The 42,803-nt window shown below is 66.0% G+C and carries 38 protein-coding genes, 1 CRISPR repeat array and 1 riboswitch; of the genes, 12 read left to right on the forward strand and 26 right to left on the reverse strand.

All coding sequences use genetic code 11. The annotated features are described in order from the left end of the window. From ACE3P9_RS10520 to ACE3P9_RS10560, 9 genes are all read right to left on the reverse strand, one after another. On the reverse strand, nucleotides 1-112 hold a 112-nt coding region (locus ACE3P9_RS10520), incomplete at its 3' end, for a GTP-binding protein (protein ID WP_038735236.1). Nucleotides 113-264: 152 nt separating this feature from the next. After that, nucleotides 265-2,367 carry an elongation factor G gene (gene fusA / locus ACE3P9_RS10525; protein WP_374494009.1) on the reverse strand — a complete coding sequence of 701 codons (2,103 nt, stop codon included), beginning with the start codon at nucleotides 2,365-2,367 and terminating at the stop codon, nucleotides 265-267. An 83-nt stretch (nucleotides 2,368-2,450) separates the two neighbouring features. Next, complete coding sequence (gene rpsG, locus ACE3P9_RS10530) at nucleotides 2,451-2,921, reverse strand: 30S ribosomal protein S7 (RefSeq protein WP_374494011.1); 471 nt, start codon at nucleotides 2,919-2,921, stop codon at nucleotides 2,451-2,453. Between the two features lie 173 nt (nucleotides 2,922-3,094). Beyond that, a complete protein-coding gene (rpsL, locus tag ACE3P9_RS10535; RefSeq protein WP_374494014.1) occupies nucleotides 3,095-3,472 on the reverse strand; it encodes a 30S ribosomal protein S12 in 378 nt (125 codons plus the stop codon). A 252-nt stretch (nucleotides 3,473-3,724) separates the two neighbouring features. Then, complete coding sequence (locus ACE3P9_RS10540) at nucleotides 3,725-4,987, reverse strand: D-alanyl-D-alanine carboxypeptidase family protein (RefSeq protein WP_374494016.1); 1,263 nt, start codon at nucleotides 4,985-4,987, stop codon at nucleotides 3,725-3,727. 172 nt (nucleotides 4,988-5,159) lie between these two features. Further along, nucleotides 5,160-5,807 carry an alpha/beta hydrolase gene (locus ACE3P9_RS10545; protein ID WP_374494018.1) on the reverse strand — a complete coding sequence of 216 codons (648 nt, stop codon included), beginning with the start codon at nucleotides 5,805-5,807 and terminating at the stop codon, nucleotides 5,160-5,162. A 21-nt stretch (nucleotides 5,808-5,828) separates the two neighbouring features. Next, complete coding sequence (locus ACE3P9_RS10550) at nucleotides 5,829-6,197, reverse strand: ferredoxin (protein WP_374494019.1); 369 nt, start codon at nucleotides 6,195-6,197, stop codon at nucleotides 5,829-5,831. A 79-nt stretch (nucleotides 6,198-6,276) separates the two neighbouring features. Further along, entirely contained in the window at nucleotides 6,277-7,446 is a 1,170-nt protein-coding gene (locus tag ACE3P9_RS10555) for a VanZ family protein (RefSeq protein WP_374494021.1), read from the reverse strand. A gap of 26 nt (nucleotides 7,447-7,472) precedes the next feature. Then, on the reverse strand, nucleotides 7,473-7,910 hold the full coding sequence (locus ACE3P9_RS10560) for a CopD family protein (RefSeq protein ID WP_374494023.1): 438 nt from the start codon (nucleotides 7,908-7,910) through the stop codon (nucleotides 7,473-7,475). Nucleotides 7,911-8,587: 677 nt separating this feature from the next. Here ACE3P9_RS10560 and pncB point away from each other — a divergent pair. Beyond that, entirely contained in the window at nucleotides 8,588-9,796 is a 1,209-nt protein-coding gene (gene pncB / locus ACE3P9_RS10565) for a nicotinate phosphoribosyltransferase (protein ID WP_374494025.1), read from the forward strand. 76 nt (nucleotides 9,797-9,872) lie between these two features. On the opposite strand, the gene ACE3P9_RS10570 is transcribed toward pncB, so the two are convergent. Continuing rightward, the gene (locus ACE3P9_RS10570) at nucleotides 9,873-10,403 is read right to left on the reverse strand and encodes a MarR family winged helix-turn-helix transcriptional regulator (protein WP_374494027.1); all 531 of its coding nucleotides are present in this window, start codon (nucleotides 10,401-10,403) and stop codon (nucleotides 9,873-9,875) included. Between the two features lie 66 nt (nucleotides 10,404-10,469). Between ACE3P9_RS10570 and ACE3P9_RS10575 the strand changes: the two genes are divergently transcribed. After that, nucleotides 10,470-11,333: an EamA family transporter gene (locus ACE3P9_RS10575; protein ID WP_374494029.1), complete on the forward strand. Its 864-nt coding sequence runs from the start codon at nucleotides 10,470-10,472 to the stop codon at nucleotides 11,331-11,333. Nucleotides 11,334-11,435: 102 nt separating this feature from the next. Here the strand turns inward: ACE3P9_RS10575 and gap are convergent, their stop codons facing one another. Then, entirely contained in the window at nucleotides 11,436-12,440 is a 1,005-nt protein-coding gene (gap, locus tag ACE3P9_RS10580) for a type I glyceraldehyde-3-phosphate dehydrogenase (RefSeq protein ID WP_374494031.1), read from the reverse strand. 49 nt (nucleotides 12,441-12,489) lie between these two features. After that, nucleotides 12,490-14,541 (reverse strand): transketolase, encoded by a 2,052-nt coding sequence (tkt, locus tag ACE3P9_RS10585; protein ID WP_374494032.1) that lies wholly within the window; start codon nucleotides 14,539-14,541, stop codon nucleotides 12,490-12,492. 164 nt (nucleotides 14,542-14,705) lie between these two features. Here tkt and ACE3P9_RS10590 point away from each other — a divergent pair, with 164 nt between their 5' ends. The 5 genes from ACE3P9_RS10590 to ACE3P9_RS10610 all read left to right on the forward strand — a co-directional run bounded on the left by ACE3P9_RS10590 (nucleotide 14,706) and on the right by ACE3P9_RS10610 (nucleotide 19,544). Beyond that, nucleotides 14,706-15,020: a putative signal transducing protein gene (locus tag ACE3P9_RS10590; RefSeq protein WP_374494034.1), complete on the forward strand. Its 315-nt coding sequence runs from the start codon at nucleotides 14,706-14,708 to the stop codon at nucleotides 15,018-15,020. A 109-nt stretch (nucleotides 15,021-15,129) separates the two neighbouring features. After that, complete coding sequence (locus tag ACE3P9_RS10595) at nucleotides 15,130-15,864, forward strand: NDP-sugar synthase (protein WP_374494036.1); 735 nt, start codon at nucleotides 15,130-15,132, stop codon at nucleotides 15,862-15,864. A gap of 111 nt (nucleotides 15,865-15,975) precedes the next feature. Further along, nucleotides 15,976-17,382: an aminopeptidase P N-terminal domain-containing protein gene (locus ACE3P9_RS10600; RefSeq protein WP_374494037.1), complete on the forward strand. Its 1,407-nt coding sequence runs from the start codon at nucleotides 15,976-15,978 to the stop codon at nucleotides 17,380-17,382. A gap of 26 nt (nucleotides 17,383-17,408) precedes the next feature. Next, nucleotides 17,409-17,981 carry an MOSC domain-containing protein gene (locus tag ACE3P9_RS10605; protein WP_374494039.1) on the forward strand — a complete coding sequence of 191 codons (573 nt, stop codon included), beginning with the start codon at nucleotides 17,409-17,411 and terminating at the stop codon, nucleotides 17,979-17,981. Nucleotides 17,982-17,993: 12 nt separating this feature from the next. Next, nucleotides 17,994-19,544 carry a deoxyribodipyrimidine photo-lyase gene (locus ACE3P9_RS10610; protein ID WP_374494041.1) on the forward strand — a complete coding sequence of 517 codons (1,551 nt, stop codon included), beginning with the start codon at nucleotides 17,994-17,996 and terminating at the stop codon, nucleotides 19,542-19,544. Nucleotides 19,545-19,619: 75 nt separating this feature from the next. On the opposite strand, the gene minE is transcribed toward ACE3P9_RS10610, so the two are convergent. From minE to ACE3P9_RS10640, 6 genes are all read right to left on the reverse strand, one after another. Further along, nucleotides 19,620-19,883 (reverse strand): cell division topological specificity factor MinE, encoded by a 264-nt coding sequence (minE, locus tag ACE3P9_RS10615; protein ID WP_374494043.1) that lies wholly within the window; start codon nucleotides 19,881-19,883, stop codon nucleotides 19,620-19,622. Nucleotides 19,884-19,886: 3 nt separating this feature from the next. Then, nucleotides 19,887-20,702: a septum site-determining protein MinD gene (gene minD / locus ACE3P9_RS10620; protein WP_374494046.1), complete on the reverse strand. Its 816-nt coding sequence runs from the start codon at nucleotides 20,700-20,702 to the stop codon at nucleotides 19,887-19,889. A 75-nt stretch (nucleotides 20,703-20,777) separates the two neighbouring features. Further along, nucleotides 20,778-21,581: a septum site-determining protein MinC gene (gene minC / locus ACE3P9_RS10625; protein WP_374494049.1), complete on the reverse strand. Its 804-nt coding sequence runs from the start codon at nucleotides 21,579-21,581 to the stop codon at nucleotides 20,778-20,780. A 422-nt stretch (nucleotides 21,582-22,003) separates the two neighbouring features. After that, the gene (locus tag ACE3P9_RS10630) at nucleotides 22,004-23,311 is read right to left on the reverse strand and encodes a hypothetical protein (RefSeq protein ID WP_374494051.1); all 1,308 of its coding nucleotides are present in this window, start codon (nucleotides 23,309-23,311) and stop codon (nucleotides 22,004-22,006) included. Further along, the gene (locus ACE3P9_RS10635) at nucleotides 23,308-24,192 is read right to left on the reverse strand and encodes a hypothetical protein (RefSeq protein ID WP_374494053.1); all 885 of its coding nucleotides are present in this window, start codon (nucleotides 24,190-24,192) and stop codon (nucleotides 23,308-23,310) included. Before ACE3P9_RS10635 ends, ACE3P9_RS10630 begins: the two co-directional genes overlap by 4 nt. Beyond that, the gene (locus ACE3P9_RS10640; protein WP_374494055.1) at nucleotides 24,189-24,812 is read right to left on the reverse strand and encodes a hypothetical protein; all 624 of its coding nucleotides are present in this window, start codon (nucleotides 24,810-24,812) and stop codon (nucleotides 24,189-24,191) included. The genes ACE3P9_RS10635 and ACE3P9_RS10640 overlap by 4 nt, the downstream gene beginning before the upstream one ends. Before the next feature lie 943 nt (nucleotides 24,813-25,755). Here ACE3P9_RS10640 and ACE3P9_RS10645 point away from each other — a divergent pair. The 5 genes from ACE3P9_RS10645 to ACE3P9_RS10665 are packed head-to-tail and all read left to right on the forward strand — an operon-like array spanning nucleotide 25,756 to nucleotide 32,540. Beyond that, nucleotides 25,756-27,408 carry an efflux transporter outer membrane subunit gene (locus ACE3P9_RS10645; RefSeq protein WP_374494057.1) on the forward strand — a complete coding sequence of 551 codons (1,653 nt, stop codon included), beginning with the start codon at nucleotides 25,756-25,758 and terminating at the stop codon, nucleotides 27,406-27,408. Then, entirely contained in the window at nucleotides 27,405-28,517 is a 1,113-nt protein-coding gene (locus tag ACE3P9_RS10650; RefSeq protein ID WP_374494059.1) for an efflux RND transporter periplasmic adaptor subunit, read from the forward strand. The genes ACE3P9_RS10645 and ACE3P9_RS10650 overlap by 4 nt, the downstream gene beginning before the upstream one ends. 51 nt (nucleotides 28,518-28,568) lie before the next feature. Continuing rightward, nucleotides 28,569-29,024, forward strand: coding sequence for an SRPBCC family protein (locus ACE3P9_RS10655; RefSeq protein ID WP_374494061.1), 456 nt, complete (start codon nucleotides 28,569-28,571; stop codon nucleotides 29,022-29,024). Then, nucleotides 29,021-32,194 carry an efflux RND transporter permease subunit gene (locus tag ACE3P9_RS10660; protein ID WP_374494064.1) on the forward strand — a complete coding sequence of 1,058 codons (3,174 nt, stop codon included), beginning with the start codon at nucleotides 29,021-29,023 and terminating at the stop codon, nucleotides 32,192-32,194. Before ACE3P9_RS10655 ends, ACE3P9_RS10660 begins: the two co-directional genes overlap by 4 nt. Before the next feature lies 1 nt (nucleotide 32,195). After that, nucleotides 32,196-32,540: a DUF3147 family protein gene (locus ACE3P9_RS10665; protein WP_374494066.1), complete on the forward strand. Its 345-nt coding sequence runs from the start codon at nucleotides 32,196-32,198 to the stop codon at nucleotides 32,538-32,540. 77 nt (nucleotides 32,541-32,617) lie between these two features. Here ACE3P9_RS10665 and ACE3P9_RS10670 read toward each other — a convergent pair whose 3' ends face one another. From ACE3P9_RS10670 to ACE3P9_RS10705, 8 genes are all read right to left on the reverse strand, one after another. Then, a complete protein-coding gene (locus ACE3P9_RS10670; protein WP_374494067.1) occupies nucleotides 32,618-33,463 on the reverse strand; it encodes an FTR1 family protein in 846 nt (281 codons plus the stop codon). A 5-nt stretch (nucleotides 33,464-33,468) separates the two neighbouring features. Beyond that, entirely contained in the window at nucleotides 33,469-33,792 is a 324-nt protein-coding gene (locus tag ACE3P9_RS10675; RefSeq protein WP_374494068.1) for a cupredoxin domain-containing protein, read from the reverse strand. A gap of 215 nt (nucleotides 33,793-34,007) precedes the next feature. Further along, nucleotides 34,008-34,772 (reverse strand): 3,4-dihydroxy-2-butanone-4-phosphate synthase, encoded by a 765-nt coding sequence (ribB, locus tag ACE3P9_RS10680; RefSeq protein ID WP_374494069.1) that lies wholly within the window; start codon nucleotides 34,770-34,772, stop codon nucleotides 34,008-34,010. Between the two features lie 226 nt (nucleotides 34,773-34,998). Further along, nucleotides 34,999-35,178, reverse strand: a riboswitch (FMN riboswitch). Between the two features lie 105 nt (nucleotides 35,179-35,283). Continuing rightward, nucleotides 35,284-36,726: a TolC family protein gene (locus tag ACE3P9_RS10685; protein ID WP_374494071.1), complete on the reverse strand. Its 1,443-nt coding sequence runs from the start codon at nucleotides 36,724-36,726 to the stop codon at nucleotides 35,284-35,286. 17 nt (nucleotides 36,727-36,743) lie between these two features. After that, complete coding sequence (locus ACE3P9_RS10690) at nucleotides 36,744-38,639, reverse strand: MacB family efflux pump subunit (RefSeq protein WP_374494078.1); 1,896 nt, start codon at nucleotides 38,637-38,639, stop codon at nucleotides 36,744-36,746. A gap of 457 nt (nucleotides 38,640-39,096) precedes the next feature. After that, nucleotides 39,097-40,299: an efflux RND transporter periplasmic adaptor subunit gene (locus ACE3P9_RS10695; protein WP_374494073.1), complete on the reverse strand. Its 1,203-nt coding sequence runs from the start codon at nucleotides 40,297-40,299 to the stop codon at nucleotides 39,097-39,099. A gap of 274 nt (nucleotides 40,300-40,573) precedes the next feature. Next, nucleotides 40,574-41,481: direct repeats of the CRISPR family, unit length 37 nt; unit sequence GTTGTAGCTCCCTCTCTCACCCCGGATAGCTACACTC. 63 nt (nucleotides 41,482-41,544) lie between these two features. After that, on the reverse strand, nucleotides 41,545-41,694 hold the full coding sequence (locus tag ACE3P9_RS10700) for a hypothetical protein (protein WP_374494074.1): 150 nt from the start codon (nucleotides 41,692-41,694) through the stop codon (nucleotides 41,545-41,547). Nucleotides 41,695-41,723: 29 nt separating this feature from the next. Then, a complete protein-coding gene (locus tag ACE3P9_RS10705) occupies nucleotides 41,724-42,689 on the reverse strand; it encodes an IS481 family transposase (RefSeq protein WP_374494076.1) in 966 nt (321 codons plus the stop codon). Between the last annotated feature and the right edge of the window lie 114 nt (nucleotides 42,690-42,803).

The raw sequence follows: 42,803 nt of genomic DNA on the forward strand, positions 1-42,803 counted from the left end.
CAGACAGCACGGTGGCAATGGCTGCGGTCAGGGTGGTTTTACCGTGGTCCACGTGACCGATGGTGCCGACGTTCACGTGCGGCTTGGTCCGTTCGAATTTTTCCTTGGCCATGATGGCTATCCTTTGAGAAAAAGAGCTGTGCCCGTGAGAGGTTTAATGTCTGCATCCCTGTCACGGTTCCGTCGCCACGGGCAGCGGCGGGTGCAGGGATCGCAGACGAAAAGAGAAGGCGCCATTCCAGCAGGAGCTGGAATGGCAGGAGATCACTTGGCGCGGGCCGCGATGATCGCCTCGGACACGTTCTTGGGTGCCTCGGAGTAGTGCTTGAATTCCATCGTGTAGGTGGCACGACCCTGGGTCATGGAACGCAGCGAGGTGGAGTAGCCGAACATTTCGGACAGCGGCACCTCGGCCTTGATGGACTTGCCACCGCCGACCATGTCATCCATGCCCTGCACCATGCCGCGCTTGGACGACAGGTCGCCCATGACGGTACCGGCATATTCCTCGGGCGTCTCGACTTCCACGGCCATCATCGGCTCGAGGATGACGGGGCCCGCCTTGCGGCAGCCTTCCTTGAAACCGAAGATGGCGGCCATCTTGAACGCCTGTTCGGACGAGTCCACGTCGTGGTACGAACCGAAGGTCAGGTGCACCTTGACGTCGACCACCGGGTAGCCAGCGAGCACGCCTGCGTTGAGGGCTTCCTCGACGCCCTTCTGGACGGCGGGGATGTACTCGCGCGGCACCACGCCACCCTTGATTTCGTCCAGGAACTCGAAGCCCTTGCCGGTTTCGTTGGGTTCGACGGTGAACACGACGTGACCGTACTGGCCCTTACCACCGGACTGACGCACGAACTTGCCTTCGACGTCGGTGACCTTCTTGCGGATGGTTTCGCGGTAAGCCACCTGGGGCTTGCCCACGTTGGCTTCGACGCCGAACTCGCGCTTCATGCGGTCCACGATGATTTCGAGGTGGAGCTCGCCCATGCCGGCGATGATGGTCTGGCCGGATTCCTCGTCGGTACGGACGCGGAAGGACGGATCCTCGGCAGCCAGACGGGACAGGGCGAGGCCCATCTTTTCCTGGTCGGCCTTGGTCTTGGGCTCGACGGCCTGTGCAATCACGGGCTCGGGGAACACCATGCGTTCGAGCACGATCGGGGCTGCGGGATCGCACAGGGTTTCACCGGTGGTGACTTCCTTGAGGCCCACGCAGGCTGCAATGTCGCCGGCCACGATCTCTTCGATCTCGGCGCGGTTGTTGGCGTGCATCTGCACGATACGTCCGATGCGTTCCTTCTTGTCCTTCACGGAGTTGAGCACGGTGTCACCCTTGCTCAGAATGCCGGAATAGACGCGCACGAAGGTGAGCTGGCCGACGAAGGGGTCGGTCATGAGCTTGAATGCGAGCGCAGAGAACTTCTCGTGGTCGTCGGCCTTGCGGGAGGCAGGCTGCTCGTCCTCGTCCGTACCCTGAACCGGAGGAATGTCCACCGGAGAGGGCAGGAAGTCGATCACTGCGTCGAGCATGCGCTGCACGCCCTTGTTCTTGAAGGCGGTACCGCACAGCATCGGCTGGATTTCGGTGGCGATGGTGCGCAGGCGCAGGCCCTGCTTGATCTCGTCCTCGGTGAGGCCGCCCTCTTCGAGGTACTTGTTCATCAGCTCTTCGCTGGCTTCAGCGGCAGCCTCGACCATCTTCTCGCGCCATTCGTTGGCGGAGTCGACCAGTTCGGCGGGGATGTCGGTGTAGTCGAACTTCATGCCCTGGCTGGCCTCGTCCCAGATGATGGCTTTCATCTTGATGAGGTCGACCACGCCCTTGAAGTTGTCTTCGGCACCGATGGGGATCACGATCGGCACGGGATGAGCCAGCAGGCGGGTCTTCATCTGGTCATAGACCTTGAAGAAGTTGGCGCCGGTGCGGTCCATCTTGTTCACGAAGGCAAGGCGGGGCACCTTGTACTTGTTGGCCTGACGCCAGACGGTTTCGGACTGGGGCTGCACGCCACCCACGGCACAGTACACCATGCAGGCGCCGTCGAGCACGCGCATGGAACGTTCCACTTCGATGGTGAAGTCCACGTGCCCAGGGGTGTCGATGATGTTGAAGCGGTGCTCGGGGTAGTTGAGCTCCATGCCCTTCCAGAAGCAGGTGGTGGCCGCGGAAGTGATGGTGATGCCGCGTTCCTGTTCCTGCTCCATCCAGTCCATGGTGGCGGCGCCTTCGTGCACTTCACCGATCTTGTGGTTCACACCGGTGTAGAACAGAATCCGCTCGGTCGTGGTGGTCTTGCCGGCGTCGATGTGCGCCGAGATACCAATGTTGCGGTAACGCTCAATGGGGGTCTTGCGAGCCATGATTTCTCTTTCAGTTAAAAGGCCGAACGCCCGCCAGGGCCGTGGAACAGCTCAGCGGGCGAAGATCCGGCACTGGGGCAGACTCAGAAACGGAAGTGGCTGAATGCCTTGTTGGCTTCGGCCATGCGGTGCACTTCGTCACGCTTCTTCATGGCACCGCCACGGCCTTCGACGGCCTCCAGCATTTCGTTGGCCAGGCGCTGAGCCATGGACTTTTCGCTGCGCTTGCGGGCAGCTTCCTTGATCCAGCGCATGGACAGGGCCAGACGACGCACGGGACGCACTTCGACCGGAACCTGGTAGTTGGCGCCACCCACGCGGCGGGACTTGACCTCGACCATGGGCTTGACGTTGTTGATGGCGGTGGTGAACAGCTCCAGCGCTTCCTTGCCGGACTTCTTCTCCATCTGTTCGAGGGCACCGTAGATGATGCGCTCGGCCACAGCTTTCTTGCCGCCTTCCATGATCACGTTCATGAATTTGGACAGCTCGACGCTGCCGAACTTGGGATCCGGCAGGATTTCACGTTTAGGGACTTCACGACGACGTGGCATTTTGAAAACCTCTTTGCTTCAGTTGGCACCATTTCAGGTACCGCGAGATGCCATGTGGAGCACCCCACTTACTCGACCCATGCGCGGACAAAAGAAAAAAGCGCACTTGCGGGTCACTACGCTTGCACCAGCCTGCCCGGCCAGCGAAGCACCGACGAAGACCGATGCGGAGATCAGGCCTTCTTGGGGCGCTTGGCGCCGTACTTGGAACGGGACTGCTTGCGATCCTTGACGCCTTGCAGGTCGAGCGAACCACGGACGATGTGGTAGCGCACACCAGGCAAATCCTTCACACGGCCGCCGCGCACGAGCACCACGCTGTGCTCCTGCAGGTTGTGGCCTTCGCCGCCGATGTAGGAGATGACTTCGAAGCCGTTGGTCAGACGAACCTTGGCCACCTTACGCATGGCGGAGTTCGGCTTCTTGGGGGTGGTGGTGTACACACGGGTGCACACACCGCGGCGCTGCGGGCAGTTTTCCATCGCAGGGCTCTTGGATTTGATGGTCTCGACCGTGCGCCCCTGACGCACGAGCTGATTGATGGTGGGCACGAAGGCCTCCTTCTGAACGGTGTAATTCCCTAAACGTGAATGAATTACGGGTTGAAGAAACGTGATGTCACTGCGAAGAGCCAAAGGCAACCCCTCGGACGCAATCCGCAGAGCCGGAGAGGATAGCATGCCCCCCTGCAAACCGCAAGCCGTGGCCGGAGTGCAGGAGGTCCTGCGGGCATGAGGCTGTGGCGTGCGCGCGAAAAAAAGGCGACCCGAAGGCCGCCATGGCAGGCACGGATGCGCCCGTCGTCAGGTGGATTTCTTGCCGGAGCCATGGAAGAGCAGCAGCAGGCTGTCCCAGAGCCGACGGAAGAAGCCCGCCTGCGGATCGTCCTGCAGGGCCTGGAGCGCCAGGGTGGAGAGGGTCTGCCCACCGAGCTGCACGCGCAGGGTGCCGACCTGCTGGTCGCGGACAATGGGAGCAATGAGGGGATCGGTGCGCTCGACCTGGGTGGTGAGTTCACGCGCCTTGCCGGCGGGGACGGCCACGGTGATGGGCTGATGACGGCCCAGCCCCACCTCGCTGTGCGCCCCTTTCCAGACCCGGGCCTGTGCCACGGGCTGGTCGGCCCCGAAGAGCTGCACGCCGTCATAGGCGGTATAGCCCCAGTTGAGCAGCTTCTGGGTTTCGTTGGCGCGCGCATTTTCGCTGGCCGTACCGAAGACCACGGCCAGCAGGCGGCGCCCCTGCGGCAGGTTGGGGAAGGCACGGCGCGCGGTGGCCACGAGGTTGTAGCCGGCGGCGTCGGTGTGGCCGGTCTTGAGGCCGTCGACGGTGGGATCGCGGAACAGAAGCAGGTTGCGGTTGTTCTGGTTGGATTCGGGGGTGCCGGGGTAGTGCCACTGCTTGATGGCGTAGTACTTGATGTATTCGGGGAAGTCGGCCATGAGCCGGGTGGCGAGCAGCGCCATGTCACGCGCGGTGGTGATGTGCCCGGGTTCGGTGAGGCCCTCGGGGTTGCGGTAGCCGGTGTGGGTCATGCCCAGGGTGCGGGCGGTGTCGTTCATCTTCTGCACGAAACCCTGCTCGCTGCCGGCAAGGCCTTCGGCGAGGGCCATGGTGGCGTCGTTGCCGGATTGCACGATCATGCCCCTGATGAGGTCTTCGACGCGCACCTGCATCTTGGGGGTGATGAACATGCGGGAGCCAGGCATTTTCCAGGCCTTTTCGCTCACGCCGAAGGTCTGGTCGAGCGTGATGCGGTGCTGCTTGAGGGCATCGAACACCACATACGCCGTCATGAGCTTGGTGAGGGAGGCGGGCTCCATGGGGGTATCCATGTCCTTGGCGGCGAGCACCTGGTTGCCTGCACTCACGTCGAGGAGCAGATAGGCACGGGCAGCCACATCGGGAGGCACGGGGAAACCGGGCAACACAGGCGCCACGGCCGCGGGCGCTGCCACAGGGGCGGGGAGCGGGGCCTTTTTGGCCAGGGCCAGGCCGCCGAAGGTCAGGGCCAGGGTGGCCGTCACGAGGACGAAACGGCTGCGCAGGGAAGAAAGTACAGGCATGGGCAAAACGGAAAAATGCGCGAAGACGCTCGGGGAACACGACGGAAGTGGACCTACTGTACCCCATGACGCCCCACGCACCGGGACGGGAAGCGGCAGCGACTTTGTATCGAATGGTGAAATGTCGGGCCCTGTTCCCCGGAGGGCGCAGGGCGCTGCGCGAACCTCAGCCTCACGCAACGGGCGCAAGAAGATGGCGCATGACGAGCTGCTTGAGCACGGGCAGCTGGCCGTGAAAGAAGTGACCGACACCGGGCACGACAGTGACGGGGAGGGTCTGGGGGCGGGCCCAGTCCATGACATCGGCAAGGGGCACCACGTCGTCCGCCTCGCCATGAATGACACAGGTGCGCGCATGCAGCGCCGCAGGCACCGGGATCACCTCGAAGCGGCTGACGGCCGTGCCCACGAGCACGAGGCGCTCCGGTTCGCGCGGAACCGCCTGCGCCAGAAGTCGTTGCAGGGCCTGGCTGGTGACGAAAGCGCCAAAGGAAAAACCGGCCAGCGCCAGAGGCCCCGCAGGCGCCATCTGGGCTATGACGTGGAGCAGATCCTCGACTTCTCCCCGGCCTTCGTCGTAGCTGCCCGCGCTCTGGCCCACGCCACGGAAGTTGTAGCGCACCGCCGTCCAGCCGGACTGGACGAAGGCCCGCGCCAGGGTCTGCACGACCTTGTTGTCCATGGTGCCGCCGAAGAGCGGGTGGGGATGGGACAGGATGGCGACTCCGCGCCCAGGTGCCGTGCCTGCGGGCCGGTCGCATGCTGCCTGGATCGCGCCTGCGGGGCCCTGCAGGGTCCAGGATTCGGTCTGGGCGTTCATGCGGAGGCAGAGGGAATCGGATCAGCGACCAGCGGTGGGAGGCACCAGCAGGCGCTCGACGACCTGGCCATTCTTGAGGTGGGATTCGACGATCTCGTCGATGTCCTCCTGGTCGACATAGGTGTACCAGACGGCCTCGGGGTAGACCACGGCCACGGGGCCGGCGGAGCAGCGGTCGAGGCAGCCTGCCTTGTTCACGCGCACCTTGCCGGGACCGGCCAGACCCTTCTGCTGAACCTGCTGCTTGCAGTAGGCAAAGGAAGCCTCGGCATTGTGGTCGGCACAGCAGGCCTCGCCGTTGTCGCGGCGATTGATGCAGAAGAAGATATGGCGCTGGAAATAGGATGCAGGCGCCTGCCCGGAAGGAGAGGAAGGGGTGTCGGTATGCATGGGGGCATTGTGTCACAAGCCCCGGGGAAACACGCCTCGCCCACCCCGCCGTGCACAGGCAGCGGCAGCCGAAGGCCCTCTAGAAACGTTCCCGGGTGTCCCAGCCTGCCAGCAGCACCACCAGATAGAGCAGAACGGCATACGGCCAGAGCCAGCCCAGCCATTGGGTGAGCCCGAAAAAGCGCAGCAGATAGGCCGTTGTCAGCCCGTCGGCCACGCCATCGACGTAATAGGCGGACACGGCTGCCTCGTTGAGGGGCTGCAGCATCACCAGCTGGGCCACGAGGGCGATCACCCAGCAGGCACGCCGTGGCAGCCAGAGGCACGCCAGGGCCAGCATGCCCGCTGCTCCCACTCCCTGCCGCACGGGGCCCCACAGCCAGTTCCATGTGAAGTCTGCCCCGTAGGACACACCTGCAGACAGGGCCAGCGCCCCGCATCCGGCCGCGAGCACCAGGGCCGCCGCCAGCAGCCTGCGCCAGCGCGATCCCATGACTCCATAGGCCAACAGACAGGGTACGAACAGGGCAAGGGCCACCACCAGCAGCTCGACCTGCGGCAGCATAGGCTGGCGCTCGATGGCACGCAGCGGCAGCCACTCGATCCAGGGCGTGCCCTGCAGCCATTGGGCCAGCTGGTTCTCGGCGCGCTCCATGACCTGTCCGAGACCGAAGGGGATGGGGGTGGGATACAGCAGCGCGGCCGGCCACAGCACCAGCAGCACCAGCGACCCGCGCGCGTCGGCCGAAAACCACCGCGCCCGGAACTGGCTCCAGCGCCCCAGGAGCCCCGCCCGCTCCAGCAGCACCGACAGCAGGGCACCGACCAGGGTCCCTGCGGTATTGAGCAGCCAGTCGAGATTGGACGCTACCCGCCCGGGCAGCCATACCTGCAGCGTCTCCATGGACAGGGACAGCACGCTGCCGGCCAGCCAGGCCAGCAGCAGCGCCCAGTGCCGCCCCAGCCGCTGTGCATCCCGCTGCATGCCGAGGGTCATGAGGAACCCGAACGGCACATAGCCCACGAGGTTGGTCACCACGTCGAACCCGGTCCAGTACCGCGAGAAAGGCGCGGTCATGAATCCCCACCAGGGCATGCCGGTGCTGCGCCAGCCCGAAAAGGGAAACAGCGAGGCATAGACGATCAGCAGTGCCCAGCTCCCCGCCAGCGGCCAGGCCGAGCTCGGCACGCTGCGGTGCCCCCCTGCGGAAAGGGACGGCGGCGACGGCTGTGCAGAAAACGCGTCCATGCCAGATCCCCAGACAGACGCCCTGCTCAGAAGGGCTTGACCACGACCAGAATGCAGACGGCCGTGAGCACCAGCACGGGCAGCTCGTTGTACCAGCGGTACCAGACATGGCTCCGGGTATTGCGCCCGGCGTCCCAGCGCTGCAGAAGCCTTGCACAGCTGGCGTGGTAGGCCAGGATGACGAGCACCAGCGTGAGCTTGGCATGCATCCAGCCGTTGTGCGGACCGGTGAGCCCAATGCCATAGCCCAGCCAGAGCACCAGCCCCAGCCCGACCGCCGGCACCATCAGCATGTGCGTGAAGCGCATGAGCTTGTGCGCCATGAGCAGAAGGCGTGCGCGCTCGGCATCGGACCCGGGAGGCACCATGGCAAGGTTGACGTAGATGCGCGGCAGATAGAACAGCCCGGCAAACCAGCTGGCCACGAACACGATGTGAAAGGCCTTGACCCAGAGATAGCCCATGATGCGAATGCTCCCGAAAGCGATGCGGCGCGACCTGCCCGCGCCGTGCAGGCAGCGCTCCCGAATCAGCGGCGGGAGCGCGCGTGAAAGAATGCCCCTGCCGGCCATGCCAGCCCCTCGACCTGAGGGTACATGCTGCATGAGAAGCGGCAGATGCCTCAGCGATTGCACCACGAAACCAGCCACCCCGGCCCCGTTGGGGGAAAAAGTTGCCCTGCACACTGGCTCTGCGCACGTTGCGCGGAAGCCGGAGGAATCTGGGAGAGTCGGACAAGAGGCAGGACAAAAAAATGCCCCGGAACGGAGTTCTGGGGCATAAAGTCATTTTGCCAATGGATGAATCAGCAAAATCCCGCCCAGGGAGGAAGGCGGGGAGCGCGATGCTCGGGAGTCACTTTATCAAAATTGGCGACTTCCAATGCATCTTTTGCTTCTGCATAGATTTGTTGCAATACGTTGCAACTTAGGGGGTAACCAGTGCGGTGGCCATCCGAAAAGGGAATGATTTCTCCGTATGAAGGATCTGCCCTGCCGGACGGGGCGTCACGGTGGCATGGAGGGAGATGCCCCTGGCCGGTGAGGTCGTGCAGGACGTGGCATAGTAGGCCCGATCGGAACCCGCTGCGGTGAGGTTTCCGGCCTGTTTCGGCCTTTTTCGGCATGGATTTCTCACTCCCATGATCATCGACAGCCTTCTCGACACCGATCTCTACAAGTTCACCATGATGCAGGCGGTGCTTCACCAGTTTCCGGCGGCCCACGTCGAGTACAAGTTCAAGTGCCGGACTCCGGGCGTGCAGCTGGCGCCGCACATCGAGGAAATCCGAGAGGAGATCCGCCATCTGTGCACGCTGCGTTTCACCGAGGACGAACTGGCCTACATGGCAGGGCTGCGCTTCATCAAGAGCGACTTCGTGGATTTTCTGCGGCTCTTTCAGCTCAATGCACGCTCGGTCACGCTGACTGCGATGGACAACGGGGAGCTCGACATCCGGGTGCGCGGGCCCTGGCTGCACACCATTCTGTTCGAGATTCCGATACTGGCCATCGTGAGCGAGGTGTACTTCCGCCACCTGGCTCCCGGGCTGGGCTGGGACGAGGGGCGTCGCCGGCTCGATGCCAAGCTCGCGCTGCTGCAGGCGCCGGGGCTGAAAGATCTGCACCTGGCCGATTACGGCACGCGCCGCCGCTTCTCGCGCGACTGGCAGCGGGAACTGCTCACGCGCGTGGCGGACCGCATCGGCCGCGGCCCGGCTGCGCAGTTCACCGGCACGAGCAACGTGCTGTTTGCCAAGGAGCTCGACCTCAAGCCCATGGGCACCATGGCGCACGAATATCTGCAGGCCTGTCAGGCGCTGGGGCCGCGCCTGCGCGACACGCAGGTCTTTGCCTTCGAGAAGTGGGCCCAGGAGTACCGGGGGGATCTGGGGATTGCGCTGTCGGATGTGTACGGCATGAACGCCTTCCTGCGGGACTTCGACATGTACTTCTGCAAGCTGTTCGATGGGGCGCGGCACGACAGCGGAGACCCCTTCACCTGGGGCGAGCGCATGATCGCGCACTACGCCGCCAACCGCTGCGATCCGCAGGACAAGCTGCTGATCTTCAGTGACGGGCTGACGATTCCGCGCTGCATCGAGATTTTCGAGCGCTTTCACGGCCGCTGCCAGGTGGCCTTTGGGGTGGGCACCAACCTGACGAACGATGTCGGGCCGGAACCGCTGCAGATCGTGCTGAAGATGACGCGCTGCAACGGGCAGGCCGTGGCCAAGATTTCGGACACGCCCGGCAAGGGCATGTGCGAGGACGCGGGCTACCTGACCTATCTGCGCAAGGTCTTCGAGATTCCCGAGCCAGCCGCGACTTCTGACGACGGCACCGCCTGAGCCAGGGCACCGCAGGACACGGTGCAGGCACTGTCCGGGGGGACCGCTCCTGCCCTGTGTGGGCATGCGGGCGCGCTCACTCTGCCAGAGGTACTGGCGACTCCAGCGTGCGCAGCAGCATGGACAGCGCGTCATCGAGCTCGGACAGCGCCTGAGCAGGCAGACAGGCCAGCAGCTGCCGCTCGTTGTCCACATGCGCCTCTACCGCGCGGTCGATCAGGGCCTGCCCTGCGTCAGTGAGCTGCACCAGCATGCTGCGGGCGTCCTGCGCGTTCGGAATGCGCTCGATCCATCCCTGCATCTCCAGCCGCCGGAGCCTGTGGGTCATGGTGCCGGAAGTCACCATCAGGGTCGAAAACAGCTGGGTCGGACTCAGGCAATAGGGGGCTCCTGCCCGCCGCAGGGCAGCCAGCATGTCGAACTCCCACAGCCGCAGACCGAAGGCGGCCAACCCGGCTTCGAGGCGCGGCTCCAGCAAGGCTGCACAGCGCTTGAGACGGCCCAGAGGGCCCATGGGTGCAGCATCCAGGGAGGGACGCTCGCGTTGCCACTGCTGGAGGATGGCATCGACGGCGTCGGGTGCCCGGACGGTAGAAGGATCGGACATATATCTTGACTTCAAGGTAATTGAACGGCATGCTGGCTTCCATTATCTTCAATTCAAGAAAAGACCATGCCTTCTCCCTGCTCCACGCTCCGCTGGCGCGATGTCCTGCTCACGGCTGCAGCCCCTGCCATCTGGGGCTCCACCTACATCGTCACTACGGAACTGCTGCCTCCCGGCAGGCCCCTGACGGCCGCCCTGCTCCGTACCCTGCCCGCAGGGGTGCTGCTGCTTCTGTATGCCCGCGTCGTCCCGCAGCGCAGGGACTGGTGGCGAATCGCGGTGCTGAGCGCACTCAACATCGGTTTTTTCCAGGCGCTGCTGTTCGTGGCGGCCTATCGGTTGCCCGGAGGGCTGGCTGCCGTGCTGGGGTCCGTGCAGCCGCTGCTGGTCATGGGGCTGACCTGGGCCGTCGATGGACGTGCGCCCCGCCGCATCACGCTCGCGGCGGCAGGCGCGGGGGTGGGCGGCATGGCGCTTCTGCTGCTTTCCCCACAGACTGTGCCCGACCCCATCGGCATCATCGCCGCCCTGCTGGGGGCCATCAGCATGGCGACAGGCATGTGGCTCACGCGGCGCTGGCAGGTGGCCCTGCCCATCGGTGCGCTGACTGGCTGGCAGCTCCTGCTGGGCGGCGCCATGCTGATGCCGGCAGTCCGGCTGTGGGAAGCTCCGCTGCCAGCCGACATGTCTCCTTTGCAGTGGTCGGCCTATGCCTATCTGAGTCTGGTCGGCGCGCTGCTGGCGTATGGGCTCTGGTTTCGGGGCATCACCCGGCTGCCCACGGTGGCTGTGGCGTCCCTGGGGCTGCTGAGTCCGCTGACCGCCGTGGTGCTGGGGTGGGCGCTGCTGGCGCAGTCGGTCTCGGGAATGGCGCTGTGCGGGCTGCTGGCAGTGCTGGGCAGTGTCTGGATCGTCCAGCGAACCACCTGAGTCGTCCCCGGCACACCGTCCCTACGGAAACGGCCCTGTGCAGGGCTTGCACAGGGCCGTGGAGGCTGCCCCGAAGGGCAGCGAGGGCGCGTCGCGGTGCGCTTACTTGGCGCTCACGACCTTGGTCATTTCGAGGCACTTGTTGGAGTAGCCCCATTCGTTGTCGTACCAGCTCACGACCTTGAGGAAGGTGCCGTCGAGCGCGATGCCGGCATCGGCGTCGAAGATGCTGGTGCGGGCATCGCCACGGAAATCGGTGGCCACGACCTTCTCGTCGGTATAGCCCAGGATGCCCTTGAAGGCGCCTTCGCTCTGGGCCTTCATTTCGGCACAGACTTCAGCGTAGGTGGCGGGCTTGTCGAGTTCGACGGTGAGGTCGACCACGGACACGTCGGACGTGGGCACGCGGAAGCTCATGCCGGTGAGCTTGCCCTTGAGGGCCGGCAGCACCACGCCCACGGCCTTGGCAGCGCCGGTGGACGAGGGAATGATGTTTTCCAGGATGCCGCGGCCGCCGCGCCAGTCCTTGTTGGAGGGGCCGTCCACGGTCTTCTGGGTGGCGGTGGCAGCGTGCACGGTGGTCATCAGGCCGCGCTTGATGCCCCACTTGTCGTTGAGGATCTTGGCCACGGGAGACAGGCAGTTGGTGGTGCAGCTGGCGTTGCTGATGATGTCCTGGCCGGCATATTCGGCGGAATTGACGCCGAAGACGAACATGGGGGTGTCGTCCTTGCTGGGAGCGGACATGATGACCTTGCGGGCGCCGGCGGCCAGATGCTTCTGGGCGGTTTCCTTGGTCAAGAACAGGCCGGTGGACTCGATGACCACGTCCACGTCGAGCTCGCCCCACTTGAGGTTGGCCGGATCGCGCTCGGCGGTCAGGCGGATGGCCTTGCCGTTGACGACGAGGTTGCCGCCTTCGACCTTGACATCACCGCTGAAGCGGCCATGGACGCTGTCGTACTTGAGCATGTAGGCCAGGTAATCCGGCTCGAGCAGATCGTTGATGCCGACGATCTGGATGTCGTCGCCGAAGTTTTCCACTGCAGCGCGGAACACGCAGCGACCGATGCGGCCGAAGCCGTTGATGCCTACCTTGATTGCCATTTGTTTTCTCCTGGAGGGATGGAAGAGGAAGAACCGGGGAAACAGAAACTCATGCCTGGGTCAGCACGGACCGGACGGTCTCGGCGACATGCTCGGGCGTGAAGCCGAAATGCGTGAACAGGGCCGCCGCAGGAGCGGACTCGCCATAGGTGTCGATGCCGACGACGGCAGCGCAGCCGTACTTCCACCAGAAGGCGGTGACGCCCATTTCGACGGCCACGCGCGGCAGGCCGGCGGGCAGCACGGATGCCCGATAGGCGGCGTCCTGGCGGTCGAAGGTGGTGGTGCTGGGCATGCTGACGACACGCACGGCCACGCCCTGTTCGGCCAGCAGTGCCTGCGCCTTGAGGGCGAGCTGCACTTCGCTGCCGGTGGCGATGAGCACGGCCTGGGGCGCCTGCCCGTCGAGCGGCTCGGCCAGCACGTAGCCGCCCTTGCGGATGGCGGACAGATCCTGCCTGGCTGCGTAGGGCAGGCCCTGGCGGCTGAGCAGGAGGGCTGTGGGATGGGCACTGCTCTCGATGGCGCTGGTCCAGGCCACGGTGGTCTCGGCCCCGTCACAGGGGCGCCATACGTCCAGGTTGGGGATGAGGCGCAGGCTTGCAGCGTGCTCGATGCTCTGGTGAGTGGGGCCGTCCTCGCCCAGGCCGATGCTGTCGTGGGTGAAGACGTGCACCACGCGCTGCTTCATGAGCGCGGCCATGCGGATGGCGTTGCGCGAGTAGTCGCTGAACGTGAGGAAGGTGCCGCCGTAGGGAATGTAGCCCCCGTGCAGGGTCACGCCGTTCATGATGGCGGCCATGCCGAATTCGCGCACTCCATAGTTGATGTGGAAGCGGGCAGCGGGCGATGCGTCGCCCTGGGCCGGCTCGGCGAGCACCACCTGGCCCTGCGCATCGACGCGCAGCGGCTGGGTGTGCGAGGTGTTGGTGAGGTTGGAGCCGGTGAGGTCGGCGCTGCCGCCGAGCAGCTCGGGCAGTGCGGCGGTAAAGGCTTCGAGCGCGATCTGGCTGGCCTTGCGGCTGGCCACGGTCTCGGCCTTCTGGTCGGCCGCGTGCAGAGCATCGAGAGCGGTCTGGGCAAATCCGGCAGGCAGCTCCCCGCGCATGCGGCGCGTGAACTCGGCAGCAAGCTGCGGATACTGCGCGGCATAGGCGGCAAAGGCGGCATCCCAGGCCGCTTCGGCCTTCTGGCCGGCCTGGCGGGCATCCCAGGCGGCATAGATGGCTGCCGGAATCTCGAACGAGGCGTGGTGCCAGTCCAGCGCATCGCGCACGAGGGCGATTTCGGCGGCACCGAGCGGCTCGCCGTGGGCCTTGGCCGTGTCGGCACGGTTGGGGCTGCCCTTGCCGATGTGGGTGCGGCAGATGACGAGCGTGGGCTTGTCCTGGCTGGTCTTGGCCTGTTCGATGGCGGCGGAGACGGCCTCGGCGTCATGGCCGTCGACCGGGCCGATGACGTTCCACTGGTAGGCGCGGAAGCGGCCGGCCGTGTCGTCGGCAAACCAGGGCTGCACCTTGCCGTCGATGCTGATGCCGTTGTCGTCGTAGAGCGCGATGAGCTTGTTGAGCTTCCAGGCACCGGCCAGGCTGCAGGCTTCGTGGCTGATGCCTTCCATCAGGCAGCCATCGCCCAGGAACACGTAGGTGTGATGGTCGACGATGGCATGGCCGGGACGGTTGAACTCGGCCGCCAGCAGCTTCTCGGCCAGCGCCATGCCCACGGCATTGGTGACGCCCTGCCCCAGCGGGCCGGTAGTGGTCTCGATGCCGGGGGTCACGCCCACTTCGGGGTGGCCCGGGGTCTTACTGCCGAGCTGGCGGAACTTCCGCAGCTCCTCGATCGGCAGGTCGTAGCCGGTCAGGTGCAGCAGCGCATAGATGAGCATGGAGGCATGCCCGTTGGAGAGCACGAAGCGGTCGCGGTTGTGCCAGTGGGGATGGGTGGGGTTGTGACGCAGATGACGCGCCCACAGTGCCACGGCCATATCGGCCATGCCCATGGGAGCGCCCGGATGGCCGGAATTGGCCTGCTGCACGGCGTCCATGGCAAGGGCGCGGATGGCGTTGGCCATGGTGGTGGCCGATACGGTAGAAGTCATGGGCGGGACTCTGGAGGGGGAGGGGAAGGACGCAAAGACTGCTATTTTAGCTGCCTGCCAATTGTTTGTGCAGTGCGGCAGCCGCAGGGGAGCGCCCTACAATGGCTCAGCCCTGCCGGCTGGCGGCGGTGGTGTGCGCTGTTGCTGTCCGAGGAGGTGTTTCCATGCAGATCCTTCACGAGGCGTCCGATGTGCTGCAGGCCCATCTGCTGGCCGACCTGCTCCAGCGGGCCGGTGTGCCTGCCCATGTGCAGGGCGACTATCTGCAGGGAGCCGCGGGCCTGCTGCCCGTGAGCGGGCTGGTGCAGGTGGTGACGCAGGACGATGCACCTTCCGTGCGGGCCCTGGCCCGCGAGGTGATCGCGCAATGGGAGGCGCAGGCCTTCCGCCTGACCGAGGAGGGTGACGACTGCGACGCCGATGCCCTCCCCGTCCCGACACCGGGAGCAGGCCGGCAGACCGGCACACCTCCTGAGTGAGGCCGCCCTTTCCGATGGATGGCCTTTCCGGGTCCTGTTCATTTCCCTCTGTTTTCGTCGACCGATGCCTGACGCCGATTCCTGCTCCTCCTCTTCCCGTTCCGCAGCCATGCTGCTGGCTGCCGGCCGCGGCAAGCGCATGCGCCCGCTCACCGACTACACGCCCAAGCCCCTGCTGCACGTACAGGGCCGCCCGCTGCTCGAATGGCCGCTGGCAGCCCTGGCGCGACAGGGCTGCACCGAGGTGCTCATCAATACCGGCTGGCTCGGAGCGCAGATTCCCGCCCGGCTGGGCCGGCAGTGGCGGGCAGATGCCACCCTGCCTGTCACCACCCTGCACTACTCGGAAGAAGAAGCCGACTTCGGCCATGCGCTGGAGACCGCCGGCGGCATCGTGCGCGTCCTGCCGCGGCTGCAGGACATCTTCTGGCTGGCCGCTGGGGATGTGTATGCCCCGGACTTCGTGTTCGACCGCGCCGCCATGGCCCGCTTTGCCGCCAGCGACGCGCTGGCGCATCTGTGGCTCGTGCCCAATCCGCCCCACCATCCCGAAGGCGATTTCGCCCTGGCGCCCGATGGCCAGCTGCACGCCACCCCCCACCCCGACAGCCCCCTGCCCCGCTATACCTACAGCACCATCGGCCTGTTCCGCGCCGCCCTGTTCACCGCTCCGTACTGCACACTGCTCCCCGGCAACCCGCAGGGCACCGAGGCCCCGCTGGCCCCTGTCCTGCGCGCCGCCATGGCCGACGGCCGCATCACGGGCGAGCTCCACACGGGCCGCTGGACCGATGTGGGCACCCCGGAACGGCTGGCCGCGCTCAATGTGCAGGTGTCTGGCTGACCCTCTGTGTTTCCTCTCCTGAGTCTCATGCCATGCAGGGCGCCCGTTCTGGGGATGCTCGCATTTCCCCGCCTGCCGTGGTCTGATTCCCATTTCCGATAAGGTTGCCCCATGACCTCCTCTCTCCCCCTCCTCTATGCTGCGCGCCGCGAACGGCTGGCGGCCGCCCTGGGTCCACGTGCCGTGGCGGTCGTGCCCACGGCACCCGAGCAGACCCGCAACCGCGACGGCGAATTTCCCTATCGCCACGACAGCTACTTCTACTACCTCACCGGATTCACCGAGCCTGGAGCGACGCTGGTGGTGCGCACCGATGCGGCCGGAGGCGTGCACAGCACGCTGTTCTGTCGCGCCAAGGATGAAGCACGCGAGATCTGGACCGGCTACCGCCTCGGCCCGGCAGCGGCACCTGCCGCGCTGGGTGTGGAAGCGGCCCTGCCGGCCGATGCGCTCGACAGCGAGCTGCCCACCCTGCTCGACGGGGCCGAGGTGGTGGCCTACCCGTTCGCCACCCATGCGGGGCTGGAATCGCAGGTGGCAGGGTGGCTCGATACGCTGCGCGCCCGGGTGCGCCAGGGGGCTGTGGTGCCTGTGCGCCTGCAGGATGCCTGTGCCGTGCTCGACGAGATGCGCCTCGTCAAGGACACGCACGAGCTCGCCATCATGCGCCGGGCCGCCGCCATCAGCGCCAGTGCCCATGTGCGCACCATGCAGCGCTGTGCCGCCCTGCTGCGCCGGGGCGAGGATGTGCGCGAGTACACGCTCGATGCCGAGCTGGCCCACGAATTCCGCCGCCATGGATCGCAGTTCCCGGCATACACCAGCATCGTCGCCGCCGGCTCCAATGCCTGCGTGCTGCACTATGCGGCAGGCAGCACCCCGGTCCGTGCGGGCGAGCTGGTGCTCATCGATGCCGGCTGCGAGCTCGACGGCTATGCCAGCGACATCACCCGCACCTTTCCGGCCGACGGCCGCTTCACCGGTCCGCAGCGGGCGGTGTACGACCTGGTGCTGGCTTCGCAGCAGGCGGCCGTGGCCGCCATTCGGCCCGGAGCCCGCTTCGACGATGCCCACGAGGCCACGGTGGCCGTCCTTGCGCAGGGCCTGCTCGACCTGAAGCTGCTCGACGCCAACCGCGTGGGCACCGCCGAGGACGTGATCGCCACACGCGCCTACCAGCGCTTCTACATGCACCGCACCGGCCACTGGCTCGGCATGGATGTGCACGACTGCGGCAGCTACGTGGAACCCGCCGAGGCGGACCGCGTGCAGGTACGCACCGACCCGCTCACGGGCCACACCGTGCGTGAACGTCCCAGCCGCATCCTGCAGCCCGGCATGGTCACCACGGTGGAGCCTGGGCTCTACATCCGTCCCGGCGACGATGTGCCCGAGGCCTACTGGCACATCGGCATCCGCATCGAGGACGATGCCGTGGTCACCCCCGCGGGCTGCGAACTCATCACGCGCGACGTGCCGGTCGATGCCGATGCCATCGAGGCACTCATGCGCGGCTGATGCCTCATTCCCCGGAGATTCCCTGCATGATCACCCTCCTGAGCGTCAACACGGCCCCGGTCGGCCGCCTGCACATCCAGGGGCGCAGCGTGGCCAGCGCCATCGGCAAACAGCCACGCACCGGCCGCGTGGCCGTGCATGCCCTGGGGCTGGCCCACGACGAGCAGGCCGACCCCCAATGGCACGGCGGACTGCGCAAGGCCATCTATGCCTATCCCCACGCGCACTATGCGTGGTGGCAGGCACAGCGCCATGCCCATGCCGTGGACCTGTTCGACCAGCCACTGCCTCCGGGCTTCATGGGCGAGAACCTCACCCTGGACGGCCTGCTGGAAGCAGACGTGTACGTGGGCGACACCCTGCACTTTCCCGACTGCAGCCTGCGCGTGACCGAACCCCGCCAGCCCTGCTTCAAGTTCGTGCACATCATGGGCTATGCCCAGGCGGCACGCGACATGGTGACACAGGGCTGCTGCGGCTGGTATCTGGAAGTGGTCCGGCCCGGCAGCATCGAGGCAGGTGCATCCGCCACCCTTGTGCCCGGCCCCCGACAAACCCCCATTACCCAGCTGCTGCGCCGCCGACGCAGCGACGACTGAAGCCCCCACCCCATGTTCGCTGCACGCTCCCCCCTGCCGCCCTCCGCGCCCCCTGCCTCCACCGCAGATGCCCCTGTGCTGGACACGGGCCTCGTCTGGTTCCGGCGTGACCTGCGCGCAGAGGACCACTCCGCCCTGTCCCACGCACTGCAGCAGTGTCGCCAGGTGCATGCCGTGTTCGTGTTCGACCCTGCCCTGCTCGACCCCCTGCCGCGCCGGGACCGCCGCGTCGAATTCATCGTCGAGAGCCTGCGCCAGCTCGATGCCGCGCTGCGCGACCTGGCCCTCGCCACCGGATCGGCTGCCGGCTCCGCGGCCGGGCTCATCGTGCTGCAGGGCGACCCCACGGTGCAGGTGCCCGCCCTCGCGCAGCAGCTGGGAGCGCAGGCGGTCTATGCCAATGAGGATTACGAACCCGCCACCCGTGCCCGCGATGCAGCCGTGCAGCAGGCACTGGCCGCCGAGGGCATCACGCTGCGACTCCACCAGGATCACGTGCTCACCGCACCGGACGAGCTGCGCACCGGCACGCGCATGCCCTACACCGTCTTCACGCCCTACTACCGCAAGTGGCTCACGCGGCTCGATGCCCGGCATCTGGCGGTCCGCCCGGTAGCCCCCCATGCCGCAGCCCTGGCCGCCCGGCCCGCTGTCCATGCGCGTGCGGTGCCGACGCTTGCGGACATCGGCTTCGAGCCCACCGACCTCTCGCAACTCCCGCTGCCCGCAGGCGTGCAGGGGGCACAGACGATGTGGCAGGACTTTCTGGCCCGCATGGCGCACTACGACACCTGGCGGGACTTTCCGGCCCGGCGGGGGCCCAGCTATCTGGGGGTGCATCTGCGCTTTGGCACACTCTCGATCCGCGAAGTCGCCCGCGCCGCCTGGGCTCTGCAGCAGCAGGGACAGGCCGGAGCCACCAAGTGGCTTGCCGAGCTGTGCTGGCGCGACTTCTACAGCCAGGTACTGTGGCACCACCCCGAAGTGGTCGACCAGGCGCTGCGCCCACGCATGCGGGCCCTGCGCTGGGAAGACGGCGCCATGGGCGATGCGCGGTTTGCCGCCTGGTGCGAGGCCCGTACCGGCATTCCCATCGTGGATGCCGCCATGCGCCAGCTCCATGCCAGCGGCTACATGCACAACCGCCTGCGCATGATCGCGGGGAGTTTTCTGGTCAAGCACCTGGGCGTGGACTGGCGGCGCGGCGAAGCCCACTTTGCCCTGCACCTCAACGACTTCGACCTCGCCAGCAACAACGGCGGCTGGCAATGGGTTGCCGGCACCGGCTGCGACGCCCAGCCCTGGTTCCGCATCTTCAATCCCGTCAGCCAGAGCCGACGCTTCGACCCGGAAGGCGCCTTCATCCGCCGCTACGTGCCCGAACTGGCCGCCCTGCCTCCCGATGCGCTGCACGCCCCGTGGCTGGCACAGCCTGCCACGCTGGCGGCTGCAGGCATCCGGCTGGGCCACGACTATCCGCTCCCCGTGATCGATCTGGACACCGGCCGGCGCGCCGCCCTGGCCCGGCTCGATGCCCTGCCTGACGGGGACAGCTCTCCGTAACCCTCTGCCGCATCTGCGTCGCCCGTGCAGTGCCGGCAGGCGGCGCCGGACAGGCGGGTGCCGCGCAATGCGGCCTCAGCGGGACTCGGGCAGCTCGATCTTGACCTCCAGCACCTCGAGGTTGTCCTGACGGTCGAGCTGAACCTTGAGATCGTCGGGGCTGATCTGCACGTACTTGGAGATCACCGCCACCAGCTCGCGCTGCAGGGCCGGGAGGTAATCGGGCTGGGCGGCACTGCGCCCGCTGCGCTCGTGGGCGAGAATGATCTGCAGGCGTTCCTTGGCAACGCTGGCCGTCTTCTTTTTCTCGCCGAGCAGGAAGGAAAGCAGGGATGCCATGGCTTACTTGCCTCCAAAAAGACGCTTGAAGAAGCCGGGCTTCTCGGCATCGACGAAGCGCATGGGACGTTCCTCGCCCAGAAAGCGATCCACCACGTCGCTGTAGGCCTCGGCCACCGCCGTGCCCTTGGCATGGATCACGGGAATGCCCTGATTGGACTGCTGCAGCACCACTTCCGACTCGGGAATCACCCCGATGAGCGGAATGCGCAGAATGTCCTGAATGTCCTCCAGCGAAAGCATGTGCCCGTCGGCCACGCGGTTGGGGTTGTAGCGCGTGATGAGCAGATGCTCCCGGACCGGCTCGGCGCCTTCGAGGGCGCGGCGGGTCTTGCTGCTGAGCATGCCCAGAATGCGGTCGGAGTCGCGCACGCTGGAGACTTCGGGGTTGGTCACCACCAGGGCCTCGTCGGCAAAGTGCATGGCCATGAGCGCCCCGGTCTCGATGCCGGCGGGCGAATCGCACACGATGTACTCGAATCCCATGCCGTCGAGATCCTTGAGCACCTGGCCCACCCCCTCCTGCGTGAGGGCGTCCTTGTCACGCGTCTGGCTGGCAGCCAGCACGTAGAGGTTGTCGCACTGCTTGTCCTTGATGAGCGCCTGGTTGAGGTTGGCCTCTCCGTGGATGACGTTGATGAGGTCATACACCACGCGGCGCTCGCATCCCATGATGAGGTCGAGGTTGCGCAGGCCGACGTCAAAGTCGATCACGACGGTCTTGTGCCCGCGCAGGGCGAGTCCGGTGGCGAAACTGGCACTGGTGGTGGTCTTGCCCACGCCTCCCTTGCCGGAGGTCACGACGACGATCTTGGCCATGATGTGCTGGGGTCCTGTGTATTGGGGGTTGCTGAAGAAAGGAGAAAACGCCTGGGGCCATCCGGTGGGGGGCCCTCAGGCGAGGGGTTCGATGAGCAGCTTCTCGCCGTCGAGCCGCACCTGGGCCGGCTTGCCGGTCAGGTCATTGGGCAGGTCGTTCTCGGACGTGCGGTAGATGCCCGCAATGGAAACGAGCTGGGGTTCGAGACAGGTCGAGAAGATGCGGGCAGAGGTATTGCCCCGCGCACCGGCAATGGCACGGCCGCGCAGGGGTGCATAGACGTGGATGTTGCCGTCGGCGATCACCTCGGCCCCGAAGCTCACCATGTCCATGACCACCAGATCCGCGCCGCGCGCATAGACCTGCTGGCCCGAGCGCAGCGGCTTGTCGATGACCACCGTGGGAGCGCCTCCGGCTGCCGGGGGCTGCACCTCATGGCGCACCTCGACCGCCGGAACGGCCTGCGCCGCACGGGACTTGCGCTCGCGGCGCGGGGGTCTGTCGGCGCCGGAAGCAGGAGCGGCGGCAGCCGGGCGGGCCGGGAGTTCGTCGGGCACGGGCGCCAGACCCGCCGCCTGGGCGGCCTGCATCTGGGCAGAAGACCCCCCACGCACAGCCACGGGCAGGGTGCCATGGGCACGCAGCAGCGCCACCAGGCGGGCAAAATCGGGCACCCCCTCTTCCGCCCTGACCTGGTCGAGGTCGATGAGCAGGGCATCCTGATCGAAGAAGCCGCGATCCTCGTCGAGACGGGCAGACAGATCCGCCTCGATGGCCGACATGTCGGTGGTCTTGAGCACCAGCGCCACCACGGTGAGAAAGGCGCTCTTGAATTCGAGGCTTGCGCCCTGGGCTTGCGCCGCCGTTTCGTCTGTCATGTCTGGAAGCGGAAAGGACAGGCCCGGCGTGATCGGAACCACGCGGACCCGGGTTCCACGAAAAAATATATGTTCAGGTTCAAAGTGTACCTGTGCGGCACGGAATGCAGGCCGTTCGCAGCCCGTGGGCAAGGCCCCTCCGGCGCCGTTCGGGGCATTGTGCAACTGTTTCTTACAAAAATGTCATACAAAAGTGCCCTCATGCGGGTTTTCGATGCGCTTCGCTGACCCTTTCGCACAACAGCTCCCTGCCCCCGGAACCGGCCCCCTGTGCGGCGCACGCCCTTGCCCCAGAGGCATCCGGCCCTTCGCTGTGCACGCCAGGCCTCCGCATGGAGCAGCGCATGTCTCGGGTACACATCCGCCGCCGTACGGCGCTTCCAGACCAGCCGCCACGCCTCTCACGCTCGCAAGGAGGATGTTCAGGAAAAAACCGGACCATTGGCCATGTGCCCCTGACCCTGCACCGGTTCCTGCATGTGGCGAGCAGCCTGAAAGCCCTGTCCCAGCGCCAGACTCTCGGCTACGGGTGTCTGCACGGCCACTGCCACATTCACCGTGGCGTTGCTGGTGTAGGGATTGCGTGCTGCCTTCGCAGGATCGTCTGCCACAAAGAAAGCCTGTCCCTTGCCCTGATGCACGTAGCACTCCAGCTCGGTGAGCCCCGCCACATCGAGCCCCATGCGCTGGGACTGGGCCAAGCAAGCCGCCGCAATGCGCGTGCGCTCCAGCTCGCTGTAGCCCCCCAGAGTCGGCTCTTGCTGCACACGGTCGTGGAAGGCCGCGATCTTCGGGTTGCCGTGCTGCACCAACAGGGCCGCTTCCGGCAGGAGCCGGTCCCGACCGGGGCCTGCCTGCGCCAGCAGCTCGGTGTCTGCGCCCATTTCCGCCTGGGCCAGCAGGCGCCCGATGGTGCCGCGGTGCAGGGTCACGTCATGGCGATAGTGCGCGATCATTTCCGCATGGTCATGTGCCCGCTGCAGATTCTGTGCATTGAGGACGGAGGCATGTGGCCTGCCCTGCTCGTCGTGGGTGAGAAAGTTGGCAATCCCATGATCCGCCTGAGTCAGTGGAAGGGCTGTCTGCCATCCTGCGGTATACAGGGACTGGTTGCTGCGTGTCCGATAGCCGGCCTGCTGCATCGTGGCCACGTCATTTTCGGTGGCGTAGATGCGCACCTGCCCATAGTGCGGGCTGGCCGCGCTGACGGCATCCCCTGCCAGCACATGGTTGATGACTGCAGTACCCCCTTCGGGAATATGCAGGTCCAGACCTGCTGCCCCGTAGGGGTTGAAGGTTTCGCCGTGCAGCTTGAACTTGTGCGCCGTGATTTCTGCCAGCGTGCCGCCCAGGGAGTGGCCGGTCACGGTGACGGGGGGAAGCCTTGGATCGTTATGCGCTCGCTCAATGGCATGCTGCGTCAGCCGAATCGCATCGTCGACCTGCTGATTGTGGTGATGCCGCACCATATCGGCATCGGTGATGGCATCCTGGAGGTCCTTCTTGGGAGATTCTGTTCCCCGGTGGGCCACCACGATCTCGCCCGTATCCTTTCTCTGGTAAATGGTGCCCTGATAGCCAGTCCGGGGATTATTTGCATGCTCAAGAATCTTGTAGTCCACCCCCTTGTAAGTCACTTCTTCCTCATGATTGGGTGGTCGAACACCCACCTTTATATCGTCATAGGCATGAAAAGAAAGTTCAGCATATTGATCTGTAGAAATGTTCATGACCGTACCTCGTGGGCGGTAGCGGTGATGGTGAAGAGGTTGTCACGCATCTTTGGCTGAATTTCTCCAACATTTTTACTTCCATCGGTAGAAAATGAATCCAATGAGCCCATGTCAGCAAGCTTTGGATAATGTCCCTTCCAGTAATACCTTTTCACAGGCTGGCCGCTGGCCAGCTCCTTTGCATCGATACTTCCGTTGAAACCAGTTTCTTTATCTGCCCCAGTAGCGCTCAAACTGAAGCTGATCGCCACAAAATCCCATTCACACGGAGGCTTCCCAGTCCAATAGGACTCATCGACCAAGAGGTCCGTTGCAAAATATCCACGATACTGAGTATCGGATATTTTTTTAAGGGGAAACTCCACAAATGCGCTTGGTATGGATGCCGCTCCTATCGGGAATCCATGAACCGGAGCACAGGCAGAACTCTTGGCGGTCATACTGATGGAAGCATAAGAACCATTGAAAGCGCCGGGTGCCTCATCTGTCTGAATAATGAGCTCATACACATGCCTGGGATGGGGGTTGCGGTGCGCATAGACGGGTCCATCACCCTTGAACGCAATCACAGGAACATCGGCGGACGCCGCAGCCATTTTGGTCATAGGATTTTGCATATGGCACGCAGAAAGAGAGAAGGTGGTAAGAAGGGCCGCAATTTCGAGCGCGATACGTCGAAGCGGAGGATGGCGGTGCAGCCATGACAGGGAAAGGGGTTCCCGGTCGGCTGTGCGGGGGGTGCTGGCATGGTCAAGGATTTTGGAAGTTATCCCCTTGAGCGTCACTTGATCTTCTTTTCCATGAGGACGAACGCCGACCCCTATATCATTGTAGGAATGATCTGAAAGCTCGGCATATTGATCTGTAGAGATGCTCATGACCGTACCTCGCGGATGGTAGCGGTGATGCTGAAGAGGTGGTTTCTATTCTCCGGACTGAATTGTTCTGGCGACTGATGGCCGAGGTCTGCATATCCCTTTAAATCACCTATTTCTGGATGTTTTGGATAGATGCTTTTCCTGTAATACCGTCTCACAGGCCGACCGCTGGCCAGTTCTTTGGCATCCAAGCTGCCGCTGAAACCTGTCTCGCCCTCTGCACCTGTAGCAGAGAATCCAAACCCTACTGCAACAAATTCCCATTCACAGGCTGGCCGTCCTTCCCAGAAAACTTCATCCACCAGGGGGTCGGTCGCAAATGTGCCTCGATATTCTGTATCGGATATTCGTGTGAGCGAAAATGGGACCACTCCATCCGGAGCCATGATGGTTCCGGCCGGGAAACCATGGGGTACCCCGCAAGCTGGATTTTTTCCCTGCATGCTGACCGATGCGCCAAAGCTGGAAAACGGACCCGGTGCGTCATCAATCCTGATGGTTATCTCATAGACATGTTGCGGATGCTTTTTGCGGTGCCCGTACACAGGGCCGTCACCTGAAAAGACATTGAGCAGAATATCCGATGGTGTGCCCCCATTGGGGGTGATGGAGTTTTGCATATGGCACGCAGAAAGAGAGAAGATGGAAAGAAGGGCTGCACTTCCGCGGACCATGTGCCGAAAGAGCGGATGGCGGTGCAGGCGCGTCAGAGGGGGAGAGGGGGGTCTCAATGGGGGCTCCTGTCCGGTGGGGAGATGTGCATCTGGGTAAGGCTGGCGGGGTGTTTTCTGCCGACAAAGGGTGCTCGGGTCTGGGAGGGCTGCGATCGGGAGGGGGCGGTTCGGGATGCCCTGTTCCGTGCCCTCCGGGAAGACGTGGCAGGAGGAACGCCTGACAGGCACAGTTCCCGTACGAAGCGCACGGCGCTTTCTGGATGCACTGGCGCAGGCATGGCACGATCTATCGTAGCAATGAATTCTCACTCATTACAACTTTGAATTTAATACCGACCGTACCCCATGGGGATGGTGTCCACAGCTCCCAGTGGATTGCTGCTTCCGGCGGGGATATGTCTCCGGGTGGTGCCGGATGCTGCCGGTGTGCTGCGCACAGACTGCTTCCTGGCACAGTGCAGGGGATGCCGGGCATTCAAAATGCATCACAGCGTTCTGCCGCTCCGTGGCAGGGCTGCCCCGTGCGGGGTGGGCAGGGCCGTGTCTGATGCGGGAATCGAAAAATTGCAACGCGCATGCACAGCCAGGAGGCAAATATTCCTGACGGTGCCAGAATGCGCGGGTGGCGTGCTGCCGCATGCGCCTGGAGCATGCCGTCCCGACACGGTGGGAGGCGGTCAGAGGGATCTGTATGATTTCTGCCGTGTGGTGGTGCCGCTCGAGGCGGCCGTGCCCAGGGGACGCCTCCATGCCGATACCCTCTCCTTTCATGGGCATCGCCCCGCTTTCTTTCATGCCGCTTTTTTCTTTTGTGTGCCTTCGCTCTGGAGACACGCCTGTGCCATGGCGCAGGCCTGCGGGAAAATGGCCAGCAGGCATCGCAGTGGGCATGGCCCTGGCCCTGCTCGCGGGATGCATGCATGTGCCGCCCCGCACGGTGGCCGCCGAGGAGGCGCAGGTGCCAGAGCGGTGGCATGCGCCGCTGACCGTCGAGCCCGCAGCCTCTGTGGCGGTGCCCAAAGAGGCCGCTTCGGCTGCATCCACGCCTGCCAAGGGCGCACAGGCTCCGGGTCTCGATGCCCTCTACGACTGGTGGGGACGCTGGAACGATCCCGCCCTGCTGACGCTCATCGGTGCGGCCGAGGAGGCCAGCCCCACGCTGGCGACGGCGGCGGCCCGCATTGCCCAGGCCCGTGCGGCAGCCGTTGGGGCACGGGCAGCGCTCGCCCCTTCGGTAGATGTGCAGGCCAGCGTATCGCGCGGCACCTACAACCAGCTGCCCGATCCCTCGCTGCTGATGACCACGAAGCAGCTGGGAGGCCAGCTGCAGTGGGAGCTGGATGTGTTCGGCCGTCTCCGCCAGGCCCGCTCGGCCGCCGATGCGCGGCTGCAGGGCGCGCAGGCCCAGTGGCACGATGCACGGCTCACGCTGGCGGCCGACACGGCGCGGCAGTATTTCGCCCTGCTGGCCTGTCAGGACCAGCGCGACATTGCACTGGCCGATGCGCGCTCGCGCACCGACACCGAACGCCTCACCCGGCATCTGGCGGGCGCGGGATTCACCGCTGCGGCCAATCTGGCGCTGGCCGAGGCAGGCACTGCCCAGGCCGAGGCCCAGCAGCAGGAGGTGGCGACCCAGTGCGCAGCGGCACTCAAGAGCCTGTCGGCCCTCACGGCGCTCGATGCCTCCCGCCTGCAGGAGCGGCTGGGCAGCACCCGCCTGGGCACGGCGCCGGTGCCGGATCTCACGCTCGTGGCGGTCGACCGGGTGCCGGCCGATGTGCTGGCCCACCGGCCGGATGTGTACGCCGCCGCGCAGGCGGTGGCAGCCGCCAGCGGCGATGTGGGGGCGGCCGAGGCGGCCCGCTACCCTTCGCTGGGGCTCAGTGGCAGCATTGCCCGCATGCAGGTGGGCCTGGGTGGCTACGGCCAGGCCTCGGGCTCGACCTGGAGCTTCGGCCCCCTGGCGCTTGATCTGCCCCTGTTCGATGGGGGAAGACGCCGCGCCCAAGCCGCTGCAGCCCGCACCCAGTATGAAGCCGCCGTGAGCCAGTACCGCGCCACGGTGCGCGATGCCGTGCGCGAGGTGGAAACGGCGCTCGATGCCCTGGCGGGTGCCCGCGCACGCAGCCAGCACATGGACCGGGCCGTGGCAGGCTTCCGGCGCCAGTTCGAGGCTGCGCAGGCCCGCTACCGCGCCGGCATGGGCAGCCTGCTCGATCTGGAGCAGGCCCGCCACGACCTGCTCGCCGCGCAGACCGCCCAGACCCGCCTGCGGCAGGAAACCCGTGACGATGCGGTGGCGCTGTACCGGGCACTGGGGGGAGGCTGGGATGCCCGCGTGCTGCCCGACACCCAGCCGGACCGCACGCTGGTGGCCGAGGGAGAGGCACGCCGCCTGCTGGCTGCCCAGCGCCGCGCGGCCACCGTTTCTGCTCCGGCACGCACGGCGGCTCTGCCTGGCTCCACGGCTGCCGGCCCCAGGCGGGCGGCCAGCGCCACGGGATCTGCCTCTGCCTCTCTTACACCTTCTGTCCCATGAATCTCAAAGCCTTTTCGATCATCGCCGCGTCCGTGGTAGCGGCCCTGGTGGGCGGCTACTGGATCACGCAGCGCAGCTCGGTGCCTGCCCCTCCGCCCGGCACGGCGGCCGGTCCGGCCCGACCCGCCCTCACGGTGCAGACCGTCACGCCCGTGCGCGGGCAGGTGCCGCTGACGCTCACGGCACAGGGCGGCATTGCGGCCTGGCAGGAGGCCATCGTCGGCGCCCAGAGCAACGGACTGCGGCTCACCCGGCTGCACGCCCAGGTGGGCGACTGGGTGCGCAAGGGCCAGCTGCTCGCCGAGTTTGCCGCCGACACGGTGCATGCCGACCTGCTGCAGGCCCGCGCGGCACTGCTCGAAGCGCAGGCCCAGGCGGCCGACGCGCGCTCCAACGCCGACCGCGCACGCAGCATTGCCGACACGGGAGCCCTGAGCACGCAGCAGATCCACCAGTTCGACACGGCGGCCAAGGCCACCTCGGCCCGGGTGGAGGCTGCCCGGGCCGCGCTCGATGCCCAGCAGCTCCGGCTGGGCTACACGCGCGTGCTGGCTCCGGATGCGGGGGTGATTGCCGCCCGCAGTGCCACAGTCGGCGCCGTGGTGCCGGCAGGCACCGAGCTGTTCCGCATGGTGCGACAGGGCCGCCTCGAATGGCGGGCCGAAGTGGTGGCCCGGGATCTGCCGCGTCTGCAGCCCGGGCAGAAGGCCCGCGTGCGCACGCCTGCTGGCACCATGCTCGACGGCACCGTGCGCCAGATCGCCCCCACGCTCGATGCGCAGCGCCGGGTCGCGCTGGTGTATGTGGATCTGCCCGATGCCATGGCGCACGGCGCGCGCGCGGGCATGTATGCCAGCGGCACCTTTGTGCTCGGCGAGGCAGCCGGCTGGCTGGTGCCGCAGAGCGCAGTGGTGTCGCGCGACGGGCTCAGCTACGTCTTTGCCGTTGGCCCCGACGGCCGGGTGCAGCAGCGCCGGGTCGAAACGGGTGCCCGCATGGGCGAACAGGTCCAGATTCTGCAGGGGGTGGACGGCTCCGCGCCGCTGGTGCGCACCGGCGGCGGATTCCTCAACGACGGGGACACGGTGAGCGTCCAGTCGGCCCGATGACGATGCTGCTCCCGCCTCCTTCCGCCCTCCTGTTTCCGAAAGGCGCACGCCATGCTGGTGCTTGAAACCTCGATCGATATTCCAGTCCCCCGCGCCCAGGTGTGGGCCATCCTGACCGACCTTGCGGCCTATCCGGAGTGGAATCCCTTCATGCGCGCCGTTCAGGGCCCCCTGCAGCCTGGCGCACGTCTGCAGGTGGATCTGCAGCCTCCGGGCGGCCGGAGCATGCGCTTTCGGCCCCGGGTGCTCGCGTGCCGCGAGGGGCATGAACTGCGCTGGCTGGGGCGCCTCGGCATACCCGGCCTGTTCGATGGCGAACATGCGCTCCTGCTGACCGACGCGCCTCACGGCCACACGCGCTTCACCCAGCACGAACGCTTCACGGGCCTGCTGGTTGCGCCGCTGCGGCGCAGTCTGCAGGGGGCCACCCGCCAGGGGTTCGTCGCCATGGACGAGGCCCTGCGGCAGCGCGCCATGGCCCGGGCCAGTGCCGGAGGGCCGGCGTGAACTTTTCAGCCTTCTCCATCCGCAACCCGGTGCCTGCGATTCTGCTGTTCGCACTGCTCACGCTCGCCGGGCTGCTGGCCTTCCGCATGACGCTGGTGCAGGACTTTCCGGACATCCAGCTCCCGATCGTCACCGTGACCGTCACCCAGCCGGGCGCCGCACCCGCCCAGCTCGAAACCGAGGTCGCGCGCAAGATCGAGGACTCGGTCGCCACCGTCACCGGCATCAAGAACATGTACACCACGGTGCTCGACGGGGTGACGACGATCACCGTCGAATTCCAGCTCGAGAAGAACATCACCGATGCCGTCACCGAGGTGCGCGACGCCGTCTCGCAGGTGCGCTCCGACCTGCCCGCCGACATCCGCGAGCCCATCATCAGCAAGCTGCCCACCTCCGGCCGCGTGGTGGAGGTATACGCGCTGCGGCTCGAACCCGGCTCCGGCTGGGACGCGCAGCAGCTCTCGTGGTACGTGGACCATACCGTCGCCAAGCGCCTGCTGAGCATTGCCGGCGTGGGCGCGGTCAAGCGCGTGGGGGGCGTGACACGCGAGGTGCAGGTGGTGCTCGATCCCGACCGCATGCAGGCCCTGGGCGTGACGGCGGCCGAAGTCTCGCGCCAGCTCGCGCTGGTGCAGCAGGACGCTCCCGGCGGCCGTGGCGATGTGGGCGGCGCCGAGCAGACCGTGCGCACCGTGGCCTCGGCCCAGACGGCCGACCAGCTCGCCGGCATGGCCATTCCGCTCGCCAGCGGCGCCACGGCCCGGCTCGGCGACGTGGCCGATGTGCGCGACACCGTGGCCGAGCCGCGCGCCGTGGCGCTGGTCAACGGCCAGCCCGTGGTGGCGGTCGAGATCTTCCGGGCCAAGGGAGCGAGCGAGCTGGAAGTGGCCCAGGCCGTGGCGCGTGCCATGGACGAACTGCAGGCCGGCCATCCGCAGGCAGTCATTGCCCGCATCGTGGACAACGCAGCCCCGGTGCAGGAGAACTTCGACGGCAGCATGCACCTGCTCTACGAGGGCGCGCTGCTGGCGGTGCTGGTGGTGTTCCTCTTCCTGCGCGACTGGCGGGCCACGCTGGTGGCCGCCACCGCGCTGCCGCTGTCGATCATTCCGACCTACCTCGGGCTCTACCACTTCGGCTACAGCCTCAACGGCGTCACGCTGCTCGCCCTGGCGCTGGTGGTCGGCATTCTGGTGGACGATGCCATCGTCGAGATCGAGAACATCTCGCGCCACCTCGCCATGGGCAAGACGCCCTATCAGGCCGCAATGGAGGCCGCCGACGAGATCGGCATGGCCGTGATCGCCACCACCTTCGCCCTGGTGGCCGTGTTCCTGCCCACGGCCTTCATGAGCGGCATCTCGGGTCTGTTCTTCAAGCAGTTCGGGTGGACGGCCGTGCTCGCCATTCTGGCGTCGCTGGTGGTGGCCCGTCTGCTCACCCCCATGATGGCCGCCTACCTCCTCCGGCCCCAGGCCGGCGCCGGGGGCCATGCCACGCACACCAACGCCCTTTCCCCTTCCGGCAACGCACCAGCGGACGACGGCCCCCTCATGCGCCGCTACATGGCCACCATGCGCTGGTGTCTGGATCACCGGCGCTTCACGGTGCTGGCAGCGGTGGGCTTCTTCGCCGCCTCGCTGACCCTGGTGCCGCTGCTGCCCACGGGCTTCGTGCCCCAGGCCGACCGGGGCCAGACGCAGGTCACCATCGAGCTGCCCCCCGGCGCCACCCTCGCGCAGACCCGGGCCCTGGCCGAAACCGCCCGCCAGCGCATCGCGCAGGACCCGGACGTAGTGAGCGTGTACGCCTCGGTGGGCGGGGGATCGAGCGGCGACGGCTTCCACCCTGGGGCCGCCGCCGAAGTGCGCCGGGCCGTGCTCACGCTGGTGCTGCTGCACCGGCGCGACCGGGCCGACACCATTGCCGACATCGACGCGCGCATGCGCACCCTCGTGCAGACCCTGCCCGGTGCCCGCTTCCAGATCGGCAGCGGCGACATGGGCAGCAAGATGGAGCTCACGCTGCTCGGCGACGAGCCGGCCACCCTCACCGCGACGGCCCGCGAGGTCGAACGCCAGCTGCGCACCCTGCCCGGCATCGGCGGCGTGACAAGCGACGCGGCCCTGGTGCAGCCCGAACTCATCGTCCGCCCGGACAGTGCCCGCGCGGCCGAACTGGGCGTGACCACCGCCGCCATTGCCCAGACCGTGCGCGTGGCCACGGCAGGCGACTACGAACAGCAGCTCCCCAAGATGAACCTGCCCGACCGGCAGGTGCCCATCCGCGTCAAGCTGCCCGACAGCTTCCGCGCCCACGTGGGCGACCTCGAACGCCTGCTGGTGCCGGGGCGCGCCGGGCTGGTCCCGCTCGCCGATGTGGCGAGCATCCGGCTCGAAAGCGGCCCCTCGGTCATCAACCGCATCAACCGCAGCCGCAGCGTGCGCTTCCAGATCGAGCTGGGCTCGCGCACCCTGGGCCAGGCCAATGCCGCCGCCCGTGCGCTGCCCGCCATGCAGCACCTGCCGCCCGGCATCCGCATCGCCGAGCTGGGCGATGCCGAGGAAATGCAGACCCTGTTCGCCAGCTTCGGCACCGCCATGGCCATCGGGGTGCTGTGCATCTACGGCGTGCTGGTGCTGCTGTTCCGCGACTTCATGCAGCCGGTGACCATCCTCGGCGCGCTGCCCATGGCCATCGGGGGCGCCTTCGTGGCCCTGCTGCTCACACACCGCGCACTGTCCATGCCCTCGATGATCGGGCTCATCATGCTCATGGGCATCGTCACCAAGAACTCCATCCTGCTCGTGGACTACGCCATCATGGCGCGACGCGCAGGCATGGACCGCCGCGCCGCCCTCGTCGATGCCTGCCACAAGCGCAGCCGCCCCATTCTCATGACCACCATCGCCATGGGCGCCGGCATGCTGCCGCTCGCGCTCGGCCTGAGCAAGGGCGACCCGAGCTTCAACTCGCCCATGGCCATCACCGTCATCGGCGGCCTGCTCACCAGCACCCTGCTGAGCCTGCTGGTGGTGCCTGCCCTCTTCACCTACGTCGATGACCTCAAGCTCGCGCTGATGCGGCGCATGCGGCACACACCGCCGCCCACCCGCACGCCACCGGCCTCCTCATCCCCTGATCCCGCCCCCGAAGAAGCCGCCTGACATGACTGCCCTGCTCCTCAAGACCCTGCTGTCTGCCGTGCTCATCGTGGCCATCTCGGAGCTGTCGCGCCGCAGCAGCTTCTGGGGTGCGCTGCTCGCCTCACTCCCCCTCACCTCGCTGCTGGCGCTGGTCTGGATGCACCTGGACGGCGCCGGCAGCGAGCGCATCGCCACCACCACGCTCGACATCTTCTGGCTCGTGCTGCCTTCGCTGGTCTTCTTTTTGCTGCTGCCCGCGCTCCTGCGCGCAGGGGCGGCCTTCTGGCCCAGCCTGCTGCTGAGCTGCGCAGCCACGGCCGGCGCCTACGGCCTCATGGGGCTGTTCCTGCACCGCGCGGGGAGTTGACGCGAGCGCACAGAGTCTGGCCGCCCGAGGCGACCGGACCGGCACAGGGACGGGAGGCCAGCCCCGCCCGCCCGATGTCAGCGCGTGGCCGGCACGGCACTCGGGGCACGCGGCGCCCCGGCAGGCACACGCGTGAGCCGCATGCCAACCAGAATCGCCACCACCGTGCCCACCTGCACCAGCACCTGCATGCCCGAGGGCATGGCCTCGTAGCCCACGAGCGTGTGCAGCACCCGGCCAGCCAGCGCGTCATCCCCGAGCAGCCAGGAGCTGTCCCACAGCGGCGTGGCCAGACTCGGCAGCCAGTCCGCCTGCACCAGAAAGCGCGCCGCCTGCCCGGCCATGGCCGCTGCCAGCAGCACGATGAACCCGCCTGTCGCCGCAAAGAAAACCCGCGTCGGAATCCGCACGAATCCCGCATACAGCCCCACTCCGGCCAGCGCCCCGGCCAGCAGGCCCAGCGTCCCACCGCCTGCCACCTGCATGGGAGTCTCGCCCCCGCCTGCCAGCAGGCCGTAGAGGAACAGCACCGTCTCGGCCCCTTCGCGCAGCACGGCCAGCGCCACCACCACCGCCACGGCCGACATCTCGCGTGCACCGGCCTGCACCTCGGCCCCCAGCGCATGCACCTCCTGCGCCATGCGGCGGCCGTGGCGCGCCATCCAGATGACATGCCAGGCCAGCATGGCCGCCGCCAGCAGCAGCACACCCGCATTGAGCAGCTCCTGCCCCACGCCGTCGGCCAGATCGGCAATGGTGCGCATCAGCGAGGCCACGAGCACCGCGCCCAGCACCCCCGCGCCCACCCCGCCCGCAAGCCAGCGTCCCCGGCCCGGCAGTGCACGGGTGGCTGCAGCCACAATGCCCAGAATCAGGGCAGCTTCCAGCGTTTCACGAAACACGATGATGGCAGCTCCGATCATGGCATTCACTCCGCAATGACCACGCCGCGCGCGGTCTTTTCATGGAACTCGCCAAAGAACGGGTAGCGTCCCGGCTTGAGCGGACCGATCGGAATCTGCACCGTGGCCCCCGGCGCCACGATCTTCTCGCGGTGCAGCGTGTAGCTCTCGAACTCCTCGGGCGTGGGGTCCTGGTTGTGCACCATCAGCCGCACCTTCTGCCCCGCCGGCACCTTCACCTCGACGGGCATGAAGCGATGGTTGCGAATGGTCAGCGCCACCTCCGGGTCGGCCGCGAGCGCACCGGTGGCAACGAGGCACAGCCCCAGCGAAATGAACAGGCGTGTCATGCGTCTCTCCTTGGTCAAAGATGCGCATGATAACGATTCTCATTTGTAATGCAACCCCCAGGGGCTTTTCCCACACACCGCTCCATCGCCCGCACAGGTGCAGCCAGCAGCAAATGGAATATGTGGCCGGGAAAAAACCGGCCATGCGGCCTGCCAACCTGTCCAGCGCTCGGCGCTCGGCGTTCGGTTCGGTCAGGCTCGTCCCCCTGCCCGCCTCAGCAGGCCGTGCAGGCCTCGTCTGCCGGCACCGGCGTGCTGCGGCCCTGCCGCGCGCCGCGTGCATCCGCTTCCAGGGCGGCACGGTACTGGGCCAGTTCCGCCACCGACAGCTGGCACAGCCCATGCTGCGCGGCATAGTCCCGCACCTGGGCACCGCGCATCATGGTGCCGTCCGGATTCATGAGCTCGCACAGCACCGCCATGGGCGCACAGCCCGACAGCCGGGCCAGATCGACGGACGCCTCGGTATGCCCGCGACGTTCCAGCACCCCGCCCGGACGCGCCACGAGCGGAAACACATGCCCCGGGCTCACCAGCCGCCCGGCATCGCGCGTCTGCACCCCGGCCAGCGCGGCCCGGATGGTCGTGAGACGGTCCGTGGCGCTCACGCCGGTCGTCACGCCCGTGGTCGCCTCCACCGACACCGTGAACGCCGTGCCCTGGCGGCTGCGGTTGCGCGCCACCATGGGCGCCAGCCCCAGCACATCGGCATCGGCCTGGGGCATGCACACACAGACAATCCCGCTGCCGTCGCGGATCATCTGCGCCATCTGCGGCACGGTCATGTGCTCGGCCACGGCGATGAGATCGACTTCGTCCTCACGCTCGGGATCGTCGTGCACCAGCACCATCGCCTGCTGCCGCAGGGCCTGCAGCCCGGCCTGCACGCGCTCGCGCACCCGCGCCGGGAGGGCCGCCACAGCGGCACCAGCACCGAGTGCAGACAGGGAGGAAAGGGAAGAATCAAGGGAAGTGGACATGTGAAAGCTCCTTCATGGGAAATCCAGGAAAAACGCTTTCAAGGCGTGAAGCCTCCACCCGTGCCCCGTGCCCGGGCAGCGCAGACATGCACACGATGCACGCCCACCATGCGCAGCCCTGCCGCCCTGGCCGGACAACCCGAACCGGGGCAGATGCAGGGGCCACACAGACACGGCGGACACGGTGCACCAGCCAGACAACTGGCGACCGCGGTCCAGGGGTGGAGCTGGTCTTCTTTCATCCGGACTGTCACCGTCGGCCGGGGCTTTGCACCCCGTCTGCTGACCTCCGGGCCACCACATGTTTCCATGCGCGGCACACCGGAGCGCTCGCGGGCTCGCGCCGAGTGACACCCACCCTGCGCCTACCGCCGGTAGGGAATTGCACCCTGCCCTGAAGACGTGCCGGCAAACGGCCACCCGGCCGATCCCCGACGCAGATCAGTGTACTCCGGCAGCCCATCCCCCTGCCAGCGGCAGTGGTTCCGGCATGCCGGAAGGAATCGCCCCGTTACCGTGCAGGCCCGCCGACAGGCACCGCCTGCAGCACGGGTGCGCCACCCAGTGCCTGGTAGGTGGTAACCAGGTTGTCGGCGCGGTTGAGCTGCACGTCGAGGAGGGCCATTTCGGCGGTGCGGCGGGTTTCCTGCGCGTCGAGCCAGGTCTTCATGGCCACAGCCCCTGCGCGGTAGCGGATGCGGGTGAGCTCCTCGGCGCGACGGGCCTGCGCCAGCGATTCGGTCAGCCGCGCCTCCTGCGTCTGGAGCTGGGTGCGGTTGGAGAGCGCGTTCTCCACGTCCGCCAGTGCGCTGTAGAGCGTCTTGCGGAAGGAGATGATGGCCTGCTCGTAGCTGCTCTGCGCAATGGCGGTGTTGCGCTGCATCTCGCCGAACTTCAGGAAGGGCAGCACCAGCCCTGCTCCCAGCGTGGCCACCGGATTGCCGAGCACGTTGGCCAGGCTGGCACTGCCGCTGCCGAGCGTGCCGGTGAGCGTGAGCGTGGGGTAGTAGCTCGTGCGGGTGGCGTCCACATTGGCGAGCGATTCGCGCAGGCGCATCTCGGCGGCCTGCAGGTCGGGGCGCCGCCCCAGCACGTCGGCCGGCACTCCGGCCGGTATGGCCGGCAGCGCTGCCAGTGCGGGCAGACGTGGATGCTGCGCCGCCTCGGGCAGCGATTCGGGCGGTGCGTCGAACAGGATCGACAGCGCATGGCGCTGCTCCACGCGCTGCTGCACATAGGTGGTGAGCGCCGCTTCCTGACTCGCCAGGGTCTGGCGGCTCTGGGCCAGATCGAGCCCCGAGATGGATCCGGCCCTGTACTGCACCTCGGCAATCTGCAGGGTCTTGCGGGCGGTGTCGATGCTGGCGCGCTGGCGCTCGATCTTCTGGTCCAGGGTGGCGATCTGCCAGTAGGTCTTGGCCACGGTAGCCACCAGCGCCTGCGCGGCGGCCTCGCGGTCCTGCTCGGTGGCAGCGGCTTCCCAGTCGGCCATGCGCTTGCTGGCGGCCAGCCGACCCCACAGATCCACCTCCCAGCTCACGCCCAAGCTGGCCGAGGAGCTGCGGCTGCTGTTGGCTGTATCGCTGTCGAGGGCACGGCTGCTGGACACCGACACGTTGGCCGACGGCGTGGGCAGCATGTTGCCCACGGCATTGCCCACGGCCAGGCGCGCGCTGCGCACCTTCCAGGCCGCCACGGCCAGGTCGGGATTGCGGGCGAGCGCATCGTCGATGAGCGCCGTGAGCTGGCTGTCGCCCAGACTGGTCCACCAGCGGCTGCCGTACACGCCCTCTCGGGTATGGCCGGCCGCCTGCTTCCACTGGTCGGGGAGCTGCACTGCAGGGGTGTGATAGGGCGTGCCGGCACAGCCGGCAAGCACGGCGCCCGCCACCAGTGCCGCCACCAGGCGGACGGGTGGCACGACGCGAACGGAACGGAATGCAGAATTTTTCATGGTGGCAGACACAGGCATCATTGGCGCGAAAGCGCCTCCACAGGATCGAGTTGGGCAGCACGGCGCGCCGGCAGAAAGCCGAACAGCACCCCGATGAGCGTGGAGCAGCTGAACGCGGCCACGATGGACGACACCGAGAACACCATGCTGAAGCTGCCTCCGCCGAGCGTATCGAACGCCCAGCCGATCATCAGTGCCAGCGCAATGCCGCCGAGCCCGCCCACCAGACACACCAGCACGGCCTCGATCAGGAACTGCCGCAGAATGTCGCTCTGCCGCGCTCCCACTGCCATGCGCACGCCGATTTCCTGCGTGCGCTCGATCACCGACACCAGCATGATGTTCATCACGCCGATGCCCCCCACCACCAGCGAGATCACGGCAATGGCCGAGATCAGCAGCTTCATGGTCTGGGTGGTCTTCTCGACCGTCTGGCGGATGCTGTCGGAGTTCTGGGTGAAGAAGTCCTTGGAGCCGTGGCGCTGGGTCAGCAGGCTGATGATGCCCTCCTCGGCCGCGCTGCTGTCGGAGCCGTCGGCCACGCGCACGGTGACCGAGCGCAGATAGTCCGTGCCCATGAGGCGGTTCATCACGGTCGAATACGGCAGCCAGATGTTGAGCGCATCGGAGTTGCCGAAGGGGCTGTCCTTGGGCGCCGTCACCCCCACCACCCGTGCGGGCATGCTGCCGATGAGCAGCACCTTGCCGAGGGGATTCTCGTCATCGCCAAAGAAGGCATTGCGCGTGTTGGGGTCGATCACCGCATCCTGCAGCTCGCGCCGCACGCTCTCGTCGGTGAACGAAGCGCCATCGGCAATCTCGTAGCCGCGCACGCGGAAGTAGCTCTCGCCCACGCCGTTGATGGTGGCCGTCTTGCTCACGTTGCCCCGCAGCACGGTCTTGCTCGTGCTCACGTTGGGCGAAACGCTGTCCACATACCCCAGCTTGGAGAGCGCGGTCGCATCGCCCGGCTTGAGCGTGCGGATGCGCCCGGCCGTGCGGTCGCCAAAGCCGGTGCCCGGCATGATGTCGATGGTGTTGGTGCCCATGCTGGCAATGTCGGCCAGAATCTTCTGCTGCGAGCCGTTGCCCAGCGCCACTACCGACACCACCGAGGCAATGCCGATGATGATGCCCAGCATCGTCAGCAGCGTGCGCAGCTTGTGGCCCACCATGGAGCGCACAGCCATGTGCAGAGCCTCGCCGAACTGTGCCAGGCTCGCGTGCCAGCCCGGCTTGGGCGGCGGCACCGGCTCGTGCGGCTTCTGCACGATGCCGGGCTGGTCCTTGTTGAGGTAGTCGCGCACGATCCGGCCATCGGTGATCTCCAGCACACGCTCGGCCTCGGCCGCCACCTTGGCATCGTGCGTCACGAGAATGATGGTGTGGCCATCGGCATGCAGCTCCTTGAGAATCTGCATCACCTCATGCCCGCTGGCCTGGTCGAGCGCCCCGGTCGGCTCGTCGGCCAGGATCACGTCGCCCCCATTCATCAGCGCCCGGGCAATCGACACCCGCTGCTGCTGCCCGCCCGAGAGCTGCCCCGGCTTGTGGTCGAAGCGCTGCCCCAGCCCCAGCCGCGTCAGCAGCTCCTCGGCACGCCGTGCCCGCGTGCCGGCATCGACCCCGGCATAGATGGACGGAATCTCCACATTGCCCACCGCCGTCAGGTCGCCCATGAGGTGATAGCGCTGGAAGATGAACCCGAAATGCTCCCGCCGCAGCCGCGCCAGCTCGTCGGGCTGCATCTCGCGCGTCTCCTTGCCCGCCACGCGGTAGCTGCCGCGCGAGGGCCGGTCCAGACAGCCGAGAATGTTCATCAGCGTCGACTTGCCCGAGCCCGACGGCCCGATGATCGCCACCATCTCCCCGGCCCGGATGGTCAGGTTGATGTCCTTGAGCACGGCCACCATCTCGTCGCCCGCCGGAAACTCGCGCACCAGGTTGTGCACCTCCAGCAGCGGATGGCGGCTGTCGTCCTGGCTGAAATCGGCATCGACCCCCACCGGCCCGGAAGGCGCAGACGCAGACGCAGAAGCCGCTGCGGGAGCCGACTGCCCCGCCGCTTCTGCAGTGGTGGAGGACGTGGGAACGGAAACAGGAGCGGCGACGGCTGCGCCTTGCACCGCCCCGGCGGCCTCAGCCGACGGCAAGGCAGGCGCAGAGGGAGATGCGGGCTCCGAGACCAGCGCAGAGGCTGGTGCAGTGGGCGTCACCGGCACCGCGCCAGCGCCGGTCGCCGCCCCTGCCACCGTCTCAGGAGACAGATCGTCGTGGTTCTTCATGCGATCCTCCCCGTCAGGGAGTCGCCCGGCAGCGCAGCCCATGCCACGCCCCCGGCCAGCAAAATGTGCGGACAGCGGCTCATCGTCAGAACATCCTCGGGCCACGCGTGGAACTCGTGCCGGTGTTGGCGCTGGCATCGCCCACCACCACCTGCTCGCCCTCGGACAGGCCGGACTTCACCTCCGCCTGCACGCGGTTGTTGAGCCCGATCTGCACCGCACGCGGCGTCACCTTCTGCTCGCCCTTCTTGCCCGTCACCACACGCACCGTGTAGCTGCCGTCCTTGTTGCGCTTGCGGCTCAGCGCCCCGGAAGGAATCGTGAGCACGTTCTTCGCCTGCTGCAGCACCACCGTCACCTGCGCCGTCATGTTGATGCGCAGCCGGTGATCCGCATTCGGCACCTTGAAAATCCCGTTGTAATACACCGCCGTGCTGCTCGAACTGTCGGTGTTCGTACCCTCGTAAGAGCTCATGTTGATCGGGCCCGGCTCGATGCTCGCGAGCGACGTGTCGTACTTGCGGTCCGGATCCCCCAGAATCGTGAAGTACGCCGACATGCCCGTCTTGATGCGCGGCACATCCGCTTCCGAAATCTGCGCCTCGATGCGCATCGTGTCCAGATTGGCCAGCTTGATGATCGTCGGCGCCGACTGGCTCGCACTCACCGTCTGCCCTTCCTTGGTCACAATCGCCACCACCGTCCCGTCCGACGGCGCCGTGATGCGCGTATAGCCCACGTTGGCCTGCGCCGTCTCCACCTGCACGCTGTACTGCTTGATCAGCGCATCCGTCGCCTTCACATCGGCCACCGCCGCATCCAGCGCCTGCCTGGCGCTCTGCATGTCGGCCTGACTGCCCGCGTCATGCTCGTACAGATACTTCTGCCGCGTGTAGGTCTGCTGTGCCAGCACCAGCGTGCTCTGCTTGGACGCCTTCTGTGCCTTGTAGTTCGCCACTGCCTCCTGTGCCGCAATCAGGCTGTTGTGCTGCGTGGTCGAGTCGATCTGCGCAATCAGCTGCCCCTGCTTCACGTTGTCGCCCACCTTGACGTAGAGCTTCTTGAGCTGCCCCGACACCTGCGAGCCCACATCCGTGAGCTGCGCCGCCTGAATCGCCCCCGTAGCCAGCACCGAATCCTCGATGTCCCCCCGCGTCACCGTGGCCGTAATGAGATTCGGCCCCGGCTTGGGTGCGAACCACTGCCGATAGACCAGCCAGACCACGGCCGCGATCAGCACCACGGCAATGACCGTCCACCAGGGATGCGTCTTGATTTTTTTCCACATGATCGGGAGACAGAAAGAGATGAAAGAAGAAGAAAAAGAGGAAGGAGAAGAAGAACACCCCTTCACCCCGCGCCCCAGCCACCACGCAGGCCCCAGAGTCACCCCCAGATGCCCACCAGCCAGCCGCCAGGCTGCACAGGAACATTGTGACCGATCCCACAGGAGGCAAAAGGTTCCCCTGCGTCATCAAAACCCAGGGCGGTTCAGTTCGAGCAAGCTCAAAAAGCTTAGGTCGGTGTCAACTGAACCGGCAACAGCCCACTTTCGCGTCCGTGTTGTAGCTCCCTCTCTCACCCCGGATAGCTACACTCCAGGTTTACCCTCAAGGGCCGACTGTATACGTTGTAGCTCCCTCTCTCACCCCGGATAGCTACACTCTCAGACGATTACGGGGGACCATTACATTACGTTGTAGCTCCCTCTCTCACCCCGGATAGCTACACTGCCAGAATGCCGCGAATGACGGCCATTACAGTTGTAGCTCCCTCTCTCACCCCGGATAGCTACACTCGCGAGTCGCAAGATTGTCGGAGACGTGGTCGTTGTAGCTCCCTCTCTCACCCCGGATAGCTACACTCTCCAAACACTGACGAGATGTAGAAGTGTGCGTTGTAGCTCCCTCTCTCACCCCGGATAGCTACACTCTCATGTCGGCACCGTATTCGTCCATCAGATGTTGTAGCTCCCTCTCTCACCCCGGATAGCTACACTCTAAATCCCTGCAATGGAGTCCCGTTGTTGAGTTGTAGCTCCCTCTCTCACCCCGGATAGCTACACTCCTGAGGGCAGAGATGGCGACCTTCAAGATGGTTGTAGCTCCCTCTCTCACCCCGGATAGCTACACTCTGCCGGAGCCACTGACGCCCTCGATGGCCTGTTGTAGCTCCCTCTCTCACCCCGGATAGCTACACTCCCCGTCTGGGTTGACTCCCTGCGCGATGCTGGTTGTAGCTCCCTCTCTCACCCCGGATAGCTACACTCGAGCTTGATGATGCCCCACACGCCGACCATGTTGTAGCTCCCTCTCTCACCCCGGATAGCTACACTCGCCTCAAGGCGCTGAAAGACTCTGGCACCAGTTGTAGCTCCCTCTCTCACCCCGGATAGCTACACTCTGGAACCCAAAAGGAATTCATCATGGATACGTTGTAGCTCCCTCTCTCACCCCGGATAGCTACACTCTAGCCCTTGCAAAACCCGCGCCCCGCCTTACGGAGCGCGGGTTCTTGTGCTTCCAAAACGGTCTTAGAAGAGCGCAATTTGGGTTGCATCGACTATTTTTTCCTGAAAAAGCGGAAGGCCTACTAGCAGCTTCATGCTGGCAAACTGCTTTTCTGTCACAGACAACATGCGTACTGATCCTTCTGGTGGCAAATTAGCTAACAGCCGTTTCATGTGCTTTTGCTCAGCGTCGTTGCCGTTGACTATGTGTCAGGTCCCGGATGATTGCGTACGTTCTTTTCAAACAACGTGGGATGTGACCCCTGCCATCGCTTGAGAGCCTGAACGGGCGTTTCATGCCGCAGGGCTTTCTGTGGAATCTGCTGGTTGTACAGCCACACAAAGCGATGCAGTGTCTTCTCCAGATCCTCTGCACTGTTGAAGCGATGCGTGTGCAGCACCTGGCTAAGCCTTCCGTTGAAACGCTCCACCATGCCGTTGGTGCGTGGTGTTCTGGGGCGTGTGAGCCGGTGCTCTATCCCGAGCTCCTTGCACAGCAAATCAAACTCGTGATCACCGCTTGGTTGCTTCTCGTGCTTGCCAAACAGACGATCCGAGAACTCTTTGCCGTTGTCCGTGAGGATCGTGCGGATGTGGAAACAGGCCGCTTTCTTCAGGGCAGCCAAAAATGCTCGCGCGGCGGCTGCTGTCTTGTACTGCTTGATCTGAATGAACACCCAACGCGTAGCTCGGTCAATGGCCACAAAGACATATCGGCGCTTGTTCTCGTCCTGCATCTGAGGCAGGTATTTCACATCGATATGCACATAGCCCGGCTCATAGGCTTTGAACGGCTTGCTTTCGTGCTCGGGTCGAGCGGCCGCAGGCAAGCGCGAATGCCCTCGGCGACGCAGCAATCGATCCAGCGCCGAGCGGCTCATCGTCGGTTCAATGAATTCGTGGATGACTGCCAGCAAGTCATCCAGAGGCAGTAGCAGTTGAGTTCGCAAATAGATCACCAGCTCTTCCTGCGCTGCGTTGAGCGTTGTCTGCAGATGGTGGGCAGTATGGCTTGCATCCTGCACGCTTGTGCGGTGGCGCCACTTTCGCACCGTACCAAGCCCTATGCCGTATTGCCGCGCAAGCTCGTGATCGGACGCACTCGACTGCTGCAGCGCCAGACGAATCGCTGGAGTGGTAGTGGCGTTCTTGTGCAATGAGATCAGCATGGCGTCTCTCCTGTCTCGATGCGCCATGTTGCCACAACCGTTTTAAGTACCTCACGGCTGAGCAGTAGCGGACGCTTGGTTTTTACAATCCAATCATCCGGGACCTGACAACTA

It is taken from the genome of Allobrachymonas sp. (assembly GCF_041912815.1).
GTDB lineage: Bacteria > Pseudomonadota > Gammaproteobacteria > Burkholderiales > Burkholderiaceae_C > Brachymonas.

Coding starts and splice junctions, on each gene's coding strand:
- fusA (WP_374494009.1), bottom strand. CDS start 2,367: ATGGCTCGCAAGACCCCCATTGAGCGTTACCGCAACATTGGTATCTCG.
- rpsG (WP_374494011.1), bottom strand. CDS start 2,921: ATGCCACGTCGTCGTGAAGTCCCTAAACGTGAAATCCTGCCGGATCCC.
- ACE3P9_RS10540 (WP_374494016.1), bottom strand. CDS start 4,987: ATGCCTGTACTTTCTTCCCTGCGCAGCCGTTTCGTCCTCGTGACGGCC.
- ACE3P9_RS10545 (WP_374494018.1), bottom strand. CDS start 5,807: ATGAACGCCCAGACCGAATCCTGGACCCTGCAGGGCCCCGCAGGCGCG.
- ACE3P9_RS10550 (WP_374494019.1), bottom strand. CDS start 6,197: ATGCATACCGACACCCCTTCCTCTCCTTCCGGGCAGGCGCCTGCATCC.
- ACE3P9_RS10555 (WP_374494021.1), bottom strand. CDS start 7,446: ATGGACGCGTTTTCTGCACAGCCGTCGCCGCCGTCCCTTTCCGCAGGG.
- ACE3P9_RS10560 (WP_374494023.1), bottom strand. CDS start 7,910: ATGGGCTATCTCTGGGTCAAGGCCTTTCACATCGTGTTCGTGGCCAGC.
- pncB (WP_374494025.1), top strand. CDS start 8,588: ATGATCATCGACAGCCTTCTCGACACCGATCTCTACAAGTTCACCATG.
- ACE3P9_RS10570 (WP_374494027.1), bottom strand. CDS start 10,403: ATGTCCGATCCTTCTACCGTCCGGGCACCCGACGCCGTCGATGCCATC.
- ACE3P9_RS10575 (WP_374494029.1), top strand. CDS start 10,470: ATGCCTTCTCCCTGCTCCACGCTCCGCTGGCGCGATGTCCTGCTCACG.
- gap (WP_374494031.1), bottom strand. CDS start 12,440: ATGGCAATCAAGGTAGGCATCAACGGCTTCGGCCGCATCGGTCGCTGC.
- tkt (WP_374494032.1), bottom strand. CDS start 14,541: ATGACTTCTACCGTATCGGCCACCACCATGGCCAACGCCATCCGCGCC.
- ACE3P9_RS10590 (WP_374494034.1), top strand. CDS start 14,706: ATGCAGATCCTTCACGAGGCGTCCGATGTGCTGCAGGCCCATCTGCTG.
- ACE3P9_RS10595 (WP_374494036.1), top strand. CDS start 15,130: ATGCTGCTGGCTGCCGGCCGCGGCAAGCGCATGCGCCCGCTCACCGAC.
- ACE3P9_RS10600 (WP_374494037.1), top strand. CDS start 15,976: ATGACCTCCTCTCTCCCCCTCCTCTATGCTGCGCGCCGCGAACGGCTG.
- ACE3P9_RS10605 (WP_374494039.1), top strand. CDS start 17,409: ATGATCACCCTCCTGAGCGTCAACACGGCCCCGGTCGGCCGCCTGCAC.
- ACE3P9_RS10610 (WP_374494041.1), top strand. CDS start 17,994: ATGTTCGCTGCACGCTCCCCCCTGCCGCCCTCCGCGCCCCCTGCCTCC.
- minE (WP_374494043.1), bottom strand. CDS start 19,883: ATGGCATCCCTGCTTTCCTTCCTGCTCGGCGAGAAAAAGAAGACGGCC.
- minD (WP_374494046.1), bottom strand. CDS start 20,702: ATGGCCAAGATCGTCGTCGTGACCTCCGGCAAGGGAGGCGTGGGCAAG.
- minC (WP_374494049.1), bottom strand. CDS start 21,581: ATGACAGACGAAACGGCGGCGCAAGCCCAGGGCGCAAGCCTCGAATTC.
- ACE3P9_RS10630 (WP_374494051.1), bottom strand. CDS start 23,311: ATGAACATTTCTACAGATCAATATGCTGAACTTTCTTTTCATGCCTAT.
- ACE3P9_RS10635 (WP_374494053.1), bottom strand. CDS start 24,192: ATGAGCATCTCTACAGATCAATATGCCGAGCTTTCAGATCATTCCTAC.
- ACE3P9_RS10640 (WP_374494055.1), bottom strand. CDS start 24,812: ATGCAAAACTCCATCACCCCCAATGGGGGCACACCATCGGATATTCTG.
- ACE3P9_RS10645 (WP_374494057.1), top strand. CDS start 25,756: ATGGCCCTGGCCCTGCTCGCGGGATGCATGCATGTGCCGCCCCGCACG.
- ACE3P9_RS10650 (WP_374494059.1), top strand. CDS start 27,405: ATGAATCTCAAAGCCTTTTCGATCATCGCCGCGTCCGTGGTAGCGGCC.
- ACE3P9_RS10655 (WP_374494061.1), top strand. CDS start 28,569: ATGCTGGTGCTTGAAACCTCGATCGATATTCCAGTCCCCCGCGCCCAG.
- ACE3P9_RS10665 (WP_374494066.1), top strand. CDS start 32,196: ATGACTGCCCTGCTCCTCAAGACCCTGCTGTCTGCCGTGCTCATCGTG.
- ACE3P9_RS10670 (WP_374494067.1), bottom strand. CDS start 33,463: ATGATCGGAGCTGCCATCATCGTGTTTCGTGAAACGCTGGAAGCTGCC.
- ACE3P9_RS10675 (WP_374494068.1), bottom strand. CDS start 33,792: ATGACACGCCTGTTCATTTCGCTGGGGCTGTGCCTCGTTGCCACCGGT.
- ribB (WP_374494069.1), bottom strand. CDS start 34,772: ATGTCCACTTCCCTTGATTCTTCCCTTTCCTCCCTGTCTGCACTCGGT.
- ACE3P9_RS10685 (WP_374494071.1), bottom strand. CDS start 36,726: ATGAAAAATTCTGCATTCCGTTCCGTTCGCGTCGTGCCACCCGTCCGC.
- ACE3P9_RS10690 (WP_374494078.1), bottom strand. CDS start 38,639: ATGGTGGCCGTGCTCAAGGACATCAACCTGACCATCCGGGCCGGGGAG.
- ACE3P9_RS10695 (WP_374494073.1), bottom strand. CDS start 40,299: ATGTGGAAAAAAATCAAGACGCATCCCTGGTGGACGGTCATTGCCGTG.
- ACE3P9_RS10700 (WP_374494074.1), bottom strand. CDS start 41,694: ATGAAACGGCTGTTAGCTAATTTGCCACCAGAAGGATCAGTACGCATG.
- ACE3P9_RS10705 (WP_374494076.1), bottom strand. CDS start 42,689: ATGCTGATCTCATTGCACAAGAACGCCACTACCACTCCAGCGATTCGT.